This is a genomic window from Rhodococcus sp. NPDC077669 (assembly GCF_040686915.1).
GTDB classification, from domain to species: domain Bacteria; phylum Actinomycetota; class Actinomycetes; order Mycobacteriales; family Mycobacteriaceae; genus Rhodococcoides; species Rhodococcoides fascians.
Genome location: NZ_JBFBMD010000027.1, coordinates 1 through 50,096 on the forward strand (window position 1 = coordinate 1; position 50,096 = coordinate 50,096).

Genomic DNA, 50,096 nt, shown 5'->3' on the forward strand with positions numbered 1-50,096 from the left:
TCGGTTGTCGGTGCAGTTGTGGTAACCACACCGATACCGGAGGTCCTCACCTATCTGTCGCTGCCACGCCGTCCACAACGTCCCTGCTCATTACAACTAGGGCAGTATCTCCATTGCGTTGCTCGACGCTCTCGCACGCTCAGTCGCAGGGGTCCATCCCGGGCGTTGTGCTCCTTGGTGGCCATAATGGTTTTGCTTCCAACTGGATACATGGTCCGCGTGTGGAAAAGGTGGGGCGACGGAGGCGCAGACTGGAAGTGGATTGCCTCGGTATCATCGAGCGTTCACTCGTCCGAGCTGTGATCGGAAGTATCGAGGTGGAGTGCAGCACACGGTGCCGGACGTGATCTGCGCACTGGATTCGGGGCCACCAGCGTGCTCGTCGCCGAACCTGTCGGTGGGCTCGTGTTTCATGACGACCCATGAACAAGGTCCTGCGTGCGACGCTCGTCAGTGCGGTCGTCATCACCACCGTCATCGGAATCGCGTCGTTCGTGCTGAGTTTCGCCGCACTGTGGGATCTCGCCACGATGGCGGGCGTCCCGCGATCGCTGTCCTGGCTGTGGCCCGTGATCGTCGACGGCACAATTCTGCAGGCCACGATCTCCGTCATCGCACTCGCTCAATTCGAGGAACAACGCAGTGGCCGACGCTTCTTCTGGGGCGTGTTGATCACGGCGGCTCTGGTCAGTATCGGCGCAAATGCCATGCACGCCTTCATTTCCGACGCCGGAACACTGCATCCGGCGCTGTCGGCGGCCATCGCGACGGTCGCCCCGGTCAGTCTGTTGGCCGCGACCCACGGACTCGGCATCCTGGTCCGAGTGCCGGCCGAACTGCCGCGCGACGTCGAACTACCCGAACCCGAACAGACCCGTGAAATCGCACAGGTCCATGCGGTCGAACAGACCGGCAGGGCCGAGGCGCAACACCACCACAAGACCGAGCAACCCGATGACGTCGAGTCGAGCATCGCAGACGTTCCGGTCGATGCCCGGGGCCGGACGGCCCCCGTCGCCGCGAGCATCGACGACCATGACGGCGACACCTCGGGCGCGCTAACCCAGGAGACGCTGATCGAGCATATTCGGGTCGATTCGCCGGCGCGCGATATTCCGTTCACGTCCGTGCGCACGGTCGAACCATTGGACGACGTCGATCGCTGGATTCTCGACGAAGAACGGGTGGACGATCTCTATCCCGTCGACGCTCCGTGACATCCGGTGGCACCATCGAGTGATGAGCCAGAATCTGCCGAGATCCGTAGTTCCCGAGAAGCCGAAGCCGGGTCAGGAGTCGGTGTGGGATTACCCCCGTCCACCGAAGCTCGAGTCCTCCAACCGTTCGCTGGTCGTCCGGCTCGGCGGCGAGGTGGTCGCGCGCACCACCGCCGCGTACCGAGTGCTCGAAACCAGCCATCCGCCCACCTGGTACATCTCGCCCGCAGACGTGGTTCCCGGCGCGTTGACGCCGTCCGAGGCCCGGTCGACGCACTGCGAATGGAAGGGCGCGGCGACCTACTGGGACGTGCACGGCGGCGACGCCGTGGCACCGGCCGCGGGGTGGAGCTACGAGAACCCGACACCGCGGTTCGCAGAGATCGCCGGCTACCTCGCGTTCTCACCCAGCCGACTCGACTGCGAAATCGACGGCGAGGCGGTCCGGCCGCAAGAAGGCGGTTTCTACGAGGGCTGGATCACCGACGACGTGGTCGGCCCGTTCAAGGGCATCCCAGGCTCCTACGGCTGGTGATCACTCACCCCGCTGGTAGCTCGGCGCGGGGGATGATCTGAATCGAACTCGTTGCGCCGGGGTCGCTGCCGGTCACCAGCACGTCCCCGGTGCGCGGGTCCACGGCAACGGAGTTGGCCTGTGTCACGGTCGGGACGTCGCCCAGGAATCGCGGTGCGGAGACGTCCGAAACATCGACCACGCGCAACAGATTCGACGCGGTCAACGTCACGAACAGCAGCGCCCGGTCGCGGTCGACGGCAAGTCCGTACGGATTTCCCGGGGCCTCGATCGACGCGGTCTGGCGAATACTCCCCGCAGCGTCGACCGAGGCGAGAAGAACGGTTCCGCCGTCGGTATCGGCGAACCCGGCCGTTGTCTCGTTCACCGTCACGGCGTGGGTCAGCTTGACGCCGATCGGGGCCTGCGCCACCTCCCGCTGGGTCGCGCCGTCATAGACCCACACACCGTTGCCCTGCACGTCTGCGACGGCGGCGTACGGGCCGAGAGCGGCAGCGCCACCGGGCTGGACCGGGCCCGGTGGAAGTTCCGACAAGACCGATCCCTCGCGCAGGAAGATCACCCCGCCGCCCATCTCGTTGGTGGCCACGATCGTGCCGCCGGAGGTGAGCACCGCGTCGTGCGGCTGCCGTCCGACACCCGTGGCCGTGGACAGGATCGCACCGTCGTTCAGCGCCACTTCGAGTAGTTCGTCACTGCCTTCGAGCGGGACCAGGACCGGGCCGTCGGGACCTGCCAGCGACAGGTGCCGGGGTGCGCCCGTCGTCTGGACCATCTGCCGGACGGCACCCGTCGCCGCGTCGAACAGCACCACGCCGTCGGGCTCGCGTACTCCGGCGGCGGCGATGCCCGACGTCCCCACGACGATGCCCTCGGGAGCCCCGGGGAGCGGAACGACAGTTCCGACCGGATCGGCAGAATCGGGTGCCTGGGCGGGTTCGGCTGCCGGAGTTGTTGCCGGCGTGGTTGCGGGCGAAGGGGATTCGTCAGGGGCAGAAGAGCACCCCACGAGCAGGAGGCACATGACCGTCGCCGCGGCGAGAGCGGTTTTCACGATCGGCGGTACTGCTCGAAGTGCAGGGCATCGTCCAGTGGACGCCCCGTGCGCCAGCCGAATCGCTCGAGATCCGGTACCTCCTGGAACGACTCGACCGGGCCCACACACAACCATGCGATCGGACGCACCGGGGCGGGGATGTCGAGCAGTTCGGTGAGGTACGCCTCGTCGTAGAACGACACCCAGCCGACCCCGACGTTCTCGGCTATCGCTGCGAGCCAGAGGTTTTCGATGGCCAGTACTGCCGAGAACAATCCGGTGTCGTCGACGGTATCGCGGCCGAGGACGTGCGGGCCTCCCCGGTTCGGGTCGTACGTGACCACCACTCCGGTACCGCTGGTCTCGATCCCTTCGATACGGATGGGGTCGAACGTCTGTCGGCGCTCGGAGTCGAGCTTGTCCGCGAAGTCCTGTCGGCAGTCGGCGACGTGTGCGGCGAAGGCGCTCAACGTGTCGGGTTTGCGGACCACTATGAAATCCCAGGGCTGGGTGTTGCCGACGCTCGGTGCCTGATGCGCTGCGCCGAGGATGCGGCGCAAGGTGTCGTCGTCGACGACGGTTCCGTCGAACTCGGCTCGCACGTCGCGGCGAGATCGAATGGCCGCGTATACCGACAGTGTGGCTTCGGTCATGATATCCGTTCTCCGATAACAGTTTTCAGGTTCTCGTTCAGTTCGTCGACGAGGGCGGGCAGGTGCTCGCCGGGGGTGGGGCGGCCCAGGTGGAAGCCCTGCGCCCGTCCGCATCGCAGCTCACGCAACACCGATACCGTCCTTTCGTCCTCCACGCCCTCTGCGGTCACCGACAGCCCCAGTGTGCGCGCCAGTTCGATGGTCGAGCGAACGATGGCGGCGTGAGTGGCATTGTGCGACATTCCGCTGACGAACGTTCGATCTATCTTGAGTTCCTGGACCGGGAGGCGCTCGATGTAGGCCAGAGAACTGTAGCCCGTGCCGTAATCGTCGATGGCGACCTGCACTCCCATGGCGTGCAGACCGGCCAGCACTTCCGTGGCACCGGCGGGGTCGGTCATCGCGGAGCTCTCGGTGACCTCCAAGGTCAACTGCTCTGCAGGGCAATCGAACTCGGACAGGACTCGGGACACGTGGAAGATCAGACTGTCGTCGAACAGGTTTCGAGTGGAGATGTTGACGGCCATGCGCAGGTTCAGGCCCGATGCTGCCCATCGCTGTCGTTCCGCCAGGGCTTGCTCGAGGACGTAGCGGGTCAGTGGGCGGATCAGTCCGGTGTGCTCGGCCGTGGGCAGAAATGCGCTGGGAGAGAGAATGTCTCCACTCGGGTGGTGCCAACGCAGCAAGGCTTCGACCCCCACCACGGTCATCGAGTCCAGATCGACCTGGGGCTGATAGCGCAGTCTCAGTTGATCCGACGCGAGGGCGGCGGTGAGCTCGCCCAGCATGATCAACTGCTCGCTCTTGTCCCGGTCCATGGACCGGTCGTAGTACGCGACGCGCGATTGCACGGTCTTCGCGGCCTGCACGGCGAGGTCGGCGCGCTGCACCAGACGGTCGGGTGTGGCGTCGTCCTCGGCGACGCGCGCCGGGGCGTTCGTCGCTACCCCCACGCTCGCTTCGATGAGCAACGACATGTTGCCCACTTCGAACGGCGTCGAGAATTGTTCCAGTATGTCGCGGGCGAGGGCTGCGGGATCCATCGAATCCGACTCACCACACAACGCGAATTCGTCACCGGCCAAGCGTGCCAACAGGATCGCGTCGTCGCCTACCGTGCGCAGTCGGGTGGCGACGGCGGCCAACACCTGATCTCCGAGGCCCCGTCCGAACGTGTCGTTGATTTCGGTGAAGCGGTCGATGTCGACCGTCAGCAACGTCGATTCACCGGCGTTGCCGTAGATCCGGTGTTCGAGAGCGCGCAGATTGGCCAGCCCGGTGAGGTGGTCGGTGTCGGCGACGGCGCGGAGCTGAACGGTCTGGGTGTGCAGCAGCCGCAGCAGGTCGGTGATGCGCAGGATCACCAGGACCACCAGAATGCCCGCGCACAGCATGACCGCCCATCCCCATTGTGCGATCGGCTTCTCGCGCACGACTTCGACGACCATCACGGCGGGGGCGGTGAGCGTGGCAGCGGTCAGCACGACGACGGACGGTGTGGTGAACGACGCCATCAGGTGGGCGTCGGATTCGATGGTGGGGCTGGTGATTCTCCGCATCGACGGGTGGAGTGCGGCGACGCCGATGAGCACGTAGGACAGCGTCCACCCCGCGTCGAGCAGCGAGCGGTCGGCCGAGGAATCGGACACGATGGAGAAGTTGTTGGCGGTGTCGGTGACGACGAGCAGGACCACCGCCGCGGTGAGCAGTCGGTAGGACAGTGCCCGCCACTGACGAGACCCGACGAAGTGGGCGAGCAACCCGAGCAGAAAGATGTCCATCGCGGGATAGGCGACGTCGACCAGCCCGGCGACGCCGGAGATGCCGTCCCCGTCCAGCGACGGTTGGACCGCAAAAACCCAGGTGAGCAGTGCGAATGCGACCATCACGATAGCGCTGTTGGCGATGTGGCCGCGTTCGCTCGCCCGCCACTTGTGCCGGACCAACAGGAACAGTCCGAAACCGTAGATTGGGTAGCCGACGAGGTAGAGCGCGTCGGCGAGCGACGGATAAGGCACGACGCCCCCGCCGGCGTGAAGCCACTCGTAGACGATGTCGCCGAGCACCCACACCGCGGTGCCCGCGGCGATGCTCCACCAGGCGGTTCGGTTGCGCGGACGGTTCAGTCTCGTTCCCACGATCGTGGCGGCGACGGCGGACGCCCCGACCACGACGAAGATCGATTGCGACCAGACGGAGTCGGGCACCGCGAAGTAGGCGATGCAGCCGAGTACGCCGAGTGCTCCGTACCACCGCCACCAGGCCGTCACAGTTGTCTCCAGCCGTTCGCGTGATCCGACGACTCAACAATGGCACATCAGGTGACCTGGGTCACTTTCTCGGGGTGTTTTTCGGGCTCGATGCAGGTAACGGGGATGTCGGTGCCTCGTGGGAGCATGAAAACGTGGAGTCGAGCGCCGGGAAGGCGAAGAGCGGGGAAGCGAGCATCATGCACGCCGATCTCGACTCCTTCTATGCCTCGGTGGAGCAGCGAGACGACCCGCGGCTGCGGGGAAAACCGGTGATCGTCGGCGGGGGAGTGGTACTCGCGGCCAGCTACGAGGCCAAGGCCTTCGGGGTACGCACCGCGATGAGCGGTGGGCAGGCGCGGGCGGTCTGTCCGCAGGCGATCGTCGTGCCTCCGCGTATGGAGGCGTACTCCCAGGCGAGCAAGGACGTGTTCGACGTCTTTCACGACACGACGCCGCTCGTCGAGGGAATCTCCATCGACGAGGCCTTTCTCGACGTCGGAGGCCTGCGTAAGATAGCGGGCAGCGCCCTCGACATCGGGCAGCAACTGCGCCGCGACGTCGCCGAACAGGTCGGGCTGCCCATCACCGTCGGGATTGCCACCACCAAGTTCCTGGCGAAGGTGGCCAGTGCGTTCGCCAAACCCGACGGGCTGCTGTTGGTGCCACCCGGTGGTGAACTCGAGTTCCTGCACCCGCTGAACATCGAAAGGCTGTGGGGCGTCGGCAAGGTCACCGCCGAGAAGCTGCACGTACTCGACATCAGAACCGTGGGAGACATCGCGGCCTACGGCGAGAGATCGCTGGCCTCGGTGTTGGGAAAGGGCGCAGGAGCGCACCTGTACGCACTGGCCATGGGACGAGATCCGCGCCGCGTGCAGCCCGGAAAGTCGCGCAGTTCCATCGGTGCCCAGCGGGCCCTGGGCCGCGGGCGGCACGACGCGGCCGAGGTGGAGGCGTCGTTGATCGGCCTCGTCGATCGCGTCACGCACCGAATGCGGGGCGCGCAGCGGACCGGCCGAACCGTGATGTTGCGCTTGCGGTTTGCCGATTTCACCCGGGCCACCCGATCGCACACCCTCGATCGCGCCACCGCCGACACCCGGGACATCCTCGATGCCGCACTCGAGCTGCTGCACGAGGCGGCTCCGCTGATCGCGGAGAAGGGCATCACGCTGGTCGGGGTGACGGTCTCGAGCATCGACAGGGGTGGAGCCGAGCAACTGGAACTGCAGTTCGACGCCCCCTCGGTACGCAGACCACCCGAGGCGTCGGCTCTCGACCGTGCGTTGGACGGGGTGCACAAGAAGTTCGGGTCGACGTCGCTGACGCGCGGGGTACTGCTCGGACGAGACCCGGGGGTATCGGTACCGCTGCTGCCGGACTGACTACGTGCGCACCGTGGGCTGCACCCGAAAGCCCTCGGGCATCATGGTCAGCCGCTCCGTGACCTTCAGCCGATACGACGGGTCGGCCTGCAGATCGAAGCGTTGCAGCACGGTGCCGAGTACCAGTACGGCCTCATGGACGGCGAATTGCCTTCCGATGCATGCTCTTTCGCCCGTCCCGAAGGGCTTGTACACGTGCGCCGGCCGAGCTTTGATGCGGGCGGGCAGAAAGTTGTCGGGGTCGAATTTCTCCGGCCGATCGCCCCACACCGGATCTCGATGCAGTGCCGTCGCGAGCACGATCGCCCAGTCTCCTGCCGCCATGGGGTAGCCGTCGCCGATGACGGTGTCGGCTCGTGCGCCGCGTCCGAACGCGGGAACCGTCGGCCACAGGCGCAGTGATTCGTCCAGGACTCGGCGGACGTACCGGAGTTTGGGGACCTGGCCGAACTCCGGCTTGTCCGTCCCCCAGATTTCGTCCACCTCGGCCCGGGCACGTTCGAAGACCTCGGGGTGGGTGGCCAGGAAGTACAGTGCGAAAGACAATGCGCCAGAGGTGGTCTCGTGCCCGGCGATCAAGAACGTCAGAATCTGGTGGCCGATGTTGGTTTCGCTCAATGCATTCGGGTTGTCGGCCTCGCGCGCCGCGTCCATCATGATCTGCAGTAGGTCGGTGAAGTCCCCGTCGGACTGTCGACGAGTACGTACGACCTCGGTGAGTACCTCGGCCAGGTACTTCTTGTTCTGCTCGTATCGGCGGTCCGATCGGGCGAACAGCGGCGCGGCGAACGCCGGGATCGACACCAACGCCCGCCGTTGGTTGTACGTCAGTGCGCCGACCATCGCGGACACGAACGGGTGTGGTTCGGCGCGGGTGAACGAGCCGAAGCTGTAGCTGAATCCGGTGCGTCCGATGGTCTCGAGTGTCAGCTTCGTCATGTCCGAGGACACGTCGGTCGTCGACGCGTCGCGTGAACGTTCGGTCCAATGCTCGATCAGATCGTCCGCGACGTTCACCATGATGTCGTGGTAGCCCCGCATGGCTCCGGCGGTGAACGCCGGCCGCAGCAGATCGTGGGCCCGTTGCCAATTGGGCTCGTCGTTGTAGGCGGTGAACAGGCCGTCGGCACCGATGTCGCGGAGGCGCTCGACGCCCGGCGGCAGGAACTTCTCGAAGCGGCGTTCGTCGCAGAGATCGCCGACCACGTCGGCACCCGAGGCGAAGACGAAGCGCTTGCCGAGGATGTGGCGCTCGAACATCGGTCCGAGCCGGGCGGCCAGAGCTGTCGAATCCTGGATCGGCGAGCGCGGGTCGACACCGATGACGTCGCCCAGTATCGGCAATCGATACGGCGGATGCGGTAGTACGCCGTCTCGTAGTGCGAATTCCGTCGACATGGCCGCTCCTCAGTCCCCGAACCGACTCGTTGAACCGGTGTCAAATAGTGACCGTACTCACCGTTGAACTCGTGTCAAGTAAGGTTCGAGACCCCATGACCACACCTCGAAAACGCATGACACCGGAGCAGCGGCGTGCGCAGCTGATCGAGATCGGGTCGACCCTGTTCGCCGAACGTCCCTACGAGGACGTGTGGATCGAGGAAGTGGCAGACCTGGCCGGGGTCTCACGGGGTCTGATGTACCACTACTTCCCGTCCAAACGGGAGTTCTTCGTCGAGATCGTGCGCACCGAATCCGAGCGCAACCTCGCCGTCACCGCCCCGGACCCGTCGTTGCCGGTCCTCGAGCAAATAGCCGCCGGACTCGACGCCTACATCGCCTACACCGACGAGCATGCGCACGGCGTCCGAGCGGTCAATCGAGGCGCGCTGCTCGGAGACGACCGCATCAACGACATTCTCACGCGCGAGTTCGACATCCAGCAGCAACGCATTCTCGACGCGCTGCCGGACGAGTTCCACGACGACGAGATGATCCGGGCCGCGCTCCGCGGGTGGGTGGCATTCGTCCGCGCGGTCTGTCACGACTGGGTGGAGCGCAGGACCCTGAAGAGGGAACAGGTTCGCGAGCTGTGTCTGAAGGCGATCGCAGGTCTTCTCGAGGTGTGACGTGCGGGTCTATCGTCGGGGAATGTGCCGAAACATCACCACCCTGCGGGGCTTGGAACCACACGCCACCGACGACGAGATCGAGGCTGCGGCGCGTCAGTACGTCCGCAAGATCAGCGGAGTGCAGAAGACGTCCGACGCCACCCGTGACGCGTTCGAGACGGCAGTTGCCGAGGTGACGGCCACGACGCATCGGCTGCTCGACGCCCTGCCGGACCGGCGGCAGCCACCCCCGACGGTGCCGCCGCTCAGGCGTCCGGAAGTGCAGGCGCGGATTGCCGCCAAGGCGGCTGCCGGGGCCTGACGCGCGCTAGCAGACCACTGCATCGAATGGATGGTTTTCCGCAGAATCGGACGCGCGATCGGGGTCGAGGGTGGCAAACTGGTCGAGTCAGGCGAAGGGGGTGACGATGACCGATCGACGACGACGCACGTTCGATTCCCGAGACGGTGACGCCGAAGTCGCCGAGCCGCTGCTGCGAGCGGTGTTGTCCTACGCGCCCCGCGACGAGTCCCCGATGCCCCATCCTTCCGAGGGCATCACCTTGCGGGCCGAGAACGGATCCGGTTCGATCCGCCTGGAATTGGCCATCGCCGACGAGCTCGGGGTAGGCGTACCGGGACCGTTCGGATCCAGATTCTACGAGTGTGGATCGTTCGAAGTGGTTGTGCCGCAACGAGACCCACGTGAGGGTGCGTTGTTGATGATTCACCTGCTCGAAGCCCAGGCGCCGCACCGATTCGAGTTCACCGCATCCATGCCTGCGTGTTGGGAGTTGCGGCTCGAGCGAGACGGTTCCGTATCGGTGCTCGACGACACGGGCGACGCAGTGATATTCATCGGCCGCCCTTGGGCTTTCGACTCCGACCTGCACCCGGTGCACGTGTACTACACCATCGAGAACGGCCTGCTGGTGCAGAATGTCGGAGCTACGTCCGACACCGGATACCCCATTCTCGTCGACCCCGATCCCGAGGCGATCATCACCGGAGACGGCAGGCTCGTCACCGAGAGCTGGACACCGCGGCTGGTCGTCGGAGGCATCGTCGAGGACCTCCCGCCGCGGTCGATCTCCGGCCGAAAGATCGTTCCCGGCTGAAAAGTGTTGTAGCGCAATCAGAACGGATCGTGCTGAATGTGCTCCATCGGCGTACCGACCTTGCGCAGTGCGTACAGCGTGGTGCGCACCATCGACGGCGACCCACAGATCTGAATCTGCCGATCGGCCCACGAGCCGAACCGGGTCACCACCTTGCCCACCGGGCCGTGCAGCCGATGATGCATGCCCCACGGTAGTTCGCGCGTCGGACCCGAGTGCCACCACGGATCCTCGAGCTCCTCGGTCACCGGCACCACCGTCAGCCACGGATTCGACAACGACAGCTGCCACAGTGTGTCGAGGTCGTAGAGGTCGCACGGATACGTCCCACTGACGAACAGATGCACCCGCGGATTGGTGCTGCGCTGGGCCATCTCCATCACCTGCGCGCGTAACGGCGCCAAACCGGTGCCCCCGGCGATCATCAGCACGTCCTCGCCGATCGTGCGATCGACGTGCATGCCGCCCAGCGGCGGGCTGATCAGCCAACGGTCGCCGACAGTCGTTTCGGTGACCATCGCCGGTGATACCCAGCCCCCGGATACGCGTCGAACATGGAACTCGATCTCGCCGTAGGGGTTGCTGGGAATGGCAGGGGACAGGTAGCGCCACAGTTTGGGCCGCTGCGGAATCTGCACACTGACGTACTGGCCGGGGAAGTAGGGAATCTCCCCGTCGGTCTTCAGTCGCACCACGGCCAGGTCGTCGAGCAGGCGGTGATGTTCGACGACCGTCGCGCTCCAATACGGGGGCAGTTCGTCGTTGTCGGCGGCGGCGGCCATCGCGTTGCTCACCACGGTGAGGGCGTCTCGCCAGGCGGTCTCGACCTCGTCGGTCCACATCTCGGTGCCGGCGAAGCTCCGGAAGGCGCTGATCAGCGCCGAACTCCCCGCCCGGAAATGTGCCCCGGAAATTCCGTGCTTGCGGTGGTCCCGGCCCAGCTGTTCGAGGAACGGCTCGACGCGGTCGGCGTCGTCCAGATTGTCGAATATGTACCCCAGTGCCAGAACGAAATGCTCGCGCAATGCGTCCATCGATGCCGGGAACAGGGAACGGAAGTCGGGATACTCGGCGAAAAGGTGAGCGTAGAACGACCGGGACAGCTGTTCGGGACCGTTCGGTGCAGCCGCTACCGACTTGAATCCGGTGCGGACCAGGGAGACCGTGCGTGCGTCGAGCAACCTCCACCCCCACCGATTGACACCTTCGACCGTCACCAAAGTAGACCGATCGAGACTTTCGCGCATCAGGGCATCGCGTACGAAAAGAATCAAGGTTGAGCGGAACAGACTCAACTTGTCTATGGTTGTACCCAGCGACACGCTCGAACCCCACACTGGAAAGAAGGTGACCGGTGGACAGTTTCACTCCCACCACGAAGTCGCAGGCAGCACTTTCGGCTGCACTGCAGGCCGCATCCGCGGCCGGTAACCCGGATATTCGTCCGGCACATTTGTTGGTGGCGTTGCTCGATCAGACCGACGGCATCGCCACACCACTGCTGAAGGCCGTCGGCGTCGACCCCGCAACGGTGCGTCGAGAAGCGCAGAACCTCGTCGACCGCCTGCCCTCGGCATCCGGTTCGACCACCACTCCGCAACTCGGCCGTGAAACCCTCGCCGCGATCACCGCAGCGCAGCACCTGGCCACCGAACTGGACGACGAGTTCGTTTCCACCGAACACCTCATGGTGGGTCTCGCGACCGGAAACGACGACGTCGCCAAGCTCCTCTCCGGCCATGGTGCCGGAGCCAACGAGCTGCGCGACGCGTTCCAGGCGGTCCGCGGCAGTGCCCGCGTCACCAGCGCGGATCCGGAGAACACCTACCAGGCGCTGGAGAAGTACAGCACCGACCTGACGGCGCTCGCCCGAGAAGGCAAGCTCGATCCCGTCATCGGCCGAGACACCGAAATCAGGCGTGTCGTCCAGGTGCTGTCCCGACGCACCAAGAACAACCCCGTTCTGATCGGTGAGCCCGGTGTCGGCAAGACCGCCATCGTCGAAGGACTCGCGCAACGCGTCATCGCCGGCGACGTGCCCGAAAGCCTGCGAGGCAAGACCGTCGTATCCCTCGATCTCGGTTCGATGGTCGCCGGCGCGAAGTTCCGCGGTGAGTTCGAGGAGCGGCTCAAGGCCGTGCTCGACGACATCAAGAACTCCGCCGGTCAGGTCATCACGTTCATCGACGAGCTGCACACCATCGTGGGCGCGGGAGCCACCGGCGACTCGGCGATGGACGCGGGCAACATGATCAAGCCGATGCTTGCTCGCGGCGAGCTCCGACTCGTCGGCGCGACCACCCTCGAGGAGTACCGCAAGTACATCGAGAAGGACGCCGCCCTCGAACGCCGCTTCCAGCAGGTCTACGTCGGGGAGCCGTCGGTCGAGGACACCGTCGGCATCCTGCGCGGACTCAAGGAACGCTACGAGGTGCACCACGGCGTCCGCATCACGGACTCCGCCCTGGTGGCCGCCGCGACCCTCAGCGACCGGTACATCACGGCCCGGTTCCTGCCGGACAAGGCCATCGACCTCGTCGACGAGGCTGCATCACGTCTGCGCATGGAGATCGACTCGCGCCCCGTCGAGATCGACGAGGTGGAACGAGCCGTCCGCCGCCTCGAGATCGAGGAGATGGCCCTGGCCAAGGAGACCGACGACGCCTCGAAGGCCCGGCTGGACAAGCTGCGTCAGGAACTCGCCGACCTGCGGGAGAAGCTGGCCGAGCTCAGCACGCGGTGGCAGAACGAGAAGAACGCCATCGACTCGGTGCGGGTGCTCAAGGAAGAACTCGAGAACCTGCGCGGAGAATCCGATCGCGCCGAACGCGACGGTGATCTCGGCAAGGCCGCCGAACTGCGGTACGGCCGGATCCCGACCCTGGAGAAGGAGCTCGCGGCCAAGACCGAGGACTCACCTGCCCAGGGCGACGTGATGCTCAAGGAGGAGGTAGGCCCGGACGACGTCGCCGACGTGGTGGCGGCGTGGACCGGAATTCCGGCCGGCCGAATGCTGGAAGGCGAGACCGCCAAGCTGCTGCGGATGGAAGACGAACTCGGCAAGCGAGTCGTCGGACAGAAAGATGCAGTGCAAGCGGTGTCCGACGCCGTCCGACGGGCCCGCGCCGGGGTGGCCGACCCGAACCGTCCGACGGGCTCGTTCCTGTTCCTCGGACCCACCGGCGTCGGTAAGACCGAGCTCGCGAAAGCGTTGGCGGAGTTCCTCTTCGACGACGAACGCGCGATGGTGCGCATCGACATGAGTGAGTACAGCGAGAAGCACGCCGTCGCCAGGCTCGTCGGTGCCCCTCCGGGCTACGTCGGCTACGAGGCCGGCGGGCAGCTGACCGAGGCGGTACGCAGGCGTCCGTACACGGTGGTGCTCTTCGACGAGGTGGAGAAGGCACACCCGGATGTGTTCGACATCCTGCTGGCCGTGCTCGACGAGGGCAGGCTCACCGACGGTCAGGGCCGCACGGTCGACTTCCGCAACACGATCCTGATCCTCACCTCGAACCTCGGTGCCGGCGGTACCAAGGACGAAGTGATGGACGCGGTGCGGCGCTCGTTCAAGCCCGAGTTCGTCAACCGGCTCGACGACGTCGTCGTGTTCGACGCACTGTCGGAGGACCAGCTCGAGTCGATCGTCGACATCCAGCTCGGCTTCCTCGCGAACCGTCTGGCAGCTCGTCGACTGACTCTCGACGTGTCGTCGCCTGCCAAGATGTGGCTGGCCGTACGCGGTTACGACCCGCTGTACGGTGCTCGACCGCTTCGCCGACTGATTCAGCAGGCAATCGGCGACCAGCTGGCGAAGCTCCTCCTCTCCGGTGACGTGCACGACGGCGACGTGGTGCCCGTCAACGTCAGCCCCGACGGCGAACGGCTCATCCTGGGCTAACGCCCGAGCCGGCAACCAGCCAGAGCAGGCCCGCACGAGACCTCGTGCGGGCCTGCTCTCGGTTGCCACTGTCGACGTTCTCGGCGTGGGTACCCTCGTGGAATGACAAATCCGGACGACCCGCGAGCACCCCGAGATCGCGATCAGGACGCGGCGCAGCAGCCGGAGTCATCTCAGCCGACCCAGGACTACGGGCACCCAGGCGCCCAGCAGTACCCGGATGCCCAGCAGTATCCGGATGCCCAGCAGTATCCGGGCGCTCAGCCGACGGAGGCGTATCCGACCCAGGCCTACGGCAATCCGGACCCGCAGGCGTACCCACCGGGCTACCAGCCGACGCAGGCGTTCCCGCCCTTCGACCCGGCGCAGCAGGCGGCCGCGAACCAGGCCTACGGACAGGCCCCGGGATACGACACCCAGCAGTTCGGTCACACCCAGCAGTTCGGTCACACCCAGCAGTTCGGTCACACCCAGCAGTTCGGTGGTGCGCCGCCGCCGCAGGAGCCGAACAGCGTCGATTCCGGCAGTAAGGGGCCCCGTCCGTGGGTTCTGGCCCTGATCGGGCTCGTTGTGCTCGTCATCGTCGTCTCGTTCGGGATTGCGTTTCTGAGCGGAGGGCGCGACGAACCGGGCACCACCGCCGCGGCACCGTCCACCTCCATCCGGCCCTCGCCGTCCAGCGCGCCCACGACCACGCCGCGGCCCACGGAATCGGGTGCGACAACCACACCCGAGCTCATCCCCGGCGGTATTCCCGAGATCCTCGGCCAGCTCGGCTCATCGGTGGGAACGATCAACGCCAACGACGGTTCGACTCTGACGCTCGACGGCCTCGACGGCGCTCCGGTCACAGTGCAGACCACACCGCAGACCCAGATAATCTCGTTGTCCGGTCGCGATCTCGCGTCGTTGGCCGTCGGTGCTTTCGTCGTGGTGCAGGGCGAGGCCGTCGAGAACGGAATCATCCGTGCGAACGTCATCATCGAGACCCCCAAGCTCGGAGGGTGACGGCGGGAGTGGAGCCTGCGGAATGACCCTGAGGTAAGGCGGGAGTGGAGCCCGCGGAATGACCCGCAGCTCTCCGTGCGGCTCCTATGACCGTTCACAGGAGTCGGCGGCCGTGGACGGGCGCGAGGTGGAAGTCGATTAAGGTGGTTCGCGATGACGGCAATGTGGTTCGGCCTGGCGGTAATTGCACTCGTGGGCGCAGCAGCGCTGCTCTACATCGACCGATCCAAGCGAGATCGATCCGGTCGGGTACGGCAGATGTGGGCCAAGGCCCAGGGGTACGAGTACCGACCCCACGACCGAGAGCTGGTCACCCAGTTCTCGCGCGCCGCGCTGTCCAAGCCCGAGTTCGATGTGGCTCTCGGTGTCGTCACCGGAGTTCGGCGTGGTGAGGAGTTCGTACTCTTCGACGTCGAGGAGACGGGCACCATCGTGGCCGTGCAGCGTTCCGTCGGCTCCGATGTCGATATCGACCTGAGGCCCCGCTCGACGCCACCTCCGCGCGACGAGGACATGCAACTGCTCGGGTCCATCGGACCGCGAGTGGTGTTCGCCACCGACGTCGACATCGCTCGTCGTGTCTGTGACCAGCGGATGGCGGCGTTCACCGAGTCGATTCCCGAGAATCTGCAGCTGTTGTGGAGTGAACAGGACTGGACTCTCGGATCGATGCCCCTGACCAGCTCGGGGCGCGATTGGGATGCCGCGATCGATGCGGTGGCGCGACTGTCGGGGATGCTTCACGTTCTGCCGCCGGTGCGCGGTAGCGCGGTGTACGGCTCGCGTCCGGGCGGCGGCGAGTCCGTTCGTGATCGAAGCGATCCGGGTCGACCGTTGGTGCAGGAACCGCGCGTCGGGCCGCCCCGCAACCAGCAGTCCGGAAACGTCCCGCCGCGCAGTGTCGAGCCTCGCGGTGTGGAGACGAGAAGTCCTGCTGCCGATTCTCGTCCGCAGGAGGCGACTCGACGGCCGAGTCCACCGAGGCCGGATCAGAGCGGACCGCAGGCCACTCGATCGGTGAATCCGGTGCGACCGGTACCGCGTCCGCCCGTGTCCCGTCCGATTCCGTTCGATGCGGATCGGCGACGCAACCAACCCTGATCATTCTCGGGCGTGCCTACCGGCGTCGCCGGCCGGGCACCGTTAAATTCGTACCTCGTGACGGTTTTCTCGGGCGTTGTGGTCCTCGTGCTGGTACTCGTCGTTCTCGGCTACGTCCTGAGTGTGGTGCGCCGCCTCGCGCGGTACCGCGGTCTGGCCGAGCAGAGCGCACGGCTCGTCGACATCGAGCTAGAGCGTCGATACGACCAACTGCAACCGTTTCTGGCTGCGGCCGAGTCGGCGGACCTGTCGGGCGACCTGCAGCGTCAGCTCGCCGGAGCGCGTTCGTGGTCCAAGGCAGTCCGTGATCGCGGACTGGGCCTGCAGGCGCAGGCTGCCGCCGAGAACGCTCTGTCCGCCGCCTTCCATGCGGTTCTCGACGACGCCGAAGCGCGCCGCAGTGTCGTCGGCAACTGGGCGTTCCAGGGGCCGGCCGGCGAACTGACGGTCACCGAGAAGCGGATTGCCGGCGCGGTGCGGGTGTACAACGACACGGCGTATCAGCTGTCCGAGGCCGTCGGATCGTTCCCCTCGTCGCTGGTCGCGAAGGCTCGCTCGGTGACCGCGCCCGAACCGTTCGTCGAAACCAAGGAGTCCCTGGACGAGCACCGCGCCGCCGAGGTCGCCGCGTAGGGGATCGCTGCGCCCAGTACCCGGGTGCGGGTGGTCGAGAATCTCGGTGGGTAAGTTCGTACCGACCCGACCGCCTCATGGCACGACGAGAGGAACCCGAACATGGCCGACAGCGCTGCGAATTCGGACAGGCAGGAACTGGCCGATCTGGTGAAAGAGCTCGCCGTCGTGCACGGGAAGGTGACGTTGTCCTCGGGCAAGGAAGCCGACTACTACGTGGATCTGCGTCGGGCGACCCTCCATCATCGCGCAGGTGCCTTGATCGGTTCGCTGATGCGCGAACTCGTCGCCGACTGGGATTTCGCGTCGGTCGGCGGTTTGACGATGGGCGCAGATCCCGTAGCGATGGCGATCATGCACGCGCAGGGCCGGCCGATCGACGCATTCGTGGTGCGCAAGGCAGCGAAGGCGCACGGTATGCAGCGTCAGATCGAGGGACCGGACATCGTCGGCAAACGTGTTCTGGTGGTGGAAGATACGACGACGACCGGCAATTCGCCCCTGACCGCGGTTCGAGCCCTGCGCGACGCGGGCGCGACGGTGGTCGGGGTCGCCACTGTCGTGGACCGGGCGACGGGTGCGGACGATGTCATCGCCGCCGAAGGGCTGGAATACCGATCACTGCTGGGCTTGGCAGACCTCGGTCTGTAGCCACTGTCGCGGCCGGACCGGGGGCCCGGCCGCGACAGTGATTGTCTACAAGCCTGTTTCAGCGAATCAGCTGCGCGACGACGACGAAGTTGTCGTCGGTCGGCTCGCCGCCTTGGACGTCGCAGTTGGCCAGGATCAATCGTCCAGGTACCGATTTGCGAAGGTCGTTGTCCGCCAACAGAGATCCCTTCGGGAGCGGGCCTACCGATTCGACGGCGTACTCCACAGTGCCGGTGGCCGTTCGTAGCACCACAGTATCTCCAGGTGTCACCACCCGGAGTGCCTTGAACGGTGCATCACGCTTCGAATAGTTGTGTCCGGCAACGACAACGGTTTGTTCGGTGTCGGTTCCTGGCATTCCGCTCTCGGCCCACCACGCGGGTAGTTCGTCCACCGGGTTCAGCACCTGCCCGCTTTCCCCGCCGCGATAGAGGGGGTCCGGATGAATGGGACTGCTCAGATAGGTCGACCCGTCCGCCGAGCGCAGCTCGATGTACTCCGGTCGAGAGGGGGCGACATCGCCCGTCGGTGCAGCCCCCGAGATCTGTGACTGCACCGGCGAACGATCGGGTGCGGCGATCCCGACTTCGTCACTCGCACAACCTGATACGAGAAGAACGAACGTCAGGATCGCCGTCCACAGCCAGCGGGTGTTACGAGGTGGCATCGGTGGAGCTGCGGCGACGCAGGTAGAACGCGCCACCGGCAGCTGCGACGACGACCACGCCGACACCGGCCAGGATCACCGGGGTGTTCGACGAGCTGTCCGAAGCGCCCGACGCCTCGTTCGAGGAATCGCCGAGTGCCAGATCGACCGGCGGGAGCTCTCCGGCCACGCTGACGACGCCGTTGTCGTCGGTGGTGAAGTAGTCCGCGACGGTGAAGGATCCGTCCTCGTTCTTGACGCCGACGAGCGAGACTCCGGTCTCGTCGACGACGACGGTGTTCTCGTCGACCTCGGTGACGGGTACGTCTTCCTTCACGGTGTTGCCGAGGTTGATGGTCCACTCGAACTTCGGTCCGCTGGCTGCCAATTCGGCTGCCTCGGCCTTGAGATCGGCCTCGGCCTTCGCCTTGGCGTCGGCCTCGGTCTTGGCGGCCGTTGCGGCGTCCTGAGCCGTCTTCAACGTGGCTGCTGCCTCCGTGGCCTTGGTCTTGGCGGCCGCGGCTGCGTCGGTCTTGGCCTGCAGGTCGGCGTTCGCCGTCTCGACGGCCGTATTCGCCGTCACCAGTGCCGCTGCGGCCGCGTCGGCCTTGGCCTGCAATTCAGCGACATCGGCGTCCGACGGCGCGGAATCGAGTGCAGCCTGGGCAGCGGTTGCCGCCTCGGCCTTGGCGTCGGCATCGGCCTTCGCTGCGTCGGCGGCAGTTCGGGCGTCGGCTGCGGCCTTCTCGGATGCAGTGTCTTCACCGGCTGCGGCCTCCGCGGCGGCTTCGAGGTTCTTCGCGTTCTGCTCGGCCACTGCAGCCACTGCGGCAGCGGTCTGAGCCTCGATGTTCAGTGCCAGCGACTTCGCGGCAGTGGCAGCGGCAGCGCGAACTGCAGCGGTCACCTTGGCGAGGTTGAAGTTCTTGAACGAATCCTGAACAGCGGTAACGGAATCCGCGAGCGCCTTGTTCGATGCGTCGGCTTCGACCTTGGCGGTGGCGGCGAGTTCGGCCTTCGCGTCGGCGTCTGCACGAGCTGCCTCGGCTGCGGCGGTGGCGTCGGGGTCGCCCGAGACGGCTGCGGCTTCGAGCTCCTTCGCCTTCGCCTCGGCCTCGGCTGCGACTGTTGCAGCGCTGTCGGCGGCGGCCTTGGTTTCGTCGGCCTTGGTCTTCAGTTCGGCAGCGGTGTTCTTCGCTGCGGTGACCGCTGCGCTCGCTGCTGCGCTCTCGACCTTGGCGTTCGAGGCGGCCGTGACGGCGGCCTTGGCCTTGACGTCTGCCTCGGCAGCAGCAACCTCGGCCTTGGTGGCGTCGGTGCTCGCGGTGGCCTCGGCTGCCTTGGCCGTCTCGAGTCGTACCTGGGCGGCAGCCGATGCAGCTGCAGCTTCCTTGCTGGCGGCCTCGGCGTCGGCGATCGCCTTCTTCTCGGCGTCGGACAACTGCGGAATGACGTCGAGATTGACTGTGGCCGTGCCGTCTTCGTTGAACACGACGCCGCCGGTGATCTGCGGCAGTGGACGAACGGCGGAGGGGGCTTCGGGTGTCGGGACTGCGGCTGCGGCGGCCGCGGCTGCGTCCTCGGACGTGACGGCCGGGACAGGTGCGTCGATCTGTCCTTCGGCTGTTGCGGTGCCCGATCCTTCTACTGCGGCACCCTGTTCGCCTGTGGGAGCGGCGGGTTCGACGCCCTCGGATTCTTCGCCCGCCGGTGCTTGAACCTCGGAGCTTTCCGGCGTGCTGGGCTCCTGAGCACTGGCGATTCCCGGTGCAGCGATGGACAGTGACAGTGCCATGGCGGCCCCGGCTGCGGCGAGGCGCGCCTTCTTGGACCTGGCGATCGACTTCTGCGACATGGAGATTGTGGCCCTTCGGTCAGTGGCAGCAGTGAGCTGCGCGCACCCGTCCTCCCACGCGGAACGAGTGTTGTTGGTGAGTCACACGAACAACCGTGATGACGTGACCGTAAACCAACCGGACGGTACATCGAACCGAAAAATCCTTTACTGAGGTATTGGTTACCAAAGTGTTACTGATGAGACGGATGTGACGAATGAGGCCATTGATACACGCCGACGGCCGAAAGCGATGCTCTCGGCCGTCGGATCCAGCGGTTGATCGAAAGGCTCAGTCGCCTACTGTCACCGCGCGGGCCTCGTCGATGCTGTGTGGTGCCGGCTCGTGTTCGTCCACGTGAGCGAGGACTTTCCGGCCGCTCGCAAGGACGACGATGGCCAGGGCCGTGCAGGCCGCGCCGACCCAGAACGGGACGTGCATGTTGGATTCACCGAGCTTGCCGGCCAGGTAGGGAGCGGCGGCACCGCCGGTGAAGCGGACGAAGCTGTAGGCCGCCGACGCGGTCGAGCGCTCCACCGGCGCCGAGATCATGACGGTCTCGGTGATCAGAGTGTTGTTGACGCCCAGGAAGAGGCCGGCCACGACGGTTCCGACGATCAGGACGGTCTTGTTCTCGGTGAACATCGCCATGACGCCGAGGTCGACGGCGAAGAGCAGGAGCGAGAGCATCATCATGTTCAGCGTTCCGTAGGCCCGCTGCAGTCTCGGTGCGATGAACACCGATGCCACGGCCAGGCAGAGGCCCCAGCCGAAGAAGATGAAACCGATCGAGTAGGTGCCCATGTCCAGGGGGAACGGGGTGTACGCCAGCAGGGTGAAGAAGCCGTAGTTGTAGAGCAGTGCGGTGATGCCGACGGTCAGCAGTCCGCGGTGTCGCAGTGCCCGGAACGGATCGAGGATCGACGTGGTGTGCGCGGGCTTGGGGGTGTCCGGGAGCATGACGATCAGCAGGATGAATGCGATGGCCATCAGTACTGCGACGCCGAAGAACGGTCCGCGCCAGCTGAATCCACCGAGGAGGCCGCCGACCAGCGGTCCGGTTGCGATTCCGATGCCCAGTGCGGCCTCGTAGAGGATGATCGCGCGGGCGACGCCGCCGGATGCTGCGCCGACGATGGTCGAGAGCGCCGTGGCGATGAACAGGGCGTTGCCCAGTCCCCAGCCGGCGCGGAATCCGATGATCTCGCCGACGGAACCGGACATGCCGGCGAGGGCGGCGAAGACCACGATGACGGCCAGGCCGGCCAGCAATGTGCGCTTGGGCCCGAATCGGCTGGACACGACGCCGGTGATGAGCATCGCGACGCCGGTGACGAGCATGTAGCTGGTGAACAGCAGCGACACCTGAGACGGCGAGGCGTGCAGTTGTTCGCCGATCGGCTTGAGGATCGGGTCGACCAGACCGATACCCATGAAGGCGATGACGCTGGCGAACGCGACGGCCCACACGGCGCGCGGTTGCTTCAGCAGGCTGTCGGGGGAGGTGCTGGTGGTCACGAAAGAGTTCCTCTCTTTTCGCGATCGACGGGTTCGAGGATGCTGCGAAGCTCGCTCAGGCCGTCGGTCAATTTCTGGATTTGTTCCGGGTCTCGGTCGGACAGGTACGGGACGAGTCCGTCGACGATGTGACGGCGACTCGCGGCGAGCCACCGATGGCCGGCCTCGGTCATCTCGACGAGCACGGCCCTCGAGTCGTCGGGGTCGGACGTCTTGGTCACCAGGCCGTTCTTGCCCAACTTCGCGAGCAGTGCCGTGGCCGAGGGCTGCGAGCATCGGTCCAACTCGGCGAAGGTGCTGATGCGCAAGGGCTGATACTCCTCGAGCAGCGACAGTGCCCGCATCCACGCTCTGGGCCATTCGTCGCTGCCGAACCGGGCAGCCAAGCGAACGAAGCGTGACGAACTGGTGACCAGCTCCGAGACCAGATCTTTGAGGTCGTCGTGGGAATGGCTCACCGGTTTATTGTTACATACACTAACTATCTATCGCAATGCGAGGCTCACCTGCCGTTGAAATCGGGTGGGGTGAGCTCGGGGAGTGAGAGCGGATCAGTGTCGACTCAGTAGATCGGCGATCTCGCGATCCCACTCGGCGTTTCGGCGCCCGTCATATCGGAAGCGCATGACGTAGTAGAAGCCGATCAGCGCAGTGGCCGCCAGGATCCAACTTCCGACGGCACTGAAGATCGCGGCAGCGACGACATCCGACGAGGTCAGTGGCCGCAGGCTCAGCTCGCCGGCGTCGTTCACCCAGATCTGAGCGGTCGTACCTACCGGCGACCCGGTGTCGACGCTGACGCGGCCGGTGTGCTCGACGCCTCGGTAGACCCACTGCGAGGGAACGGCCGTCACGGCTCCACCGTTGGTGGAGTCGAAGCTGGTCGCGGCAGTCGGTGCCACGGTTGCGACATCGGTCGTGGTGGCCGTCACCTGGTGGATCGACGTGCGCTGCTCATCGAGTCGTTGCTGCTGCTCGGAGTAGGCACCGGTGCCGATCCACAGCGAGAACGGCACCATGACGATCAACAGGGTGACGACCCAGCGCTTGATCTGTGCCTGGCGGAGGTCGCAGTCGCGGAGAAGCGGATTGGGGTAGCCGGCGACCTCGTCACCTGCGATGCGAGTGTGCCCGGTGAGTTTGCGGCGCATGATGGTCCCCAGTGCTTTCGAAAATGATCCGACCGACCTGTCCACGATGCCCACGCTCACTGCGAGTATCAAGCGATAGGGGTCAGGGTCACATGTGACGGTCGTTATGACGGATTCGCCCCGGAAAGGTCGGAAGTGAACTTCGATCGGGTGGGATGTGCCCGCGTTGCCGCGTCGGTAGCAGGTGCGGTGACAGTGCTCGGGGCGTGGACGGGCTCGGCACGGCTGCAGAAGATTGCCAAGCCGCTGATCGTTCCTGCATTGGCCACCGCCCTCGATCCAGCACACGACCGGGTGCTGGCGACGGGTCTGGTCGCCGCCACCATCGGCGACTTGCTGTTGATCGACCCGGACGACGACTCGGCGCTCGAACTCGGTGCCACTGCATTCGGAGTCATGCAGAGTTGCTACACGTTTCTGCTGTGGCGTCGTGGTGCGCGACCGGTTCTGCTGGACGCCGTTCCGCGATACGCGGGCTGGCTGGCCGCGTCGATCCTGCTGGCTCGACGCCAACCGGCGGTCGCCCCGACCCTGTCGGCCTACGGCGGCGTGCTCGCGACGACGTCGACGTTGTCTGCGCGGTCGGTCTCGCGTGGGGGTGATCGCCGGCTCGTCGTGGGCGGCATCCTGTTCACGGTGTCCGACGCGCTGATCGTCCACCGACGACTGTTCCTCACCGACGAACGGCAGCGCCGCACGGCGGAGGCGGTGATCCTGTCCACGTACGTGGCCGCTCAGATGCTGCTCGTCGACGCCCTGGCCACTACTCGTCGACGCCGTGACGGGGAAGCAGCAGAACCCGCTCTCGATGGGCCGGGTCCACTCGAACAGCGATGACCGTGCCCGGCTCGAAGTGTGCGGTGTCGGCTCGGGGAATGCCGTAGACGATCTTGCCGAAGTAGCTGCTCGAGCCCGGCACGGTGAACTCCAGGTCCAGCTCGGCGGTGTCGTCGTCGATGCGCCGGATCGCGTCCACCGTCGCCCACCCCTCGACGCCGTGTTCGATCAGATCCTTCTGCTCGCGCGTGGGGCGTCCGGCGATCATCATGGCCAGGCCGAGGGCCGCGCCGAATCCGGCCACCAGGGCTGCCAACTGGTACGGCAATGTGCCGGGCGGGGTCTTGTCCACGAGCCAGCCGATCCAGACTGCCAGCACTATCGAATAGCCGATCGCCACGACGACGACGGCTCGCACGATCCTCGAGTCGTTCACTTCGGTACTCCTGTGCCGTCGGGAGACGGCGTTCGATCGATCGGAGATTGGGGGTTACTCGTAAGTAGGGTTACATGTACGGTGATCGATGTGACTCGACCTTCTGTCTTCATCTCAGGTGCCGCGGCCGGCATCGGCCGTGCAACGGCACTCAAGTTCGCTGCCAACGGTTACCTCGTCGGTGCGTACGACATCGACGAGACCGGTTTGGCGTCACTCGGCAAGGAAGCTGCTTCGCTCAGCGGTCGAGTGTTCACCGGTACTTTGGATGTAACCAACTCCGACCAGTGGGAAACCCGGTTGAAGGAGTTCGTTGCCGAGGGTGACGGTCGACTCGACATCCTGATCAACAACGCCGGAATCCTCGCTGCAGGGGCCTTCGAAGACATGCCGCTCTCGGTGCATCGCCGCCAGATCGACATCAACGTCAACGGCGTCGTCTACGGCACCCACGCTGCATTCCCCTACCTCAGGGACACCCCGGGCGCGCAGGTCGTCAACCTGTGCTCGGCCTCGGCCATCTACGGTCAGCCCGAGTTGGTGACGTACGGCGCATCCAAGTTCGCGGTACGTGGCATCACCGAGGCGTTGGATCTCGAATGGAGCAAGTACGACATCGCGGTCAAGGCCATGTGGCCGCTGTTCGTCCAGACGGCGATGACCGAGAAGATCTCGACGGGCACCACGAGCTCGTTGGGCATCAAGCTCACCGTCAAAGATGTGTCCGACGCGATCTTCGACGCCACCCGTCCGGTGAAGCGTCGGTTGCACAAGGTGCACTTCCCGGTCGGACTGCCCTCCAAGGCGCTCTCGCTCGGTTCACGGTTCTCGCCTGCGTGGCTCACCCGTGAAGTCAACCGCCGTCTGAGCCACACCTAGAACGCCGCACCGGACGATGCCGGCGCTGCGCCGGTATCGTCTGTCTTTCGAGCAGTAGGTGTCGAAAGGTGGGTCGGGTTTTCTTCATGCTGAGCACGGTGCGGTCGAGCAGGACAAGACAATTCGGGACAGTGCGATTCGGAACGGTGCGGGCGTGGGCGGTCGCTGTCGGGGTCGGGTCGGCGCTCGTCCTCACCGGCTGCAGTAGCGAGTCGGCTGCGCAAGCGCCGCCTCCGTCGTCGACCACCACCCCCGTGCCGACCACCACGACGACCGCACCGACCACGACTCCGCCGCCGGTGACGACCACGTCGGAAGCGCCGCCGCCCCCGCCGGTCGAACCACCCCCACCGGTCGCGGAGCCGCAGACGACGTATGCCGCGATCGGCGGGGCCTATTACTTCACCTCGCCCGACGGACTGTTCCAATGCGGCATCGTGCCGCTGTCGAGTCGCACCGAGGCCGGGTGTCAAGGTACGACCACCCCGGTCCCGCCGCGGCCCGACGACTGCATGATCAACTGGGGCAACGGTATTCGCGTGACCAACGACGGTCCCGCGGCATTCATGTGTTCCGGGGGAGTGGTGTACACCTCGGGTGGCGAATCGATGGATCCGCCGCTGGCTGTCGGTGCGACCATCGCCGAGGGTGGCTACACCTGTACCTCGGCCGAGAACGGTATCTCGTGCGCGAACGACGCCACCGGTCACGGATTCCGGATCGCGCCCGACAGTAACGAAATCTATTGAGCGAGAACGAGATCGACGGCCAACCGGCCGAAGCCGGTCCCACCGAATGGGGTGAGAACCCGAACGGCGTCGGCCCGTGGTCGGACACCCACGACGAGCCGCCGCCCGACGACCCGCGGCTGGACCCCGAACTGCTCGCCGCCGGTGATCGACGCAATGTCGTCGACGCATATCGATACTGGCGACGCGAGGCCATAGTCGCCGACATCGACACTCGCCGTCATTCACTGCACGTCGCCATCGAGAACTTCGCGAACGACGCGAACATCGGCACCGTGGTGCGCACGGCCAACGCTTTCGCTGCACAGGCGGTGCACATCGTCGGGCGGCGTCGATGGAACCGTCGCGGCGCGATGGTCACCGACCGGTACCAACACATTCACCACCACGATTCGGTGGAGGCGCTGATGGCGTTCGCCGAGGACCAGGGACTCGTCGTCGTCGCCGTCGACAACACCCCGGGCTCGGTGCCGATCGAAACGGCTGAATTGCCGCGCAACTGCCTGCTGCTGTTCGGTCAGGAGGGTCCCGGCGTCTCCGATAGCGCGCGGGAGTCCGCGTCCATGACGGTCTCGATCGCGCAATTCGGGTCGACACGCAGCATCAATGCCGGTGTTGCGGCCGGGATTGCGATGCACTCGTGGATTCGTCGCCACGCCGATCTCGATACCGCATGGTGAAGACAGGGCCTTACCAGGACGGGATGTAACGGTTCGGCAACGGTAGTGGCAGGATTGCGGGTATGCAGGAGTTGTGGTCGCAGCGTGCCGACGCTGCGGAGGGGGCCGTCGTCGCACGGCACATGCGTCGGCTGTGGGGACTGCCCGGTACGGCGCTCGGAGTCGTCGCGTGGCCGCCCGTCAAGCATGAGCGTGCCTTCCTGCGCTGGCACTACTGGTGGCAGGCACACCTGCTCGACTGCGCAGTGGATGCCGCCGACCGCGAACTCACCACAAAACGTCGACGACGCCTGACGAAAATCACCCGCGCGCACCGCACCCGAAACCTCACCGGCTGGACCAACAACTACTACGACGACATGGCCTGGCTCGGGTTGGCTCTCGAACGTGCGCAGCGTCAGCACTTCGTCGGAAACCGCAGCGGCATCCAGCAGATCGAGATGGAACTGTTCGACGCCTGGGCTCCGGCCGAAGGCGGCGGCATCCCGTGGCGCAAGAAATCCGACTTCTACAACGCGCCGGCCAACGGCCCGGCCGCCATCATGCTCGCCCGCACCGGTCGGCTCTGGCGCGCCCAGGAGATGTCGGACTGGATGGACCGCACCCTGCGTGACTCACGCACCGGATTGATCCTCGACGGCATGCATTCCACCCGCGCCCTCGTCGACGCGGGCAAGTCCGGCGAGGTCGAACGCGCGATCTACAGCTACTGCCAGGGCGTCGCACTCGGCCTGGAAACCGAACTCGCACTCCGTCTCGGCGAGCCGAGGCACGCGCAGCGTGTCCACGCGCTGGTCGACGCCGTCGAGAACCACCTCACCCGCAACCTCGTCATCACCGGCGGCGGCGGGGGAGACGGGGGCCTGTTCAACCCGATCCTCGCGCGCTACCTCGCGTTGGTGGCCACCGAACTACCCGGCGACACCGACGCCGACGACCGTGCACGAGAGGTTGCGGCCGCAATCGTCCTCGCCTCGGCCGAGGCCGCATGGGAGAACAGACTCGAAGTGGAGGACAACCCACTGTTCGGTGCCGACTGGACCCGCGAAGCACGATTCCCGGGGCAGGGCCTGCACATCGCCACCTTCGCCGAGGGAACGGTCCGACCGTCCGAGGTGCCCGAACGCGACCTGTCCGTGCAACTCGGTGGCTGGATGCTCATGGAAGCGGCCTACCGCGTCTGCGCTGCTGGATTCTAGGTCGTTCCGCAGGCTGCACTCCCGCGGATTCTAGGTCGTTCCGCAGGCTGCACTCCCGCCGGTTTTCAGGTCGTTCCGGGTCCTACTCGACAACCTCGTCGACGACGATCGTCTCTTCGGGACGCGCCATTTCCTTGCGGTATTGCCAGATGCCCAGACCCGTTCCGACGACCAGCAGCACGATCATGCTGATCAGCACCGCGGGCATCAGCCACGGGATGCGTTGGATGAACGAGCCGAAGTAGAAGCCGACGAGCAACAGCACCGGTGCCCAGATGATCGCGCCCAGAGTGCTGGCGATGGTGTAGCGACGGTGATCCATCTTCGCGGCCCCGGCGACCATCGGGCACAGTGTGCGCACCCACGGGATCCAACGCGCGACGAGAACCGCCCAGAATCCGTGCTTTTCCAGCAGCAGATTGACCTTGTGCAGGTTCTTGGTGTTGAGGTACTTGCCGTTCTTGCGGGCCACCAGCGTCGAACCGGTTCGGTGGCCGATCATGTATCCCACCTGGTTGCCCGCGATCGCCGCGACCATCGCACCGACCGAGAGAGCCCAGATGTGGCCGGTGCCCGACGCGTGCGTCGCCATGACGATGCCCGCAGTGATCAGCATCGAGTCACCGGGTAGGAACAGGCCGATGATCACCGCGCATTCGATGAACACGAATGCCATCACGATCACCCACACGACCAGCGGACCCGCCGACTGCAGCGGTCCGAAACTGCCGACGGCCTCGGTGGACACGGTCTGCAGTGCGGTGGCGGTCAATGCTGTGGCGCTCAGTGACACGGGCTCGATCGCTTTCGGAATTTCTCGATCAGGACTTGGAGTCCGGGGCGTCGGCTTCGATCGCGTCGGCTGCTTCCCCGAGTGGAGTCTTGCGGGCCTTGATCATGCGCTTGCCGACCTCGATCACGATGGGCAGTACGGACACGGCGACGATCAGCAGGAAGATGATGTCGACGTGGTCGCGGATGAACGCGATCTGTCCGAGCAGGTACCCCAGAACCGTGACACCCGCGCCCCACAGGATGCCGCCGACGACGTTGTACGTCAGGAACAGCGAGTACTTCATGTGCGACGCACCGGCGACGACCGGCGCGAACGTCCGCACGATGGGTACGAATCTCGCCAGGATGATCGTGATCGGGCCGTGCTTCTCGAAGAAGACGTGCGACTCGTCGATGTACTTCTTCTTGAAGAATCGGGCGTCGTTCGTCTTGAAGAGGGCGGCACCACCCTTGGTGCCGATGAGGAAACCGACCTGGTCGCCGAGGATCGCCGCGATGGGAATCAGGATGACCAGCGTCCAGATGGACGCGAAGGGCTCGATCTCGGTGGACTTCGACGCCGCGATCAGGCCGGCTGTGAAGAGCAACGAGTCGCCGGGCAGCAGCGGGAACAGCAGGCCGGACTCGATGAACACCACCAGCAGCAGACCGATCAGGACCCAGTGACCGAAGGAATTGAGCAGGTTCACCGGATCGAGGAAACCGGGCAACAGGGCCAGATTCGTCGTCACCGATTCCGAAGCAGCAAGAAGACTCACCGCGCCCACACTACCGGCCGAAACCGGCAACTCCTGAACAGTCGGTGTCGGCCGACCGTGAACTCGATGGCCTGTTCGGCACCCCTCGACGGACAACCACCCGGGAGGGACGTGAGCGGGTACGCACGACACCGAGCCCGGAGGTTGCCATACTGCACAGGACACAATCGAACTTTCAATGGAGGAATGACGCCGTGCCTATCGCAACTCCCGAGGTCTACGCCGAGATGCTGGGCCGGGCGAAGGAACACAAGTTCGCCTTCCCGGCAATCAACTGTGTGGGTTCCGAGTCCATCAACGCCGCCATCAAAGGCTTCGCCGACGCGGGTAGCGACGGCATCATCCAGTTCTCGACCGGCGGCGCAGAATTCGGCTCCGGCCTGGGTGTGAAGAGCATGGTCACCGGCGCTGTCGCGCTCGCCGAGTTCGCTCACGTCGTGGCTGCCGAATACGACGTCACGATCGCGCTGCACACCGACCACTGCCCCAAGGACAAGCTGGACACCTATGTGCGTCCGCTGCTCGCGATCTCGCAGGAGCGCGTCGACGCCGGCAAGAACCCGCTGTTCCAGTCGCACATGTGGGACGGATCGGCCGTGCCGATCGACGAGAACCTGGAGATCGCGAAGGATCTGCTGGCCCGCGCTGCGGCCGCGAAGATCATCCTGGAGATCGAAATCGGTGTCGTCGGCGGCGAGGAAGACGGCGTCGAGGCCGAGATCAACGACAAGCTGTACACGTCGAACGAGGACTTCCTCAAGACCGTCGAGGCACTCGGTGCCGGAGACGCCGGCTCGCGCTACCTGCTGGCGGCGACGTTCGGCAACGTGCACGGCGTCTACAAGCCGGGCAACGTCAAGCTCAAGCCGTCCGTTCTCGCCGACGGTCAGCGTGTGGCCAGCGAGAAGCTCGGCCTGGCATCGGGCTCGAAGCCGTTCGATTTCGTCTTCCACGGCGGATCGGGCTCGGCGAAGAGCGAAATCGAAGAGGCGCTCGAGTACGGAACGGTGAAGATGAACGTCGACACCGATACCCAGTACGCATTCAGCCGCCCGATCGCCGGACACTTCTTCTCCAACTACGACGGCGTGCTCAAGATCGACGGCGAGGTGGGTAACAAGAAGGCCTACGACCCGCGCAGCTACCTCAAAAAGGCAGAAGCCGGAATGACGGCCCGTGTGATCGAGGCCTGCAACGACCTGAAGTCGGCCGGACGCAGCGTCAGCGCCGGATAAGCGGCCGCACCCCATGTGAGCGGAACCTCGTAGTGGGCTACGAAGTTCCACTCACATGGGTACTCAGCTGCACACCTTCCACTGATCGCCGTCGAGGCTCAGGTCGAAGGTGCGCGGCGAACGATCGTTCGGGTTGGCGTCCGTGTGGGCGATGACCTGGGCGATCGCCGTGGAGTCGTCGGTGACCTGGATGGCGTCGATGCTGTCGACGGTGGGGATGTTGCCCTGCTCCACGGACACCCGATGCACGTCGGCGAACTCCGCGTCCGGGATGTCGCGATAGAACGTCGCCAGGTCTCCGCAGGACGTGCTGCGCAGCGTGGCCAGATCCCCGGCGGCCAGCGCCCTGGTGAACGACTCGACCGTCGTGCGAATCTGCGCTTCCGGGGAGTCTTCGACGTTCGTGCGGTCGATCAGCAGGTACGCACCGGCGGCCACTGCCGCGATCACGACTACCGCGGCCACCAGAGCCGCCCACCACTTCTTGTGACTCGGTTTGTTCGGTTCCGCAGCCGGCGGTCCGACGCGGCGTGGTCCGACCTGCTGCGGCCGAGCTTTCTGCGGTTCGATCTTTCTGGGCGCGATCTTTTGGGCCGCAATCTTCTGGGGCTCGGCTTTTCGAGGCGCAGCTACCGGCGAATCGGCTGCAGGTGCAGCGATCTTCTCGGTGGAGGCGTCCGTCGATTCGTCGGCCGGCTTCTTCTTGTTCAGGTCGATCTTGGTCGTGTCGGCCTCGGGGGTCGCATTGTTCTTCTCGTCCGGCATGCGTTCTCCCTCGTTCACCGAATTCCTCGAAAGCTGTAAGTCCGAAATTTCGTCAGCTGGCAGCCTATCGACCGCGTGTGCAGCGCAGCGTGAGCGCCGCCGGGGGTGTTCGGACACGATTGGGTGACGTAGGGGCACAATGAGCGCCATGACTTCTTTCGGTGATCTGCTCGGACCTCAACCAACGCTGTTGCCCGGCGACGACGAGGCCGAATCCGCACTGCTGAATCACGAGGCTCCCGAGACGGTTGCTGCGGCACATCCGACGGCGTCGATCGCGTGGGCGTATCTCGCCGAGGCCGCTCTCGAATCGGGTGCCACCATCACCGCGTACGCCTATGCGCGTACCGGTTATCACCGAGGTCTGGACCAGTTGCGTCGTAACGGATGGAAGGGATTCGGGCCGGTCCCGTACAGCCATGAGCCCAACCGCGGATTCCTCCGATGCGTCGCAGTCCTCGCCAAAGCCGCCCGCGACATCGGCGAGCACGACGAGTACGCCCGCTGCCTCGACCTCCTCGAAGACTGTGACCCCAAAGCAGCGGAAGCGCTCGGCCTGGGCTGATCGGGCCCGCGCGAGCCGGGCGCGTGGCCGAACCCGGATGAAGGCGGGCACCGAGCGGCTGCGGTTGTCGCTGTTGCCCATCGTGCAGTGCGCGTTGGCGGCCGGGGTCGCGTGGTTCGTCGCTACGGATCTCGTCGGTCACGAACGTCCGTTCTTCGCGCCCATTGCGGCCGTCGTCTCGCTCGGTGTGTCCCTCGGGGCGCGGTTGCGCCGATCGGCCGAGCTGGTGGCCGGCGTGACGGTCGGCATCGGCGTCGGCGATCTGTTGATCTCCCTGATCGGCAGTGGGCCATGGCAGATCGCGCTGGTGGTCGTGTTGGCGATGTCGGCCGCGGTGTTCCTCGACGGCGGCCCCATCATCGCCATGCAGGCCGGATCGTCCGCGGTGCTGGTGGCGACCCTCATTCCGCCCGGCAACATGGGTGGCCCCAACCGCATGGTCGACGCGTTGGTCGGTGGTCTGGTGGGCATCGCGATCGTGGCGTTGATTCCGACGCATCCGGTGTGGCGGGCGCGTAAGGATGCGGCGAACGTGTTGGCGACGGCGGCGAGTGTGTTGCAGAAAGTGGCCGACGGGTTAGTGGCGAACGACCCGAAGCCCATCGAGGATGCGTTGCGCAAGGCTCGGGCGACGCAGTCCGGCATCGACGCTCTGCGAACCGATCTCAAGGGCGGCCGGGAGATCGCGCGCATTTCTCCGATGTACTGGAATCATCGCACTCGGTTGGCGGCCCTGGCGACGACAGCCGACCCCATCGACAACGCTGTTCGCAATATTCGGGTGCTGGCACGGCGGTCGTTGACCTTGGTGCGCGACGACGAAATTCTGGACCCGCGGGTGGTCGACGAGGTGGAGAAGCTGGCGCACGCGGTGGAAGTCCTACGCCAGATGATTCTCGCCGATCCGGGGCAGAAGCCGGATGCGGCGGAGGCCGCGCGGGTGTTGCGGTCGGTCGCTGCCGGAGCGAAGCCGGAACTGATCTCGAACGCCGGGTTGTCGGCGACGGTGGTGCTCGCTCAGTTGCGGTCGATCATCGTCGATCTGTTGCAGGTCGCCGGGCTCAAGCGCATCTCTGCGTTGGCGACTCTGCCGCCGACGGTCAAGCATCCGCACGTCCCGCCGGAGTTGTGACCCGAGCACACCGTTGCATATATGCGTATGTACGCATATGGTGACTGCCTGAAGTCGTTGCAGTCACGAGGGGGAGTCATGGGCGCGGGTCACGGACACAGCCACGGCGTGGGTGGTCATTCGCCCGACGGCGCGGGACCGCCCAGATCTCGGGTTCGCAAGATGATCGTGGCGTTGGCCGTTCTGGTGGTGTTCCTGGTGGTCGAGCTGACCGTCGCGCTGGCCATCGGCTCGCTCGGACTGCTCGCTGATGCCGGCCACATGTTCACCGACGTACTCGGGATGTCGATGGGCTTGATCGCTCTCGTCCTTGCGCGAAAGGGAAGTGCCGCAGCGGCAAGGACATTCGGCTGGCACCGTGCCGAGGTGCTCACCGCGATCGCGAATGCTGTTCTGCTGCTGGGCGTTGCGGCGTTCATCATGTACGAGGCGATATCTCGCATCGGCGATGCGCCCGAGATTCCCGGTCTTCCGTTGATTCTCACCGCTGCGGCCGGTCTTGCCGCGAACATCGTCGTGATGATGCTCATCCGCGGCGATGCGAAGGACTCTCTCGCCGTTCGCGGTGCCTACATGGAGGTGCTGGCCGACGCCGTCGGCAGCGTCGGTGTGTTGGTGGGCGGTGTGCTCATGCTGGTGTTCGGGTGGACCTGGGTCGACATCGTCGTTGGCGTGCTCATCTCGCTGTGGGTGGTTCCGCGTGCGATCAAGCTCGCCGGGTCGGCACTGCGCATCCTCACTCAGGCGAGTCCTGCCGACGTCGACGTGGACGCGTTGACCGGAGATCTGAGCGCCCTTCCCGGAGTGACGGGAGTGCACGACTTGCATGTGTGGACCCTGACCACCGGAATGGACGTGGCCACGGTGCACCTGGAATGCGAGGGGTCGTCGTCGATGGTGCTCGATCGCGCGCGCTCGCTGCTGTCGACCTACGGACTCGACCATGCCACCGTGCAGGTCGAGCCGACCGCACACGGCCGAACCTGCAAGGAAGAGCTCACCTGGTGACGGTGCGTACCTCGGTTCCCGGACGCCAGATGTCGATCTGCATGTGATCGTCCACCAGTGACGTCAGTACCACTTCGCCGATGTCGAGATCGAACACGTGATACGGCACGAGTTCGCCGGGAGCCGCGTCGAATATCGGTTGCAGCACAGCAGGATCGGTGATTTCTGCGGCGATTCCGCTGATCTTTGCGTCGCCGCCCTCCATGGAGTGATGGCCGGGATTGCTGTGCAGTGCGAATCGGCCGTCGCGCTGAAGATCTCGCGCTTTGGCGGCATCGAGCATCGAGCCGAGTCGCAGCACCCCGGTGTCCACGAACTCCACCTCGGTTCCGCTCACGCGCGGTGAGCCGTCCGCTCGTAGCGTCGCGAGAACATGGTGCTTGTGCGCGGTGAATCGAGCACGCACCGCGGACGCGAGTATCGGGGCCGCTGCCGAGAATTCGTTCCACGTCGTCATGCGCACATTATGCGATCCGGCACCGACAGTGTTGGGCAGGAATGCACGGAATCTGCCCACAGACGGAATCCCGCCGATCGCGTTCGATACCGTGCAGTGTTTCCCGCTGGACCTGTCAGATCCAGAATCGCATCAGGTAGTTGCCGTTGCCGGCGAAGAACTCGGGGACCCCCGACAATCCGAACAAGGTGTAGATCGCTCCGAAGAAGGCGGCATTGACGGCCGGTACGAAGAGCAGCGCAACGAGGACGAGAATCCCGTATCCCTTGACCTGGTTCAGCGACGCTCGGGTGGTGGGTGAGAGCGAGGGTTCGAGGGCTGCGTAGCCATCGAGTCCGGGCACCGGGATCAGGTTGAGGATCGTAGCCATGATCTGCAGGAACGCCAGAAAGCTGAGCCCGTACCAGAAGGCGGCGTTGGTGCCGTCGGTGCCGAACAGCCTGATGACCACCAGAAGTGCCACGGCCACAACTGCATTGGCGAACGGGCCGGCCAGTGCGATGCGCCGCTGGGTCGACGCCGAGAACTGCCCGGTACGCAGGTACACGGCACCGCCCGGCAGGCCGATCCCACCGATCGCGATGAACACCACCGGGAGAACGATGGACAGCAGCGGGTGGGTGTACTTCAGCGGGTTCAGGGTCAAGTAGCCGCGGAGCTCGACTTCGCGATCACCGGCTCGAAACGCGGTGTAGGCGTGGCCGAATTCGTGCAGGCACACCGACGCGATCCACCCGGCGAGAACGAGAACGAACACTCCGATGTGCGCGGCGACGGACGTGACGTCTTCCGCTGTCCAGGCAAGGGCACCACCGATTCCGGCGACGGCGAGCACCGCGACGAAGATCGGGCTCGGCAGTACGGGACTGCGCCGCACCGGAACGGTCATCGGACCAGCAACCACTCCTGATGGTGGCGGTAGAAGGTCGACCGCTTCACCGCCTTGCCGCCGGCGATGCCGTCGCGCGTCAGTTCGGCGGCGGGGGAGCCGAGTTGCATGGCGCGGCCGCTGACCCAGCGGCGCGGCAGAAATCGGCGACGGCCGACGACGCGTGCGCGGAGGCCGGGCATGTCCGCGGTGGGAGCCACCTCGACTCCGGGCACGACGCCGGAGAACAACCGGGTGTCGTCGACGTACGCCTCGCCTTCGAGGTCGGTTCCGTCGGCACCGCCGAGCAGTGCCCTCCCGACGACGGCCTTGCCTGCATCGTCGCGGATGAGGGGTGTGCTCGACGCCGTACCCGTCAGGGCGACCTTGGCGGCACGTGACCCGGTGCCCAGCTTGTAGATGTGCGCGGCATCGGTTGCGTTCTCCGGCACGAACGCGACCTCGACGTGCAGCCGTTCGGTGCGCATCAGGCGCGTCAGCAGCGCGGCGAGGGATGCATCGTCGCCCAGGACGATGATGCGTGGCTCGGGAGCGGATTCGATGTCGGAGAAGATCGCGCTGCAGTCGTCGTCGGTCGGTACTGCGTCGGCGTTGCGCAGTGGGACGTCGGTCAGCGTGATCGGCAGCAGCGGGTTGCCGCACTGCAGAACGAACGGTGTCACGGCGCTCCTAGATCTTCCGATGAATCCTCGTCACGACCATAGTGCCCTCGTTCGGCGTCGACCGTAGCGGCATGCGGGCCAGCTCACCGCCTCGGCTAGACTGTTCCCCCGGCCACTGTCGCGCCTGCGACGAATGGTGACTGCTGCATTCGCTCGAGTACATCTGCAGCACGTCCTTGCACGAAAGCAACGTAGGAGAGCACATGCCGGCGATAGTCCTGATCGGCGCCCAGTGGGGCGACGAAGGCAAAGGCAAAGCCACCGACCTGTTCGGCGAACGACTTCAGTGGGTGGTTCGCTACCAAGGCGGCAACAACGCCGGCCACACCGTCGTTCTTCCCAACGGAGACAAGTTCGCACTGCACCTGATCCCGTCGGGAATTCTCACGCCGGGCGTCAAGAACGTCATCGGTAACGGTGTCGTCGTCGATCCGGGTGTGCTGCTCACCGAGCTCGACGGCCTCGAGAAGCGCGATGTCGATACGTCGAATCTGCTGCTCAGCGCCGATGCGCACCTGATCATGCCGTACCACGTGGCCATCGACAAGGTCACCGAGCGGTTCCTCGGTGCCAAGAAGATCGGCACCACCGGGCGCGGCATCGGCCCGTGCTACCAGGACAAGCTCGCCCGCGTCGGTGTGCGTGCGGCGGATGTGCTCGACGAGAAGATCCTGACCCAAAAGGTCGAGGCCGCACTGGAATTCAAGAACCAGGTGCTCTCGAAGATCTACAACCGCCGGGCGTTGGACCCACAGCAGGTCGTCGACGAGGTGCTCGAGCAGGCCGAGGGATTCAAGCACCGCATCACCGATACGCGCCTGCAGCTCAACCTCGCGCTCGAGCGCGGCGACACGATTTTGCTCGAGGGGTCGCAGGGCACGTTGCTCGACGTCGACCACGGCACCTATCCGTACGTGACGTCGTCGAACCCGACGGCAGGCGGCGCGTCCGTCGGCTCGGGGATCGGCCCGAACAAGATCACCACGGTGCTCGGCATCCTCAAGGCGTACACGACGCGTGTGGGATCCGGTCCGTTCCCCACCGAGCTGTTCGACAACCACGGTGAGTACCTGGCCAAGCAGGGCGGCGAGGTGGGCGTCACCACCGGTCGCGCCCGACGTACGGGCTGGTTCGACGCGGTTATCGCTCGGTACGCCACCCGCGTCAACGGCATCACCGACTACTTCCTGACCAAGCTCGACGTGCTCTCCAGCCTGGACACCGTGCCCATCTGCGTCGCCTACGACGTCGACGGCGTCCGTCACGACGAAATGCCGATGACGCAGACCGGTTTCCACCATGCGAAGCCGATCTACGAAGAGATGCCCGGTTGGTGGGAAGACATCTCCGGTGCCCGGACATTCGAGGAACTGCCGATCAACGCGCAGAACTACGTCCTGCGTCTCGAGGAACTGTCGGGTGCGTACATGTCGTGCATCGGTGTGGGACCGGGCCGCGACGAAACCATCGTCCGTCGAGACATTCTGCGGTAGCCGAACCCGTTATCGAAAAGCCCCGAGGCGCACTTCCTCGGGGCTTTTTGCTGTATGAGGACGGACTGGACCTTTCACATCGGCTGTGGGTTGAAAACGAACTGTGGTTTTGCCAATTGCGCCGAAATGACTCTATCGACGGGTGGTCACTGCGAAACAGCCGTCGAACTGCCCCCAATTCGACCGATTACCGATGCGACTCTGCGTTACAGTCGATCTCGACTTGTAAACTCAGAGTACGAAACGAGCGGCCGAAAAAACTCTTGGACTTTTACCCTCACTTGGGTAACAGGCCAGGTAGACGTGGCGAAACAATGAGCATCGCACCAATTGCGGAGGCCTCTTCGGATGGCCGACGATCCGATCGGATCACCCCCCTCGGCCCCGTGTGGCCACCGAAGAAAGTAGAACGAATGAACAAGGCAACCAAGGGCGCGCTCGCTGCCGCTGCCGCTGGCGTGCTCCTGCTCGGCGGTGCCGGGTCCTACGCGCTCTGGAGTGATAGCGAAACCGTCGACGGTGGCACCGTGACTGCAGGTATTCTCGACATCGCTCCCGGTACCAGTACGGGATGGAGAGACATTTCGGCGGGTGCGCCTGGCACCCCGATCCCATCGATCGCCAGCTTCCGTATGGTACCCGGCGACATCCTGCAGTACGACGCAACATTCGTAGTCACCGCCACCGGTAACAATCTGACCGCGACGTTGACGGCTGATCCCCTGACCGCAGTGAGGTACGACGGCACTTCCGGATTGACTGCTGTCAATGCTCCGGTCGTGGTTACCAACTCGACCGGATCCAACACAATTACCTCCGCTCAGGCCGGACAGACGATCACGGTGTCGGCGAAGGTCACCTTCGATAGGGAAACCGCCAATCAGGTCGGTCAGAACGGCACTATCAATTTGTCGACGTTCAAGCTGAATCTTCAGCAGACACGTCCGTAGTCATTTCGGTTCGTGTCGAAACTCAGACCGAGAGTCAAGACAATGTGGCTCGGTATTGCGGTTGCGTCGGTGGCTGTCCTGGCCTTTGGGTCAGTGCAGACTACCGGCGCACTGTGGCGCGACCAAGAGACGATGAACGCGGGGTCGGTCAAAGCGGGCACGTTGACTCTCTTTGCGGGTGGAGATTCGACTACGACCTCCCAGGTTTTCCAGTTCGACAACCTCGCCAAAACTTTGATTGCACCCGGTGAATTCGGCCAGGGTGCGATGGTGTTGAGGAACGGTGGCAACGTCCCGCTGCGGTTCAGAGTGAGCAGGATTGGATTGACGCCGGCTACGGTGGCGCCGGCCACGCCGGTGCAAGTCGCCGTAGACGTCCGGATCGGCACGACTGTTGCTGCTTGCACGACGACCAGTGCGCCGTCGGGCCCGTCCGTAGTCAGCGTTTCCGCGAGCACGTCGTCGCCTGCAATCGTCCCCGTCGGAACGCCGATCTTGGAGCAGACCATTCAGGCCAATCAGGCAGTGGTGCTGTGTGTGCGGTCGACGTTGGTGTCCGCCTCGACGTCAGTGTCGTCGTCGTACAGACATGAATTCACCATTGTTGGAGAGCAGGTGCAAAAGTAATGACGACCGCTGAGCAGACCAGCGAGAAGACCGGGCTCCGCTGGTGGATCGTCAACGTTATGTCCTTGCTTCTCTTGTTCTGTGTGGTGGCGATCCTCCTTGCAGCCGTGGTTGTGCCGAAGGTCAGCGGATCGCAGGCATACACAGTTCTGACCTCATCGATGGAACCGACGTATCCACCTGGAACCTTGATCGTCGTCAAGCCGGGCGACGTGCAGTCGATGGGCATCGGCGAACCCGTCACATACCAAATTGCGTCCGGACTGCCCGAAGTGATAACGCACAGGATCGTCGCCGTCGGTTTCGACGCAGAAAACAGGCGGGTTTACACAACGCAGGGCGACAATAATCCGCGTCCTGATGAGAGCCCGGTCAAGCCCGAGCAAATCCGCGGAAGTGTTTGGTACAGCATTCCGTACCTCGGGTACGTGAATAATTGGATTACCGGTGAGCGCCGAACGACCGCCGTATACGTGATTGCGGGCGGCTTGGTTGCATTCGCGCTCTATCAGTTTGCGAGCGCAGGGATCGACCGGTCGCGGCGAAAGCTGCAGTCGTGAGCTTTCTCCGTCCGGTGTTCAACGTCCTGTCCAGTACTCGCGTTCGTGCGCTTCTGTCGCTCGGGATGGTTCTGGGCCTCGGTGCCGTGGGCACTCTTGCCGCGTGGTCGTCGACTGTAGTTGCGACGTCAGGTCAGTTCACAACCGGAACTGTCGACATAACCATCAACAACTCGAACGATCCGGTGACTTACGCGTCTGCACCGCTGACCGGGTTGTTTCCCGGTTCGATTACCTCAGGGGCATTCACTGTCCGCAACGTCGGGTCGACAAATTTCTCGTACTCCGTCGCTGTTACCGGGACTGGTCTCGGCGCATTTTTCGATGTAACTGTCAGGAAGGACGGAAGTGTGACTGCGCCGTGCACTGACGGCACTGCAGTCACGCCATCACTCGCCCCTTTGCCCGCGAATCTACAGATTGCTCCTGTGGCAGCACCCCTGGCCGCCACAAGCGGAGTTCAAGTTCTGTGCGTAAGTCTGCGACTGTCGCCGGATGCCCCTGCTAGCGCGCAGAGCTCGACGGGGAACGTCAGCCTTCTCTTTACTGCGACGGGGGCTTGATGGCCAAGTCGAGACAAATGATAAGGGAATCCGCGCTCAATATCGGTGCGCTCTTAGGCGTTATTTGCTTCGTCTTCGCTGTGTGCGCTGTCTTCTTCGGCATCACACCGCTGATATTCCGTTCCGGGTCGATGAGCCCCGTCATTGATACGGGATCTTTGGCCTTGGCGCGTACCGTACCGGCGTCTTCGCTGACGGTCGGCGATATCGTGAGCATCAACCGTACGGATGGATCGCGTATTACGCACCGAGTCAACAAGATTCAGGGTTTTACCGGAAACTCTGTGTCGGTCCTCCTCAAAGGTGACGCAAATGCGGACGTCGATGCCGACAGTTATGCAATTACCGAAGCCGATCGAGTTTTCGCGCATGTGCCTTTTGGCGGCTATGTAGCAACGTGGACCACCACGCCGTTCGCCTGGGTGCTCGGCGCTGGACTTGCAGCATTCTTATTGTATGTCGCATGGCGTCCGGAGCCGAGTGCGCCACGTACGCCGAGCGGCAGGCACTCGTTGTCCACCGGGATTGCACTTGTTGCTGCTGGTGCGACCGCTCTGGGAATGGGGTATGCGCATCCTGACATGACTGAGGCTGCTCTATCGGACACTGCCACGGTTCGGCCGGGGCCGCTAGCAGCCGGTACCTTACCCAACCCGACAGGACTGGTTTGCTCGGGCGGTGGGACGTTGGCAAGATCGGTGACTTTGACCATCGGCCGTCCCGTGGCTCCGGTCACCGGGTTTCAGGTGGTAGTTCGGAATGCTGCAGGTACAACTTCCACGGCCCCGATGGCTTTCACGGTGCCGCAGACCGGTAGCGCCACCGCGGTGGTGACTTCCGGACTTCTCGGGGCATTGTTGGGCGGAACTTCGTATGCAGACGTTCGATCGACTGCTGGGCAGTGGGTCTCGCCCGGGAAACAGACCCAGACAATCACCTCTTTTCTAGGTGTGAATTGCAACGGCAGCGCCACCGCGTCGGCTAGCAGGCAAGCTGTGCCGATACCGTCGCCGACGATCGATAGTTCGGTGGCTAACACGACCTCGCCCGAGATCGCGGCATCGACCACGACAGCGACCACGACACCGACCACGACACCGACCACGACGGTTGCGCCTCCGAAAGCTACGGAAGTGCCACCAATGACGACGACGTCGGCACCGACCGTCCCCACCGAACCGGTCGTTCCCGCACCGATTGTCCCTGAACCAGTCGAGCCCGGACTTGCCGTCCCTGAGACGCCGGCGCTTCCGCCAGCCCCTCCAGCAAGCGCATTTGTCTCACCCGGTTCGCCGAAATCCTCGGGTGAGTACACAGCGAGTGTCGCACAAGGTGTGCTGGCAATAACCGATCCCGCGGAGGTGATCGTGTACGAATACCCAGTGTCGTCGAGTGAGCGTTACGGTACAGGGGCAGTGTGGTCCTCCAACGGCAGCTTGTACATCCTCTCGGAGAAATCTGCTCCGGTGCAGTTGGCTCCGTCAGGTGATGGCACGTTTGTTTCGAGTACGAAATCGACCGCTGACTTACCGTCGGACATCGCCGCGTTGCTTTAGCCCCGATCCACCGACGTCATCCCGCTGGGCTTCGTGTGCCGGCCTCTTGCCACGGTTCCGGCGGCGGGTTGCAGGTGGTGCTGATCGCTCCGCTGTACCTACGCCGAGTCCGCGCCTCATGATGCCGAGGGCATGTGCGCGAAAGGTCCGTCGGTCAGACCCGACAGCAAGGTCTCGATGATCGCGTATGACCGGAGGTCCATTGCGGAGGACCTGCTTACCCGCGATTTGGAGCGATCGTAGGGGGCGCGCCTCGTTCGGCGTGTACGTAGACCGGCCGCAGGCGCGAGTCGATGTCGACTGCGCCTGGTCTCGAACGGTGGTCGACCCCGCAGCGACGGATGAGGTCCCCGCCGAGATTCTCGCCCTTCTCCAATAGCGGAGACGTCACATATATCTCCGAATCGAAGTGCGCGTCTACGAATCGGGTGGATAATCGAGGCCAAGTAAAGCGACGGAGGGCCGGTCGATGACTGAAAATTACAATGGCTTGGAAGTTTTCAGCTACCAATTCGATCGGTTTGCTTACGAACACTCGTGGATCGGGGCGCAGACTGGCGAATTCATGCTCGGTCCGCAAGGGGGCGGCATGTTGGAGTTCACCCACGCGATGGTGTTCGCCCTCCCCGAGGGTGGTGCGCACGAAGTACACGGACCAATCTTGGAGTGGTACCTCTCGCACGGCGGACCCTATGGCGCACTTGGCTATCCGATCAGCAACGAGCGCCCGACGCCCACCGGTTCCGGACGCTACAACCTGTTCCAGCGCGGAGCGATCGGCTGGCTACCGGATACGGGCGCATTCACCATCGGCGGTAGAGAAGAGGATTCCGATGTCAGTCCGGGTCCCGACGCCGCGACGGTCTCCGTTGTCGACGCCTCGATGTCTTCGGTCGGCATATCTGGCTGACAAAGCCAACTTCAGTCCTGTTTTTCATCTTATTATTCGGTCGAGAAGTATCTTTAGCGATTACCGATGAATTAGAACAGCGTCGGCTCGTCGAATCCGGCGACGCCTTCGATGCCGAGAATTCGTTGTTTCGTATTCGCCCCGCCGGGAGCGGAGAAGCCGCCTACCTCTCGGCCCGCGCCCAGCACGCGATGACACGGAACGATTATCGGTACCGGGTTTCGGCCCAGTGCCCCGCCCACCGCCTGGGCCGCGCCCGGCACCCCGAGTCGACGCGCGATGTCTCCGTACGTCAGCGTCGCGCCCCTGGGGATCGCGCTGCACACGGTGTAGACCGAGGCGTCGAACGCCGAAACCTCGAGCACCAACGGGATCGGGCTCATGTCCACGGCGCGCCCGGCGAGGAGCGCCACGATTCGATCGATCGCGTCCTCGGCGAGAGCGTCGACCGGACCTAGGTCAGCGGCGAAGCCGGCCAGGTAATCGAGCATCGCCTCGTCCGACGGCTCGGGTAGTGCCACGGCCATCACGCCGTCCGCGCTCCAGGCAAGACCGCATCGCCCGATGGCCGTGTCGAAGAGGGTGCTGCTCGGCATGGGTCGAGTATCCACCGGACGCCGACAGGCAGTCCAGTCGAACGCCCAATGGACTTGAAAGTTCGATGCCAGTGGGTGAATATGGGCTGTATGGCCTCCAGAGTGCTCAATGCAACGTCACTGGCACGAGATCTCGGAAGCTGGCGCGGCGACGCGTCGGCCGATGGATCCGGCAGGCGCAAGGCCTCCCGTCCCACGTACAGGGCTCTCGCAGACGGGGTTCGACTGCTCATTCACGACGGCCGCATCCCGTTGGGTGTCGGGTTGCCGAGTGAACGCGATCTGTCCGCTGCTCTCGATCTGAGTCGTACCACGATCACCTCGTCGTATTCGGTGCTGCGTGACGAGGGTTATCTCATCAGCAAGCAGGGATCGCGCAGCACTGTGGCGTTGCCTGCCGCGCCGACCCCCAACGGCATGTTGATTCAGTCGACGTCGCCGTCGGGTCCGGTGGTGGATATGAGCCATGCGGCCATGTCGGCGGCCGACGGAACCATGACGGCAGCGTACGAGTCTGCGCTGCAGGCACTTCCGACGTATCTGCCCACTCACGGTATGGAGCCCATCGGACTCGCAGTGCTGCGGGAGGCCATCGCGCAGCGTTTCGTCGAACGTGGATTGCCCACCACTGCCGACCAGATCATGGTCACTTCGGGTGCGCAGCAGGCGGTTCGGTTGCTACTGGGTACGCTGACCTCGCCCGGTGACCGCGTCCTGATCGATCACCCGACGTATCCCAATGCACTCGAGGCCATCAGGCGCGTCGGTGCCCGGCCGGTGCCGGTGCCGGTCCGTCCCGTCGAAGGGGATTGGGATCTCGACGGAATCCGCAGTGCCGCAAGGCAAACCGCCGCCAAGGTGGCGTACTTGATTCCGGACTTCCACAACCCCACCGGGCAGGTGCTCGACGCGGAGGGGCGCGCCGAGCTCGCGCGCATCACCCGAGACACCCGAATGACGCTCATCGTCGACGAAACCATGGTGGACCTGTGGCTCGATGCGCCACCGCCGCCACCGGTCGCATCGTTCGGACGGGTGTCCGGTTCGGATATCGTCACGATCGGTTCGGCGTCCAAGTCGTTCTGGGGCGGTCTGCGCATCGGGTGGATCAGAGCGCATCCTTCGCTCGTCTCGCAGCTCGCCGGCTCGCGAGCAGCACATGACCTCGGTACCTCGATCGTCGATCAATTGGCGTCGTCGTTCCTGCTGCAGGACGCCGAACCCGCGCTGGAGGTCCGTCGATCCCAACTGCGGGAGCGTCGAGATGTGCTCGAAGATGCCCTGGCCGAACATGTTCCGGAGTGGAAGTACCGGCGCTCGGAGGGCGGGATGTCGCTGTGGCTTCAGCTCCCCGCTCCGGTGTCGAGTGCGCTCGCCGCTACTGCGCCCGCGTTCGGGGCAGTATTGGCCGCAGGTCCGCGGTTCGGGGTCGAGGGTGCGTTCGAGCGTTACCTTCGGCTGCCGTACACCCGTGAGCCGCAGGAGCTTCGGGCTGCGGTTGCGGCCACTGCCGCGGCGTATCGAGCCTTGGCACCGAGCGTCGAATCCGAACAGCCGGCCCTGGTGTTCTGAGCGGCGGTGTTCTGACCGCGAGCTCGAAGTTATGGACGAGAATCAGCCGTAAAGCGTCCATAACTTCGAGTTCGGCGCAAAAAATTACGCCCAGACGGATGCGATGTCGGTGGCGGTGGCGGGCGGTGGCGTCGGGACGCCGTTTTCGGTGCGCGAGAACCGCGGTGCCGGACGGTGCTGCGTCACGCCGCCGATGTCGATGAGCGAGTCTCGGTCCTTCATGTGTGGGTGGTTCGGAGCCTCGGCGAAGGTGAGGACGGGGGAGACGCAGGCGTCGGTGCCGTCGAAGATCGCGGCCCATTCGTCGCGGGTCTTGGTCAGGAATGTCGCGGTGAACGTCTCGCGCAGTTCCGGCCAGCGCGGCTTGTCCATCTGTGACGGTAGGTCTGCATCGGCGAGGCCGAGACCGGTCACGAGCTGGGCGTAGAACTGCGGTTCGAGGGACCCGACCGCCATGTACTTGCCGTCCGATGTCTCGTAGGTGTCGTAGAACGGCGCGCCGGTGTCGAGCAGGTTGACGCCGCGGTCGTCGCTCCATGCTCCGACGCCTCGCCAGGCCCAGATCATGTGCGACAGTGCTGCGGTGCCGTCGACCATGGCCGCGTCGACGACCTGGCCCTGTCCCGAATTCTGTCGTTCGTACAGTGCCGCCATGATGCCGAAGACGAGGAACATCGATCCGCCGCCGAAATCGCCGACCATGTTCATCGGTGGCACCGGTCGTTCGCCGTCGCGGCCGATAGCGTTGAGGACGCCTGTGACGGAGATGTAGTTGATGTCGTGGCCGGCGGTCTGTGCCCAGGGGCCTTCCTGCCCCCAGCCCGTCATGCGGCCGTAGACCAGTCGCGGGTTTCGGGCGAGGGCGTCGTCGGGCCCGAGGCCGAGCCGTTCGGTGACGCCGGGGCGAAAGCCTTCGATGAGGACGTCGGCGCGTTCGATCAGGCCGAGGACCTTCTCGATGTCGGCGGGATCCTTGAGGTTCGCTTCGACGATGGTGCGGCTGCGCAGCTGGTGATCGTGTGGAGAGACCTGTCCGGCGCGCTGGACGCGGACGACGTCTGCGCCGAGGTCGGCGAGCAATAGCGCTGCGTGCGGACCGGGCCCGATCCCGGCGAGTTCGACGACGCGGAGCCCTGCGAGCGGTCCACCAGTGTTAGCCACGTTTGTTGCCTCGTTCCGACTCGTCAGCTGCGATTGTGAATGGAGACTAACTTGTACTAGGGCGTCCAAGTGATGTGGGTGTGGATAATAGGGCTGTGACTGCCCCAGAACCCGTCCGCATCGGTACTCCACTCACGCCCGGTGCCACCCGGGTCATGCTCCTCGGAGCAGGTGAGCTGGGCAAAGAGGTCATCATTGCGTTCCAGCGCCTCGGTGTCGAGGTGATTGCCGTCGACCGTTACGACAACGCCCCGGGCCATCAGGTAGCGCATCACGCGTACACGATCGACATGAGCAATCCCGAAGAGCTGCTGGCGCTGATCGACGCTCAGCAGCCGGACTTCGTCGTCCCGGAGATCGAAGCCATTGCCACCGATGCGCTCGCCAAGGTGGAGGCCAAAAGACGCTCCGTGGTCATTCCGACCGCGCGTGCAACACAATTGACGATGAATCGCGAAGGAATCAGGCGGCTCGCGGCCGAGGAGCTCGGCCTGCCGACCTCGCCGTACGCGTTCGCCGATTCGTTGGACGAGGTGCGACAAGCGTTGTCCCACATCGGCTTCCCTGCTGTCATCAAGCCGGTGATGTCCTCGTCCGGCAAGGGGCAGTCGGTGGTACGGAGCGAAGCCGACGTCGAAACGGCGTGGGACTACGCGTTGAAGGGCGGTCGAGTCGACCTGGGCCGCGTCATCGTCGAGGGATTCGTCGATTTCGATTACGAGATAACACTTCTCACCGTGCGCGCGATAAACGGGACTTCGTTCTGCGAGCCGATTGGCCATCTGCAGGAGTCGGGCGACTACATCGAATCCTGGCAGCCGCAACCGATGTCCGACGCGGCACTCGCGTCGGCGCGCGAAGTGGCCGAGAGAATCACGACGGCGCTCGGTGGTCGGGGACTGTTCGGCGTGGAGCTGTTCGTGCAGGGCGACAACGTGTACTTCTCCGAGGTCAGCCCCCGGCCACACGACACCGGCCTGGTAACGCTTCGTACGCAACGGTTCTCGGAGTTCGAGCTGCATGCCCGCGCCGTTCTCGGGCTACCGATCGACACGACGCTGCTCTCCCCGGGAGCGTCGGCGGTCATCTACGGCGGTGTCGATGCGGACGGAATCTCGTTCGAAGGCGTCGCCGATGCCCTCGCGGTTCCCGAAACCGACCTTCGACTGTTCGGCAAGCCCGCCAGCTTCGTCCGGCGGCGAATGGGTGTTGCGGTGTCGACGGCGTCGGACATCGAGACTGCGCGGGCTCGGGCCCGCGAGGCAGCAGGCAAGGTTCGACCGACCGTCTAGATCGCGCCGTCTAGATTGCGGCCACCACCGCTGCGGTAGCAACGGCGTTGTTCATCGTGTGCAGTGCGATGCCCGGAATCAACGATCGGTGCAGTCGAACCAGCAGGGCCGCAGCAGAGCCGATGCAGACCATGATCAGCGCGATGGCGGGCAGCACGTGGACGGCCCCGAAGCACACCGCGGATCCGAGAACCGCGATCTGCCATCGTGTTCGGGTGTCGAACCACCCGAAGATCACCCGACGGAAGAGGACTTCCTCGAGTACCGGTGCGATCAGCACAGTGCAGACGATGGTGAGGGTTCCGGCGACCACACCCACGTCGAGTGCATCGAGAGTCGACGCGCTTCCGCCGGCATCCGAGGCGGGAGCTATGTCGACAGCGCCGGCGAGTGCAATGCCGACGCCCATGGCGGCGATCCACGCGACGGGTACTTCCCACAGCAGGTGCCACAGCGATCGTGGACCCGACGTGAGCTGCAGATCCTTCCACGTCCAGCCGCGGCGACTCAGCGACTGCCACAAGGTAACTGCGAACACCGCCGTCGCCAGCGGAATGGCGTACCCGAGTACCCAATTCAGGTCGAACACACCGACGAGAAGCACGACCGCGGCCACCACAGCGATGGCACCGATGAGCAGGCAGCCGATGGACAGCAGGGCGTCGCCGCCGGAAACAGGACGTTCGAAAGTCGCGGTTCGGGGCACAGGCGTCAACTTACCGGCGATCGGCGTGCACACTTGACCACCATGAGCGCTCTCGGAGAAATACTGGTCGGCCTGGTGATTCTGGTCGGACTCGTCGGCATCGTCGTGCCCGTCCTGCCGGGCACCATCTTGATCTTCGCGGCTGTTGCGGTGTGGGCGTGGGTTACCGGCGGCACCGCCGCGTGGACGGTGTTCGGCATCGCGACCGTGCTGCTGGTTCTGAGCGGCGTCGTGAAGTACACCTGGCCGGGCCGCCGGATGCGGGAGGCCGGAGTGCCGATGCGGTCGCTGATCGTCGGCGGCCTGCTCGGCATCGTCGGCTTCTTCGTCATCCCGGTCGTCGGGCTCTTCATCGGCTTCATCGCCGGCGTCTACGTGGCCGAACTACCCAGGCACCGCAACCATTCCGAGGCCTGGCGATCGACCGTGCATGCGACCAAGGCGGCCGGGCTGTCCATCCTGGTGGAGCTGTTCGGTGCGTTGCTCGCCTCGGCCGTGTGGCTCGGGGGAGCAGTACTGATCTAGGGGACCCGATACCAGGCCCGGGCATTACCGTCGAGCACAGCGGGGAGGTCGCCGCCGACGGCCCCGGAGATGATGTCGATGTCGGTCTCGGAGAACGGCCGTGGGGCTCGTGTACCGGGCAGGTCGGTGCCGAACAGCAGTGCCTCCGGGTTCACGCGGTGGATCTGCTGCAGGGTATCGACGATGTCGAGGTCCACGCGCCCGAATCCCGTTGCCTTGACGCGTACTCCGCGGTCGACGAGGTTCAACAGATAGGGAAGTCCCTGCGTCGACAGTCCCAGATGGTCGATGCTCACCGCCGGTAGTTTCGCGAGGATCGGCTCGAGCGAGAGCAGCAACGACGCGTCGACGTACAGCTCGGCGTGCCAGCCCACCAGTTCGTGCACGCGTCGGGCCTGCGTGGTGAGCATCTCGACGTCGGTTTCACCGCGTTTGAGGTTGAATCGCATCGCCCGCACGCCTGCCTCGTCGAGGGCGACGATCTCCTCGTCCGTGCACTCCGGATCGAGCTGAGCCACCCCCACCCAGCCGCGTCCGAGCGTCTCCAGTGCGGCCAACAGATAGCTCTGATCGGTGCCTTGGAACGATGCGGTGACCACGGCACCGCCGGTGATCCCGAGCCCGTCGACGTCGTAGAGATAGTTCGAGACGGTGTACGGATCCGGCGTGTATCCCTGGTTCTCGATCAGCGGAAATCTGGGGTCGATGATGTGTAGGTGGGCGTCGAACACGGGTCCCAGCATGCCAGCTCGCCGATTCGCCGTCGCGGCGACCTGGCTCGGTGTTTGAATGCGAAATATGAAACCGGAGACCACCGTCGTTCTCGACGGATACACGTATTTCGAATGTCCACGCTGGCACGACGGGAGGATCTGGGTATCGGACTTCTACAGTCATCGCGTCGTATCCGCCCTCGAGGACGGTTCCGATGTGCGAGTCGAGGCCGAGGTGCCCAATCAGCCGTCGGGCCTGGGCTGGTTACCCGACGGCCGGCTGTTGATCGTCTCGATGCGCGATTACAAACTGCTACTACGCGAGCACGATGGTTCGCTGACCGTCCATGCCGATCTGTCGACGTACGTGAAGGCGAACCTCAACGACATGCTCGTCGACGCGCAGGGACGCGCGTACATCGGCAATTTCGGGTTCGATCTGATGAACTTCGCGCCCGTCGAGACGGCAGATCTGATTCGCGTCGACCCGGACGGGTCCGCGCACGTCGTGGCCTCGGACCTGTACTTCCCCAACGGAATGGCGTTCACCGATTCCGGTGAACTGCTCGTCGACGAGACGGTCGGGAACCGGGTCAGTGCCTTCGACATCGCCGAGGACGGATCACTGGGGGAGCGGCGTGTTTGGGCGACGTTCGGTGAACTGCCGTCGTCGACGGACATGGCAACGGCCATGAGTGAGGTGAAGGTGGCTGCCGACGGCTGCTGCATCGACACCGACGGCACGATGTGGATCGCCGACGCACTCGGTCAGCGCGTGTTGCACGTCGCGCCGGGCGGAGAGGTTCTCGAGCAGCTCGACTTCGATCTCGGAGTGTTCGCGTGCGGACTCGGCGGATCCGACGGCCGCACGCTGTTCGTCTGCGCTGCACCCGATTTCAACGAGCATCAACGCAAGATCGAAACCGAGGGAAAGCTGCTGGCGGTTCGGGTGTAGAGCGCTCCGCGCATGTGAGTGGAAACTCGTAGCCTGCTACGCGTTTCCACTCAGTGATACTGGAGTCGTTCGTCGGGGTGGAAGGTATGACTCGTTTCCGCTCTGACGCCGATGGCTGTCTTTCATGTGATGTGTCGGCCTTCGTCTCGACGGACATCGTTCACACGCGACCGGTGGGCGGAGTGACTTGATAGGAGCCTGACCAAAGAGTCCCGTCACTGTGTTGTCCGCCGTCCCGGC

The 50,096-nt window shown here is 64.8% G+C and carries 52 protein-coding genes; 31 read left to right on the forward strand and 21 right to left on the reverse strand.

The window, feature by feature from the left end; all coding sequences use genetic code 11:
• Positions 1-422: 422 nt before the first annotated feature.
• Both AB0P23_RS21745 and AB0P23_RS21750 read left to right on the forward strand, forming a co-directional pair.
• Positions 423-1,217, forward strand: coding sequence for a DUF2637 domain-containing protein (locus AB0P23_RS21745; protein ID WP_032400284.1), 795 nt, complete (start codon positions 423-425; stop codon positions 1,215-1,217).
• 22 nt (positions 1,218-1,239) lie between these two features.
• The gene (locus AB0P23_RS21750) at positions 1,240-1,752 is read left to right on the forward strand and encodes a DUF427 domain-containing protein (RefSeq protein ID WP_032364925.1); all 513 of its coding nucleotides are present in this window, start codon (positions 1,240-1,242) and stop codon (positions 1,750-1,752) included.
• 4 nt (positions 1,753-1,756) lie between these two features.
• Here the strand turns inward: AB0P23_RS21750 and AB0P23_RS21755 are convergent, their stop codons facing one another.
• From AB0P23_RS21755 to AB0P23_RS21765, 3 genes are read right to left on the reverse strand one after another with little or no spacing between them, the layout of a single operon-like run.
• On the reverse strand, positions 1,757-2,806 hold the full coding sequence (locus AB0P23_RS21755) for a hypothetical protein (protein ID WP_363799374.1): 1,050 nt from the start codon (positions 2,804-2,806) through the stop codon (positions 1,757-1,759).
• Complete coding sequence (gene bluB / locus AB0P23_RS21760; RefSeq protein ID WP_205912975.1) at positions 2,803-3,426, reverse strand: 5,6-dimethylbenzimidazole synthase; 624 nt, start codon at positions 3,424-3,426, stop codon at positions 2,803-2,805. Before bluB ends, AB0P23_RS21755 begins: the two co-directional genes overlap by 4 nt.
• A gap of 11 nt (positions 3,427-3,437) precedes the next feature.
• Positions 3,438-5,711: a bifunctional diguanylate cyclase/phosphodiesterase gene (locus AB0P23_RS21765; protein WP_363799376.1), complete on the reverse strand. Its 2,274-nt coding sequence runs from the start codon at positions 5,709-5,711 to the stop codon at positions 3,438-3,440.
• Positions 5,712-5,845: 134 nt separating this feature from the next.
• Here AB0P23_RS21765 and dinB point away from each other — a divergent pair, with 134 nt between their 5' ends.
• Positions 5,846-7,078 carry a DNA polymerase IV gene (gene dinB / locus AB0P23_RS21770; protein WP_255175874.1) on the forward strand — a complete coding sequence of 411 codons (1,233 nt, stop codon included), beginning with the start codon at positions 5,846-5,848 and terminating at the stop codon, positions 7,076-7,078.
• On the opposite strand, the gene AB0P23_RS21775 is transcribed toward dinB, so the two are convergent.
• Positions 7,079-8,476, reverse strand: coding sequence for a cytochrome P450 (locus tag AB0P23_RS21775; protein ID WP_363799378.1), 1,398 nt, complete (start codon positions 8,474-8,476; stop codon positions 7,079-7,081). It lies immediately after the preceding gene.
• A 95-nt stretch (positions 8,477-8,571) separates the two neighbouring features.
• Here AB0P23_RS21775 and AB0P23_RS21780 point away from each other — a divergent pair, with 95 nt between their 5' ends.
• The 3 genes from AB0P23_RS21780 to AB0P23_RS21790 all read left to right on the forward strand — a co-directional run bounded on the left by AB0P23_RS21780 (position 8,572) and on the right by AB0P23_RS21790 (position 10,247).
• Positions 8,572-9,147, forward strand: a complete 576-nt coding sequence (locus tag AB0P23_RS21780; protein WP_027494321.1) for a TetR/AcrR family transcriptional regulator — start codon at positions 8,572-8,574, stop codon at positions 9,145-9,147.
• 22 nt (positions 9,148-9,169) lie between these two features.
• Entirely contained in the window at positions 9,170-9,451 is a 282-nt protein-coding gene (locus AB0P23_RS21785; RefSeq protein ID WP_032373673.1) for a DUF2277 domain-containing protein, read from the forward strand.
• 106 nt (positions 9,452-9,557) lie between these two features.
• Positions 9,558-10,247: a hypothetical protein gene (locus AB0P23_RS21790; RefSeq protein ID WP_363799380.1), complete on the forward strand. Its 690-nt coding sequence runs from the start codon at positions 9,558-9,560 to the stop codon at positions 10,245-10,247.
• A gap of 17 nt (positions 10,248-10,264) precedes the next feature.
• Here the strand turns inward: AB0P23_RS21790 and AB0P23_RS21795 are convergent, their stop codons facing one another.
• Entirely contained in the window at positions 10,265-11,428 is a 1,164-nt protein-coding gene (locus AB0P23_RS21795) for a globin domain-containing protein (RefSeq protein ID WP_032386634.1), read from the reverse strand.
• Between the two features lie 173 nt (positions 11,429-11,601).
• Between AB0P23_RS21795 and clpB the strand changes: the two genes are divergently transcribed.
• From clpB to pyrE, 5 genes are all read left to right on the forward strand, one after another.
• Positions 11,602-14,148, forward strand: coding sequence for an ATP-dependent chaperone ClpB (gene clpB / locus AB0P23_RS21800; RefSeq protein WP_363799382.1), 2,547 nt, complete (start codon positions 11,602-11,604; stop codon positions 14,146-14,148).
• Between the two features lie 102 nt (positions 14,149-14,250).
• Entirely contained in the window at positions 14,251-15,156 is a 906-nt protein-coding gene (locus tag AB0P23_RS21805) for a DUF5666 domain-containing protein (protein ID WP_052062951.1), read from the forward strand.
• Positions 15,157-15,309: 153 nt separating this feature from the next.
• On the forward strand, positions 15,310-16,257 hold the full coding sequence (locus AB0P23_RS21810; protein ID WP_052062952.1) for a hypothetical protein: 948 nt from the start codon (positions 15,310-15,312) through the stop codon (positions 16,255-16,257).
• A 57-nt stretch (positions 16,258-16,314) separates the two neighbouring features.
• On the forward strand, positions 16,315-16,890 hold the full coding sequence (locus AB0P23_RS21815; RefSeq protein ID WP_032373676.1) for a LemA family protein: 576 nt from the start codon (positions 16,315-16,317) through the stop codon (positions 16,888-16,890).
• A 102-nt stretch (positions 16,891-16,992) separates the two neighbouring features.
• Positions 16,993-17,541, forward strand: coding sequence for an orotate phosphoribosyltransferase (gene pyrE, locus AB0P23_RS21820; RefSeq protein ID WP_027494314.1), 549 nt, complete (start codon positions 16,993-16,995; stop codon positions 17,539-17,541).
• 58 nt (positions 17,542-17,599) lie between these two features.
• Here pyrE and AB0P23_RS21825 read toward each other — a convergent pair whose 3' ends face one another.
• From AB0P23_RS21825 to AB0P23_RS21845, 5 genes are all read right to left on the reverse strand, one after another.
• Positions 17,600-18,097 carry a class F sortase gene (locus AB0P23_RS21825; protein WP_230595207.1) on the reverse strand — a complete coding sequence of 166 codons (498 nt, stop codon included), beginning with the start codon at positions 18,095-18,097 and terminating at the stop codon, positions 17,600-17,602.
• Between the two features lie 97 nt (positions 18,098-18,194).
• Positions 18,195-20,042 carry a hypothetical protein gene (locus AB0P23_RS21830; protein WP_219520448.1) on the reverse strand — a complete coding sequence of 616 codons (1,848 nt, stop codon included), beginning with the start codon at positions 20,040-20,042 and terminating at the stop codon, positions 18,195-18,197.
• Positions 20,043-20,313: 271 nt separating this feature from the next.
• Positions 20,314-21,540: an MFS transporter gene (locus AB0P23_RS21835; protein WP_027494311.1), complete on the reverse strand. Its 1,227-nt coding sequence runs from the start codon at positions 21,538-21,540 to the stop codon at positions 20,314-20,316.
• Positions 21,537-21,998 (reverse strand): MarR family transcriptional regulator, encoded by a 462-nt coding sequence (locus tag AB0P23_RS21840; RefSeq protein WP_032364936.1) that lies wholly within the window; start codon positions 21,996-21,998, stop codon positions 21,537-21,539. Before AB0P23_RS21840 ends, AB0P23_RS21835 begins: the two co-directional genes overlap by 4 nt.
• A gap of 93 nt (positions 21,999-22,091) precedes the next feature.
• Positions 22,092-22,691: a hypothetical protein gene (locus tag AB0P23_RS21845; protein WP_045841392.1), complete on the reverse strand. Its 600-nt coding sequence runs from the start codon at positions 22,689-22,691 to the stop codon at positions 22,092-22,094.
• Positions 22,692-22,826: 135 nt separating this feature from the next.
• Between AB0P23_RS21845 and AB0P23_RS21850 the strand changes: the two genes are divergently transcribed.
• On the forward strand, positions 22,827-23,528 hold the full coding sequence (locus tag AB0P23_RS21850) for a lysoplasmalogenase family protein (protein WP_052062953.1): 702 nt from the start codon (positions 22,827-22,829) through the stop codon (positions 23,526-23,528).
• Here the strand turns inward: AB0P23_RS21850 and AB0P23_RS21855 are convergent.
• Entirely contained in the window at positions 23,455-23,904 is a 450-nt protein-coding gene (locus AB0P23_RS21855; RefSeq protein WP_027494309.1) for a hypothetical protein, read from the reverse strand. The genes AB0P23_RS21850 and AB0P23_RS21855 overlap by 74 nt on opposite strands.
• A gap of 90 nt (positions 23,905-23,994) precedes the next feature.
• On the opposite strand from AB0P23_RS21855, the gene AB0P23_RS21860 reads away from it, so the two are divergent.
• From AB0P23_RS21860 to AB0P23_RS21875, 4 genes are all read left to right on the forward strand, one after another.
• Positions 23,995-24,783 (forward strand): SDR family oxidoreductase, encoded by a 789-nt coding sequence (locus AB0P23_RS21860; RefSeq protein ID WP_283550533.1) that lies wholly within the window; start codon positions 23,995-23,997, stop codon positions 24,781-24,783.
• A gap of 131 nt (positions 24,784-24,914) precedes the next feature.
• Positions 24,915-25,532 carry a DUF6636 domain-containing protein gene (locus AB0P23_RS21865; protein WP_230593449.1) on the forward strand — a complete coding sequence of 206 codons (618 nt, stop codon included), beginning with the start codon at positions 24,915-24,917 and terminating at the stop codon, positions 25,530-25,532.
• Positions 25,529-26,212 (forward strand): RNA methyltransferase, encoded by a 684-nt coding sequence (locus tag AB0P23_RS21870; RefSeq protein WP_045841394.1) that lies wholly within the window; start codon positions 25,529-25,531, stop codon positions 26,210-26,212. The genes AB0P23_RS21865 and AB0P23_RS21870 overlap by 4 nt, the downstream gene beginning before the upstream one ends.
• 62 nt (positions 26,213-26,274) lie before the next feature.
• Complete coding sequence (locus AB0P23_RS21875) at positions 26,275-27,411, forward strand: glycoside hydrolase family 76 protein (RefSeq protein ID WP_032373679.1); 1,137 nt, start codon at positions 26,275-26,277, stop codon at positions 27,409-27,411.
• Positions 27,412-27,493: 82 nt separating this feature from the next.
• On the opposite strand, the gene AB0P23_RS21880 is transcribed toward AB0P23_RS21875, so the two are convergent.
• Together AB0P23_RS21880 and AB0P23_RS21885 are read right to left on the reverse strand one after the other, a co-directional pair.
• Positions 27,494-28,159, reverse strand: a complete 666-nt coding sequence (locus tag AB0P23_RS21880) for a DedA family protein (RefSeq protein WP_027494304.1) — start codon at positions 28,157-28,159, stop codon at positions 27,494-27,496.
• A 73-nt stretch (positions 28,160-28,232) separates the two neighbouring features.
• Positions 28,233-28,964, reverse strand: a complete 732-nt coding sequence (locus AB0P23_RS21885) for a VTT domain-containing protein (RefSeq protein WP_027494303.1) — start codon at positions 28,962-28,964, stop codon at positions 28,233-28,235.
• 194 nt (positions 28,965-29,158) lie between these two features.
• On the opposite strand from AB0P23_RS21885, the gene fbaA reads away from it, so the two are divergent.
• Positions 29,159-30,199 carry a class II fructose-bisphosphate aldolase gene (fbaA, locus tag AB0P23_RS21890; RefSeq protein ID WP_027494302.1) on the forward strand — a complete coding sequence of 347 codons (1,041 nt, stop codon included), beginning with the start codon at positions 29,159-29,161 and terminating at the stop codon, positions 30,197-30,199.
• 63 nt (positions 30,200-30,262) lie between these two features.
• Here the strand turns inward: fbaA and AB0P23_RS21895 are convergent, their stop codons facing one another.
• Positions 30,263-30,964 (reverse strand): hypothetical protein, encoded by a 702-nt coding sequence (locus tag AB0P23_RS21895; RefSeq protein ID WP_045841401.1) that lies wholly within the window; start codon positions 30,962-30,964, stop codon positions 30,263-30,265.
• Between the two features lie 148 nt (positions 30,965-31,112).
• On the opposite strand from AB0P23_RS21895, the gene AB0P23_RS21900 reads away from it, so the two are divergent.
• From AB0P23_RS21900 to AB0P23_RS21910, 3 genes are all read left to right on the forward strand, one after another.
• Positions 31,113-31,529 (forward strand): DUF3151 domain-containing protein, encoded by a 417-nt coding sequence (locus AB0P23_RS21900; RefSeq protein WP_027494301.1) that lies wholly within the window; start codon positions 31,113-31,115, stop codon positions 31,527-31,529.
• Between the two features lie 37 nt (positions 31,530-31,566).
• Positions 31,567-32,661, forward strand: coding sequence for an FUSC family protein (locus AB0P23_RS21905; protein ID WP_288122159.1), 1,095 nt, complete (start codon positions 31,567-31,569; stop codon positions 32,659-32,661).
• A 78-nt stretch (positions 32,662-32,739) separates the two neighbouring features.
• Positions 32,740-33,669, forward strand: a complete 930-nt coding sequence (locus AB0P23_RS21910; protein ID WP_283550614.1) for a cation diffusion facilitator family transporter — start codon at positions 32,740-32,742, stop codon at positions 33,667-33,669.
• On the opposite strand, the gene AB0P23_RS21915 is transcribed toward AB0P23_RS21910, so the two are convergent.
• The 3 genes from AB0P23_RS21915 to AB0P23_RS21925 form a co-directional block, all read right to left on the reverse strand.
• Complete coding sequence (locus tag AB0P23_RS21915; protein WP_283550613.1) at positions 33,659-34,126, reverse strand: pyridoxamine 5'-phosphate oxidase family protein; 468 nt, start codon at positions 34,124-34,126, stop codon at positions 33,659-33,661. The two genes, AB0P23_RS21910 and AB0P23_RS21915, sit on opposite strands and share 11 nt — an antisense overlap.
• Before the next feature lie 115 nt (positions 34,127-34,241).
• Positions 34,242-35,015, reverse strand: a complete 774-nt coding sequence (locus AB0P23_RS21920) for a site-2 protease family protein (protein ID WP_363799391.1) — start codon at positions 35,013-35,015, stop codon at positions 34,242-34,244.
• Positions 35,012-35,677, reverse strand: coding sequence for a hypothetical protein (locus AB0P23_RS21925; RefSeq protein WP_027494296.1), 666 nt, complete (start codon positions 35,675-35,677; stop codon positions 35,012-35,014). The genes AB0P23_RS21920 and AB0P23_RS21925 overlap by 4 nt, the downstream gene beginning before the upstream one ends.
• A gap of 203 nt (positions 35,678-35,880) precedes the next feature.
• Between AB0P23_RS21925 and AB0P23_RS21930 the strand changes: the two genes are divergently transcribed.
• The 7 genes from AB0P23_RS21930 (at position 35,881) to AB0P23_RS21960 (ending at position 42,336) form a co-directional block, all read left to right on the forward strand.
• Positions 35,881-37,170, forward strand: a complete 1,290-nt coding sequence (locus tag AB0P23_RS21930; RefSeq protein WP_027494295.1) for an adenylosuccinate synthase — start codon at positions 35,881-35,883, stop codon at positions 37,168-37,170.
• 413 nt (positions 37,171-37,583) lie between these two features.
• Positions 37,584-38,120 carry an alternate-type signal peptide domain-containing protein gene (locus tag AB0P23_RS21935; protein ID WP_032371491.1) on the forward strand — a complete coding sequence of 179 codons (537 nt, stop codon included), beginning with the start codon at positions 37,584-37,586 and terminating at the stop codon, positions 38,118-38,120.
• A gap of 42 nt (positions 38,121-38,162) precedes the next feature.
• The gene (locus AB0P23_RS21940; RefSeq protein ID WP_032371490.1) at positions 38,163-38,747 is read left to right on the forward strand and encodes a hypothetical protein; all 585 of its coding nucleotides are present in this window, start codon (positions 38,163-38,165) and stop codon (positions 38,745-38,747) included.
• Entirely contained in the window at positions 38,747-39,307 is a 561-nt protein-coding gene (locus AB0P23_RS21945) for a signal peptidase I (RefSeq protein WP_032371489.1), read from the forward strand. The genes AB0P23_RS21940 and AB0P23_RS21945 overlap by 1 nt, the downstream gene beginning before the upstream one ends.
• A 14-nt stretch (positions 39,308-39,321) precedes the next feature.
• Positions 39,322-39,870 carry a SipW-dependent-type signal peptide-containing protein gene (locus AB0P23_RS21950; protein ID WP_141214979.1) on the forward strand — a complete coding sequence of 183 codons (549 nt, stop codon included), beginning with the start codon at positions 39,322-39,324 and terminating at the stop codon, positions 39,868-39,870.
• A complete protein-coding gene (locus AB0P23_RS21955) occupies positions 39,870-41,426 on the forward strand; it encodes a signal peptidase I (RefSeq protein ID WP_363799394.1) in 1,557 nt (518 codons plus the stop codon). Before AB0P23_RS21950 ends, AB0P23_RS21955 begins: the two co-directional genes overlap by 1 nt.
• Before the next feature lie 565 nt (positions 41,427-41,991).
• Positions 41,992-42,336, forward strand: a complete 345-nt coding sequence (locus tag AB0P23_RS21960) for a hypothetical protein (RefSeq protein ID WP_230593450.1) — start codon at positions 41,992-41,994, stop codon at positions 42,334-42,336.
• Between the two features lie 71 nt (positions 42,337-42,407).
• Here the strand turns inward: AB0P23_RS21960 and AB0P23_RS21965 are convergent, their stop codons facing one another.
• Entirely contained in the window at positions 42,408-42,932 is a 525-nt protein-coding gene (locus tag AB0P23_RS21965) for a methylated-DNA--[protein]-cysteine S-methyltransferase (protein ID WP_363799396.1), read from the reverse strand.
• Between the two features lie 90 nt (positions 42,933-43,022).
• Here AB0P23_RS21965 and AB0P23_RS21970 point away from each other — a divergent pair, with 90 nt between their 5' ends.
• The gene (locus AB0P23_RS21970) at positions 43,023-44,504 is read left to right on the forward strand and encodes a PLP-dependent aminotransferase family protein (protein ID WP_032373687.1); all 1,482 of its coding nucleotides are present in this window, start codon (positions 43,023-43,025) and stop codon (positions 44,502-44,504) included.
• 84 nt (positions 44,505-44,588) lie between these two features.
• Here AB0P23_RS21970 and AB0P23_RS21975 read toward each other — a convergent pair whose 3' ends face one another.
• Positions 44,589-45,665 carry a CaiB/BaiF CoA-transferase family protein gene (locus tag AB0P23_RS21975; RefSeq protein WP_032373688.1) on the reverse strand — a complete coding sequence of 359 codons (1,077 nt, stop codon included), beginning with the start codon at positions 45,663-45,665 and terminating at the stop codon, positions 44,589-44,591.
• Between the two features lie 95 nt (positions 45,666-45,760).
• On the opposite strand from AB0P23_RS21975, the gene purT reads away from it, so the two are divergent.
• Positions 45,761-46,957 carry a formate-dependent phosphoribosylglycinamide formyltransferase gene (gene purT / locus AB0P23_RS21980; protein ID WP_032373689.1) on the forward strand — a complete coding sequence of 399 codons (1,197 nt, stop codon included), beginning with the start codon at positions 45,761-45,763 and terminating at the stop codon, positions 46,955-46,957.
• A 10-nt stretch (positions 46,958-46,967) separates the two neighbouring features.
• Here the strand turns inward: purT and AB0P23_RS21985 are convergent, their stop codons facing one another.
• Positions 46,968-47,663, reverse strand: coding sequence for a type II CAAX endopeptidase family protein (locus tag AB0P23_RS21985; protein ID WP_155288749.1), 696 nt, complete (start codon positions 47,661-47,663; stop codon positions 46,968-46,970).
• Between the two features lie 42 nt (positions 47,664-47,705).
• Here AB0P23_RS21985 and AB0P23_RS21990 point away from each other — a divergent pair, with 42 nt between their 5' ends.
• Positions 47,706-48,188: a DUF456 domain-containing protein gene (locus AB0P23_RS21990; protein ID WP_032371480.1), complete on the forward strand. Its 483-nt coding sequence runs from the start codon at positions 47,706-47,708 to the stop codon at positions 48,186-48,188.
• Here AB0P23_RS21990 and AB0P23_RS21995 read toward each other — a convergent pair.
• On the reverse strand, positions 48,185-48,931 hold the full coding sequence (locus AB0P23_RS21995; protein WP_032364983.1) for an amidohydrolase family protein: 747 nt from the start codon (positions 48,929-48,931) through the stop codon (positions 48,185-48,187). The genes AB0P23_RS21990 and AB0P23_RS21995 overlap by 4 nt on opposite strands.
• Before the next feature lie 55 nt (positions 48,932-48,986).
• Here AB0P23_RS21995 and AB0P23_RS22000 point away from each other — a divergent pair, with 55 nt between their 5' ends.
• Complete coding sequence (locus AB0P23_RS22000; protein ID WP_363799402.1) at positions 48,987-49,856, forward strand: SMP-30/gluconolactonase/LRE family protein; 870 nt, start codon at positions 48,987-48,989, stop codon at positions 49,854-49,856.
• Positions 49,857-50,096: the final 240 nt, after the last annotated feature.

Coding starts and splice junctions, on each gene's coding strand:
- AB0P23_RS21745 (WP_032400284.1), top strand. CDS start 423: ATGAACAAGGTCCTGCGTGCGACGCTCGTCAGTGCGGTCGTCATCACC.
- AB0P23_RS21750 (WP_032364925.1), top strand. CDS start 1,240: ATGAGCCAGAATCTGCCGAGATCCGTAGTTCCCGAGAAGCCGAAGCCG.
- AB0P23_RS21775 (WP_363799378.1), bottom strand. CDS start 8,476: ATGTCGACGGAATTCGCACTACGAGACGGCGTACTACCGCATCCGCCG.
- AB0P23_RS21780 (WP_027494321.1), top strand. CDS start 8,572: ATGACCACACCTCGAAAACGCATGACACCGGAGCAGCGGCGTGCGCAG.
- AB0P23_RS21785 (WP_032373673.1), top strand. CDS start 9,170: ATGTGCCGAAACATCACCACCCTGCGGGGCTTGGAACCACACGCCACC.
- AB0P23_RS21790 (WP_363799380.1), top strand. CDS start 9,558: ATGACCGATCGACGACGACGCACGTTCGATTCCCGAGACGGTGACGCC.
- AB0P23_RS21805 (WP_052062951.1), top strand. CDS start 14,251: ATGACAAATCCGGACGACCCGCGAGCACCCCGAGATCGCGATCAGGAC.
- AB0P23_RS21810 (WP_052062952.1), top strand. CDS start 15,310: ATGACGGCAATGTGGTTCGGCCTGGCGGTAATTGCACTCGTGGGCGCA.
- pyrE (WP_027494314.1), top strand. CDS start 16,993: ATGGCCGACAGCGCTGCGAATTCGGACAGGCAGGAACTGGCCGATCTG.
- AB0P23_RS21830 (WP_219520448.1), bottom strand. CDS start 20,042: ATGTCGCAGAAGTCGATCGCCAGGTCCAAGAAGGCGCGCCTCGCCGCA.
- AB0P23_RS21845 (WP_045841392.1), bottom strand. CDS start 22,691: ATGCGCCGCAAACTCACCGGGCACACTCGCATCGCAGGTGACGAGGTC.
- AB0P23_RS21875 (WP_032373679.1), top strand. CDS start 26,275: ATGCAGGAGTTGTGGTCGCAGCGTGCCGACGCTGCGGAGGGGGCCGTC.
- AB0P23_RS21895 (WP_045841401.1), bottom strand. CDS start 30,964: ATGCCGGACGAGAAGAACAATGCGACCCCCGAGGCCGACACGACCAAG.
- AB0P23_RS21900 (WP_027494301.1), top strand. CDS start 31,113: ATGACTTCTTTCGGTGATCTGCTCGGACCTCAACCAACGCTGTTGCCC.
- AB0P23_RS21905 (WP_288122159.1), top strand. CDS start 31,567: ATGAAGGCGGGCACCGAGCGGCTGCGGTTGTCGCTGTTGCCCATCGTG.
- AB0P23_RS21910 (WP_283550614.1), top strand. CDS start 32,740: ATGGGCGCGGGTCACGGACACAGCCACGGCGTGGGTGGTCATTCGCCC.
- AB0P23_RS21915 (WP_283550613.1), bottom strand. CDS start 34,126: ATGACGACGTGGAACGAATTCTCGGCAGCGGCCCCGATACTCGCGTCC.
- AB0P23_RS21920 (WP_363799391.1), bottom strand. CDS start 35,015: ATGACCGTTCCGGTGCGGCGCAGTCCCGTACTGCCGAGCCCGATCTTC.
- AB0P23_RS21930 (WP_027494295.1), top strand. CDS start 35,881: ATGCCGGCGATAGTCCTGATCGGCGCCCAGTGGGGCGACGAAGGCAAA.
- AB0P23_RS21935 (WP_032371491.1), top strand. CDS start 37,584: ATGAACAAGGCAACCAAGGGCGCGCTCGCTGCCGCTGCCGCTGGCGTG.
- AB0P23_RS21940 (WP_032371490.1), top strand. CDS start 38,163: ATGTGGCTCGGTATTGCGGTTGCGTCGGTGGCTGTCCTGGCCTTTGGG.
- AB0P23_RS21945 (WP_032371489.1), top strand. CDS start 38,747: ATGACGACCGCTGAGCAGACCAGCGAGAAGACCGGGCTCCGCTGGTGG.
- AB0P23_RS21955 (WP_363799394.1), top strand. CDS start 39,870: ATGGCCAAGTCGAGACAAATGATAAGGGAATCCGCGCTCAATATCGGT.
- AB0P23_RS21960 (WP_230593450.1), top strand. CDS start 41,992: ATGCTCGGTCCGCAAGGGGGCGGCATGTTGGAGTTCACCCACGCGATG.
- AB0P23_RS21965 (WP_363799396.1), bottom strand. CDS start 42,932: ATGCCGAGCAGCACCCTCTTCGACACGGCCATCGGGCGATGCGGTCTT.
- AB0P23_RS21970 (WP_032373687.1), top strand. CDS start 43,023: ATGGCCTCCAGAGTGCTCAATGCAACGTCACTGGCACGAGATCTCGGA.
- AB0P23_RS21990 (WP_032371480.1), top strand. CDS start 47,706: ATGAGCGCTCTCGGAGAAATACTGGTCGGCCTGGTGATTCTGGTCGGA.
- AB0P23_RS21995 (WP_032364983.1), bottom strand. CDS start 48,931: ATGCTGGGACCCGTGTTCGACGCCCACCTACACATCATCGACCCCAGA.
- AB0P23_RS22000 (WP_363799402.1), top strand. CDS start 48,987: ATGAAACCGGAGACCACCGTCGTTCTCGACGGATACACGTATTTCGAA.